This is a genomic window from Streptomyces chiangmaiensis (assembly GCF_036281785.1).
In the GTDB taxonomy this organism is placed as follows: Bacteria; Actinomycetota; Actinomycetes; order Streptomycetales; family Streptomycetaceae; genus Streptomyces; species Streptomyces chiangmaiensis.
The window spans coordinates 1-46,027 of record NZ_JAYWVC010000047.1; the positions used below are offsets into that span (position 1 = coordinate 1).

The following is a 46,027-nucleotide window of genomic DNA, read 5'->3' on the forward strand; positions in this document are numbered from 1 at the left end:
TCATCAGGACGACATACTCGGTGAGCGTCTGCCCTGAGGAGCGCAGCAGATCATCATCCGGAGAGCGACGAAGCGCCACGACGACCCGCATCACGGCGCGTCAGAATTGCCTTTCCCGAGATCTCGACGGCCTGCCGGTCGGCCGGAACAGTTCCGCAGGTCAGTGACATCCGTCACATTGAATCCGGGAACTAACCGCCCCGAATAGTAGACGCCACTTTGTCGACATACGCGATTTGTCCGGCTTGGCGTCGGCGCGTTGCATCCGGGACTCGAGAACCCTTCCCCTCTCGACGATGTCGCCCGTTCGCATACGCAGAAGGCTTCTGACTGGGCGACAGGAACGACGAAGGCCGTAGAAGCGGGACCAGCACGCCTCCACTCCCATTTCAAGGGCCCACCCATGTCTACGAAGCAAAGTAGTACGAAGGCTCTTTGCGCGCCCTGTGTGCCCGTCCTAAGAATGACGGCCGCAGGGCATCGCCGTGGTTCAGGGGTGGGGTCCGCAGACAGCCAGCCGCACAGGGAGCGCTCGGCGATCACCGAGTGAGGTCACACATGGGGAAGCACCGCAAGAAGAATCGCCGGCGCATAGTCATCGCTGCCGTCGCCATGGGCGCCGTGGGCGTGCCGTCCGTCGCCGTGGCCTACGCCAACTGGGGGGACGGCGGAGGACACCCGTCGTACACTGCCGCGAAGCTCGCGACCAAGAATCGTCAGCACGACGCCGACCGGTACTACGGCTGGAACGCCGACGGTCACGGCGAACCCACCTCTGTGGCATCGAGCACTCCGACCCCTTCCGCGAGCGCGCCAAAGACCACCCCGCCGCCGAAGATCGCACGAACCACAGCCCCCAGGCCCAGGACCATGGCGCCGCGCACCACCCCGAGCGCCACCGCTTCCGCTTCCACGCCCGCCACACCGCAGAGCACACCGGAGGGCACCGCTCCGGCGCCCGTGACCGGTGCCCCTGCGTCCGGGGCCGTCGCGCGCGTCGTGGAACTCGTCAACGCCGAGCGGGCCAAGGTCGGTTGCTCGCCGCTGACCGTCAACGCGAAGCTGACCAAGGCCGCACAGGACCACAGCGAGGACATGGCGGCCCACCAGAACATGTCGCACACCGGGTCCGACGGGTCCGCCGCGGGCGACCGGATCACCCGGGCCGGCTACGCCTGGAGCACCTACGGCGAGAACGTCGCCTACGGCTACGCCACCCCCGAGCAGGTCATGGCGGGCTGGATGTCCAGCCCCGGTCACAAGGCCAACATCCTCAACTGCGGGTTCAAGGAGATCGGCGTCGGTCTCGCACAGCCCAACGACTACTGGACCCAGGACTTCGGAGCCGCGCGGTAGCGCGTCCCATCGCGGCACCCTGACGTTCCTGCTCGACAAGGGCAGGAGCGGTGGTGGGGGCGTTAACCCACGCGCGGCGATGACAGTCGCCCAGGACTCCCCGCCACTGCTTCAGTCCCTGCTCTTCCCTGGTCGTCCGTGACGGACGGCACGGTGGATCAGGACGCGCGCGAAGATGCAGATGGTCCTCGTGGAGGCGTACCGCCCCCGATCGAGCCGCATGATCACGTCTCGTCGATCGGACATGGGGGCCGAGCGCATAGCCCGCTGCAGAACTATGTTGTCCCACCACATGTGCGTCTGACCTGCACGTTCCTACCGTGTGCCGACACGTACCTGTCCCCACCGCACACGAGGAAGTGGCGCACATGGCCTCAGCAGCATCCGCTCCCCCGACGCCCCCGGCACGGCCCCAGAACCTCCCCCGTATCGTCGCCGCCAGCCTCATCGGCACCACCATCGAGTGGTACGACTTCTTCCTCTACGGGTCCGCCGCCGCGCTCGTCTTCAACAAGCTGTTCTTCCCGGACTCCGACCCGCTGGTCGGCACCCTGCTGTCCTTCCTGACGTATGCGGTCGGTTTCGCCGCCCGTCCGCTCGGTGCCCTGGTCTTCGGACACTACGGCGACCGGCTGGGGCGCAAGAAACTGCTGGTGCTGAGCCTGCTGCTGATGGGCGGTGCGACCTTCGCCATCGGCCTGCTGCCCACGCACGCCACGGTCGGGACCGCAGCGCCCGTGCTGCTCACGACACTGCGTCTGGTGCAGGGCTTCGCGCTCGGCGGTGAGTGGGGCGGCGCCGTGCTGCTCGTGTCGGAGCACGGTGACGCGCGGCGGCGCGGCTTCTGGGCCTCCTGGCCGCAGACCGGCGCACCGGCCGGGCAGCTCCTTGCCACGGGCGTGCTGTCGCTGCTCACCGCCGTCCTCTCCGACAGCGCGTTCGAATCCTGGGGATGGCGCATTCCGTTCCTCCTGTCCGGCGTGCTGGTGATCGTCGGTTTGTGGATTCGTCTGTCTGTCGATGAATCGCCTGTGTTCCGGCGGGCGTTGGCACAGGCAGAGAAGCGGAGGACGGCGCCGGGAGCCGAAGCGGAGAAGCTGCCGCTGGTGTCCGTGCTGCGCCACCACTGGCGGGACGTGCTGATCGCCATGGGCGCGCGCATGGCGGAGAACATCAGCTACTACGTGATCACCGCCTTCATCCTCGTCTACGCCACCGAGTCGGCCGGCGTCTCCAAGCAGAGCGCCCTCAACGCCGTACTCATCGCTTCCGCCGTGCACTTCGCCGTCATCCCGGCCTGGGGCGCGCTCTCGGACCGGATCGGCCGGCGGCCGGTCTATCTGCTGGGCGCGGTCGGGGTAGGGCTGTGGATGTTCCCGTTCTTCGCGCTCACCGACACGGGCGGGTTCGGCAACCTCATCCTCGCCGTGACCGTCGGGCTGGTGCTGCACGGTGCGATGTACGCGCCTCAAGCTGCCTTCTTCTCCGAGATGTTCGCGACCCGCATGCGCTACTCGGGTGCGTCCATCGGGGCCCAGTTCGCCTCGGTGGCGGCAGGCGCCCCGGCTCCGCTCATCGCGACCGCGCTGCTGGCCGACTACGACAGCTCCACGCCGATCGCCCTGTATGTCATCGCGGCGTCCGTCCTGACCCTGATCGCGGTGGGCGTCGCCAAGGAGACGCGCAACCGCGACCTGACGCGGGTGGACACGCCCGTCGACGCGGAGCCCGCCGACGCACCCACGGCGGATGCGCGTACCGTCTGAAGCCCCAGGCACCGACCGGCCCCGTGCGCCCGTGCGTGCGGGGCCGGTTCGCGGTCTTTCCGAGGGCGCGCTTTCGGCCAGAACACGGAACGCGCCCTCGGGTCATCGGGAAACAGCTGACGAGGACAACCGGAGCAGTCGCAGTGCCAGTTGTATCTCCAGGGCGCGAGCGGGGCTCTGCCAGTCGTCTCCCAGGAGCCGCCCCACACGATCCAGACGCTGCGCCACCGTGTTCACGTGCACGTGCAGTTCGTCCTTGGTGCGCGCCGGGCTCATACCGCAGTCGAAGTACGCGTCGAGGGTGCGGACGAGGTCCGTGCCGCGCCGTTCGTCATAGGCGACGACCTCACCGATCGTGCGCTCGACGTAGCCGGCGATGTCCCGGTCCCCGGCGAGCAACAGTCCGAGGAACCCGAAGTCGTCGGCGGCGGCGCCGTCCCCGGCCCGGCCCAGCAGGCGCAGCGCGTCGAGGCAGCGCAGCCCCTCCGTGTAGGCCGCGGCCACCGCGTCGGGACGGGCGGCGAGATCCGAGACGGGTCCGGACGCCCCGACGGTGACCTTTTCATGGACGGCGGTGCCCAGCTGTCCGGCTGTACGGCGGGCGAGGTGGGTCCCCGTGTCGCCCGGTTCGAGGGGCAGCAGCAGAACCGTACCGCCGGCGCGGGTGGCGGCGAGCCCGTGGCGGGTGGCCGCGAGGTGGGACGCGGCGGACCACAGACGACGGCGAGCGGCGGCCTCCTGGTCTGCGTCGGCCGATGTGCCGTCGAGACGGGCGGCGAGCACCACATGGGTGGCGTCGAGGTCGGCGCGAAGCCGCGCGGCCCGCTCGCGCAGCACACGCGGGTCGCGGTCGCGGCCGTCGAGCAGGTCGTCCAGCAGTTCGCCCCGGACGCGCTGCTCTGCCTCGGCGGCGGAACGACGGGCCAGCAGAAGCAATGAGGTGACCATCGCGGCCCGCTCCAGGGTGCGCTGGTCGACGGGGTCGAGCCCCGGATGGCCGCGCAGCACCAGCGCACCGAGCAGCTCGCCGCCGGCCGACACCGCGGCGATCCAGTCCTCCCCGTGGCGCACGGCATGGCCCTCGACGCGGGACGCCTCCAGGGCCGCGGTGGGGGTGCCGGCCGCCTCGGCGAACTCGACCGTGCCGTCGAGGACCTGCGAGACCGTGGCCGCCACGTCGTGGACCCCGCCGCCGCGCAGAACGAGTTCGGCGAGCCGGTCGTGGACGTCGGAGGCCCGTTCGATGGCCCCGCTGCGGTCGCGGATGATCTCGTTGGCGCGTGCGAGCCGGGCCAGGGCCGAGCGCGTCTCGGTGAGCAGGTTCGCTGTGTCGATGGCGGCGGCGGCCAGCGCGGCGAACGAGCCCAGGAGCGCGATCTCCTCCCGCTCGAAGACCCGGGCCCGCCGGTCGGCGGCGAACAGCACTCCGATCACCTGGGGACCGATCATCAAGGGCACACCGAGGATCGCCACGAGTCCCTCGTCGCTCACGCCCGTGTCGATCGTGCGGGTGTGCTGGAAGCGGTCGTCGCTGAAATAGTCCGGCGTCACATAGGGCCGGGCGGTCTGGGCGACCAGTCCACCGAGCCCCTCCCCCATACCCAGCCGCAATTGCTGGAAGCGAGCGGCGACCGAACCCTCGGTGACCCTCATATAGGTGTCGCCGGCCGCCTCGTCGTGCAGGGTCAGATAGGCGACGCCCGTGCTCAGCAACGACCGGGCGCGCTGCACGATCGCCTGCAGGACGGCGTCGAGGTCACGCAGCGCGGCCAGGTCGTGGGCGGTCTCGAACAGCGCGGACAGCTCGGCCTCGCGCCGGCGCCGGCCCTCCATCTCCGCGCGCACGCGCAGGGCCAGCCGCTTGGCCCGCTCGAGTGCGTCGACGCGCTCCGCCGGCAGACCTTCGGCGCGGGCGAGCAGCACCGGCTGCTCGTACGCGTCGGCCGACGCGCCCCGGGCCAGGAGCTCCAGGAACGGCGCCTCGGCTCCGGTGCCGGGGCGCTCCGCGGACTGTACATGATCGCGAGCCATGCCCCCAGGATGGCCCACGGCAGGACCGGGCTCACCCGACCTGTGGACAACCTTTGACATGCGCGCGCTCAGTGCGCCGTCCAGCCGCCGTCGAGGACCAGCGACGTGCCGGTGATGAAGGACGCCTGTGGGCTGCACAGATAGGCCATCGCCTCGGCGACCTCCTCGGGTTCGATCAACCGCTTGACGGCGCTGTCCTGGAGAAGCACCTCCGACAGAACACGCTCCTCGGGGATCCCGTGCACCCGGGCCTGGTCCGCGAGCTGCTTCTCGACGAGGGGCGTGCGCACGTACGCGGGGTTCACACAGTTCGAAGTGACGCCGTGGGCGGCGCCTTCCAGGGCGGCGGCCTTCGAGAGCCCTTCGAGCCCGTGTTTGGCGGTGACGTACGCCGCCTTGAACGCCGAGGCGCGCAGCCCGTGCACCGACGAGATGTTGACGATGCGGCCCCAGCCCTGTCCGTACATATGGGGCAGCGCCCCCCGGATGAGCCGGAACGGTGCCTCGAGCATCACCGTCAGCACCGTGTGGAAGACATCGGGCGGGAACTCGTGCAGCGGGCGTACCAGCTGCAGCCCCGCGTTGTTGACGAGGACGTCGGTGCCCGCGGCCGCCTGTTCGGCGGCGTCCAGGTCGGTGAGGTCGAGGACGTGCGGCTCGACGGCGCCCGCGAGGCCGCGGGCCGCGGCGACGAGCTCGTCGAGCCCGGAGGCGTCCCGGTCGACCGCTCTCACCTTGGCCCCGGCGGTGGCCAGCCGCAGCGAGCAGGCGCGGCCGATGCCGCCGGCGGCACCGGTGACGAGGGCGATGCGTCCACCGAGGTCGAGCGAAGAGTGCGGGGCAGGCGTCATGGGTTGACTCTAGGCAGTGCCCCTGCCCCACCCCATATGTTCACCGCACATACTTCACAGCGGATTCGTGGGGTCGAACCATGTGGGTCCATCCGACAGGGCTTGCTTGATCCGGAGCAGGCCGAAGTCGTTCAGCTCGGGCAGCGCATCCACCGTGAACCAGCCGACCTCGAGCGACTCGTCGTCGTTGACGCGCGCCTCGCCGCCGACGGCCCGGCAACGGAACGTGATGTCCATGTACTGACAGATGTCGCCGTTCTCGTATGTCACCCGTTCCAGTGCCTGGACGAGGACGACCCGTTCGGCGACGCACCGCACCGCCGTCTCCTCGTACACCTCGCGCACCGCACAGGCCGCCGGCTGCTCCCCGGGGTCGGGGATGCCTCCGATCACCGACCATCTGCGGTTGTCGGCACGGCGCCCCAGCAGCACCCTGCCGTCGTCGTCGAAGACGATGGCCGTGACGCCGGGGAGCCACAGCAGCTGATGACCGGCAGAGGCGCGGATGGTCCGGATGAAATCGGGAGTGGCCATGGCCAGAGCCTAACGGGCCGACTCCGGCACTTCCGGCTCAGCCACACGCGCGTCTTCAGCGGCGCGCTTGCGGCGGCCGCGGGTCGTCGACACCACCGTCCAGCCGAGCCCGGCGGCCGCGACCAGCACCAGAAGCATCTCGGGCAGGGTGCCGAGCCGAGTGGCGGGCGTCTCGGACGAGCGCAGCGGCACCTTCTGGACGAGCGAGGCAGCGACGAACATCCCGGTCCGCTGGGTGATCTTCCCGTCCGGCATGATGACGGCGCTGACACCGCTCGTCACAGGCACGGTGACGGTGCGGCTGTGCTCCACCGCCCGCACCCGGGACATGGCGAGCTGCTGATAGGTCATCTCGCTGCGGTCGAAGGTCGCATTGTTGCTCGGCACCGAGATCAGCTGCGCTCCGTCCTGGACGGTGCTGCGCACGGTCCAGTCGAAGGCGGCTTCATAGCAGGTGACCAGGCCGACCTTGGCGTCCGCCATGGTGAACACGCCCGGCTTGTGCCCCCGGCTGAAGTCCTGGCTCACCATCGACGTCCAGTTCTTGTTGATGACGCCGAGCAGCGAGCGCAGCGGCAGATACTCGCCGAAGGGCTGCACCTGCCGCTTGTCGTACGTGTCCACCGGGCCCTTGTCGGGATCCCACAGAATCTGCTCGTTGTAGAGCTTGCCCCCGCGCTCGACCACACCGCCGACGGAGATGGGCACGCCGATCGCCGTCGCGGCACCTTCGATCACGGCGGCGGCGTCGGGATTGGCGAAGGGGTCGACGTCGGAGGAGTTCTCGGGCCACAGCACGAGGTCGGGCTTCGGGACCTCACCCGCCTTGACCCGCTCGGCCAGGCGCTCGGTCTCCCGCGCGTGGTAGTCGAGGACAGCGCGCCGCTGCGCGTTGAACTCGAGCCCGGAGCGCGGCACGTTGCCCTGGACGAGGGCGACGGTCGTGGTGCCGTTCTCGGCCTTGTCGCTGACCAGGGAACGCGCTGCGACGGCGCCGAGCACGGGAGCGGCGACACTGATCAGGGCGACGACGGCCGTCCCGCGCCGCAGCTCTCCCCCGCGCCGTCCCTCCACGACGACGCGGACGATCTCGTACAGCCCGAAGCCGCACAGCACCACCGCGAAGCCCAGCACCGGGGTGCCGCCGACCGCGGCGAGCGGCAGAAAGACACCGTCCGCCTGACCGAAGGCGATCTTCCCCCAGGGGAAGCCACCGAACGGCATGCGCGCCCGTGCCGCCTCTCCCGCGATCCACACCGCAGCGGCCCACACCGGCCAGGCGGGCAGCCGCGCGACCAGGGCGACGCCCGCGCCGACGAGCGCTATGAAAATCGCCTCCACCGCGACGAGCGCCAGCCATGGACCGGAGCCGACCTCGACGCCGGTCCAGACGAGCAGCGGGAGCAGGAAGCCCAGACCGAACAGATAGCCGAGACCGAGTCCCGCCTTCCAGGTGCGGCCGCGCAGGCTCCAGGCGAAGACGGCGAAGGCCGGAAGAGCCAGCCACCACAGCGTCCGGGGCGGAAAGCTGACGTACAGCAGCACTCCGGAGAGCGCCGCGGCTGCGGCCGGGACGAGCCGCCGCACCCGGCGTGCGGCACGGGGTGCCGGTGCGGCCTGGGGTTCGAGTCGCTCCGGCTCGCCCACGGAAGTTGCGGTGACGGTCACCCGGGGAGTGTACGGCGCGTGACCGAACCCCCGACAGCTCGGTCCGGCCGCGCCATAGGCGTCCCATCCGCTTTCGGACCGCATTGTTTCGCCCCGCTGCGGCATCGTTGCTGCGCAACTCATCCACAAACCGGCGCATCACCCGTTACCGTGTGCCGGAGCCTGTGAGGTCCGGCCGGACACGGCCGGACGGCCGGGCCCGGCACAGGGGGGTGGCGGGGTGGAATCCACGGGCACGGAGTCCGCGACCAGGGCCGCGGACGCGGAAGACGAGGGACGAAACGTATCTGATGCCACCGGCGTCCTGGCGCTCGGTGCCTGCGCGGCGTGGTCGCTGATCACGGCCACCGCACACGGTGGCCGGCCCGAGGGATTTCTGCTCGCGGTGCTCGCGGTCGCCGCCGGTTATGCGTCCGGGCGCATTTTCGGATCTCTCCTGCCGGTCGTCGCGCCCGCCGCGGGAGCCCTGGCCGGCCTCGGGCTGGCAGTCGCCGCACCGCATGCCACGGCGGGGCCGCCGGTCGTCACCCCGCACGGGGACACCGGTGAGATCGCCGCGCTGTTCGCCCTCTCCGCGGGGGCGGCCTGCTGCGCCGCGTGGGCGGCCCGCTTCCCGGCTCAGCGACTGGCCCTCCGGTTGTCGGCCGTGGGAATCGGGGTCGTCGCTGCCGCGCTCGGCTCGACGACGGGTCTCGTCGCCTCCGCCGGAATCCTCCTGTGCTCGCTCGCCGCCGACCGGATGCGGCATCGCGCCCTGGCACTGTCCGGCCTCGCGCTCGCGACGGTCCTGGTCACCGGAGTGACCTGGGCGGTGGCGGAGGGCGTACTGCCGGACGGCCTCGGCTCCTTCCTGGAGGACCAGCTCGGGCCGCACCGGGTGCTGCTCTGGCGGGACGCGCTCACACTCGCTCACCGCGACCCCACGCTCGGCGCGGGGCCGGGACGCTTCGGCGAGCTGAGTCCCACGGCCGCGCAGTCGCTCCTGCCCGACGGCAAGCCCCACTCCGCGCCGCTGCAACTGGCAGCGGAACAGGGGCTGACCGGCGTGGCACTGCTCGCGGCGGTCTTCTGCTGGGTGCTGTACGCGCTGTTGCGCACCGGGCGGCCCACTCCCGTCGCGCTCACGGCGGGCGCCACGCTGACGGCACTCGCGGTGATCGCATCGGTGGGCAACGCGCTGAGCTTCACCGCGGTGACCGCGGGGACGGGCCTGCTCGCCGGTATCGCCACGGCACGGCCGCTGGCGGACGAACGCAGCGAGCGGACGGAGCCCTGACGGCAGGCTCCCATCGCGTGCACACAATCGCGTGCACACATGGGACAAGGCACATGGAAAGGGACGGGCAGCAGCCAGAGGGAAGGACGACCGTCGGTCCGCGTGGGTCAGTGCGTGGCGCCGGGCAGGCTCGTGTGCAGCCGGGCGCGGATGACCCGTACCGCCGTCTCCGCGTTGTCGACGGTGATCGTGAAGGTGTGGCCGTCCCAAAAGCGCAGCACGACGCCCTCACCACGCCGTACGACGACCGCCGTGCCCTTCTCGGGACGCCAGCGGTAACCCCACCCGCCCCATTGCCGCGGGGTGACCCTGGGCACGAACTCGGCCCCGGCCACGAGCGAGAGGGGGATGCGGCGGCGCGGGACGCCGATGTGGCCGCAGCGCACCTCGAGGCATTCCCGGTCGACCTTCACCGCCACGTGCACGAACGCGAGCGTTCCGAACAGGACCAGCAGCCCGGCCGCGATACAGCCCACGACGGACATGACAAGGGGGACGATGCCGGACGTCCACGCCGACTCGACGGCCAGCGCGATGCCGAGCGCCATACACGCGGCACCGCCGAGCGCCAGCAGCCACTGCGCACGATTGGTCGCGCGCCCCGTCCAGATCTCGGGGTCGCCCTGGGGATGGTCCCTCATGCCTCGAGAGTACCCAGCTTCCGGAACGCGGGCACCAGGTTGCGCAGAGTCACTGCTCCCGGCGCCGGTTCAGGGGAAGGGGACACCGGGTCGGCCTCTCACCGTGCGGGGCTGACCGCCTGCAGGAGCCTGCCCTCGGGATACGTCAGCGCCTCGGCGGGCAGCACGCCCTCGCGACCGCTCAGCAGCACCGTGAGACCACCCACGGCGGGAGCGTCAGGCGCCGAGTTCTCCCCGAGGCGGCGCAGCGCCTGCGCGGCCACCGCTCCGGCGGTCCCGTGCAGGATCAGCGGGGCGCGGCCGGGCTTCCGCAGAGCCGCGCGGATCCGTTCGGCGACCAGTTCGTAGTTGGTGCAGCCGAGGACGGCGGTCGTGACGTCGTCGGGGGTGAGCGCGGCGGCCGCCGCGATGGCGGCGTCGACCGCCGAGTCGTCGGCGTGGTGCACGGCGTCGGCAAGCCCGGGGCACGGCACCTCGGCGACGGTCACCCCGTCGGCGAATTCCCGGATGAGTCCGCGCTGGTAGGCGCTCCCTGTGGTGGCGGGCGTGGCCCAGATCGCGACGGGTCCGCCGCCCGCGGCGGCCGGCTTGATCGCCGGCACCGTGCCGATGACGGGAAGATCAGGCTCGAAGCGGGCGCGCAGTGCGGGCAGGGAGTGCACGGACGCGGTGTTGCAGGCGACGATCAGGACGTCGGGACGGTGGGCGGCTGCCGCCTCGGCGACGGCGAGGGCGCGCGCGGTGATGTCCTGGGGAGTGCGCGGCCCCCAGGGCATCCCGTCGGGGTCCCAGGAGAGCACGAGATCTGCGTCCGGCCGCAACCGGCGTACGGCGGCGGCGGCGGGAAGGAGGCCGAGTCCGGAGTCCATGAGCGCGATCTTCACCCGGCCACGATAGACGACGTGTCCCGGCCGGCCCTCGGGGTGGGGCAGACTGCGCGCGTGAGCGCCATCGTGTGGATCGCCGCGGTATCACTCGCGGCCTGGTTGTGGTTGCTGCTGTGCCAGGGCTTCTTCTGGCGTACGGATGTGAGGCTGCCGTCCCGCCGGGGACCCGGCGACTGGCCGTCCGTGTGCGTCGTCGTGCCCGCGCGCGACGAGGCCTCGGTACTGCCGCAGAGCCTTCCGTCGTTGCTCGCGCAGGACTATCCCGGGCAAGCCGAGATCTTCCTGATCGACGACGGCAGTTCGGACGGCACCGGAGAGCTGGCCCGCGACCTCGCGAAGCGGCACGGCGGGCTGCCGCTGACCGTCGACTCACCGGGCGAGCCGCCGGCCGGGTGGACCGGCAAGCTGTGGGCCGTACGCCATGGGATCTCTCGCGCACGCGTGCGTGCACCCGAGTATCTGCTGCTGACGGACGCCGACATCGCCCACGCCCCCGACAGCCTGCGGGAACTGGTGGCGGCGGCGCGCACGGGTGGCTTCGACCTCGTCTCGCAGATGGCCCGGCTCCGGGTGGAGAGCGTGTGGGAACGGCTCGTCGTGCCCGCGTTCGTGTACTTCTTCGCCCAGCTGTACCCCTTCCGCCGGATCGCGGTGCCCGGGGGACGTACGGCGGCCGCGGCGGGCGGTTGCGTCCTGCTGCGCACCGACGCAGCCGAGCGTGCGCGGATTCCCGACGCCATCCGGCAGGCGGTCATCGACGACGTCGCGCTCGCGCGAGCGGTCAAGAACAGCGGCGGCCGCATCTGGCTGGGGCTGGCCGACCGGGTCGACAGCGTGCGGCCGTATCCACGGCTGCACGACCTGTGGCGGATGGTCTCTCGGAGCGCCTACGCCCAACTGCGGCACAATCCGCTGCTTCTGGTCGGTACGGTGCTCGGACTCGCCGTCGTCTACCTGGTGCCGTCCGTCGCGCTGATCGCGGGGCTCGTCACGGGGAACCTCGCCGCGGCGGTGATCGGCGGGCTGGCGAAGCTGGTGATGACCGCGACGTACGTCCCGATGCTGCGCTACTACCGTCAGCCGCCGTGGCTCGCGCTGTTGCTGCCGGTCACGGCGTTGCTCTACCTGCTCATGACCGTCGACTCGGCGGTGCAGCACTACCGGGGACATGGTGCGGCCTGGAAGGGCCGCACCTACGCACGCCCGGACGCGGCGCTCGAGGAGCAGTGAACGGGCCGGTCGCGCGGGCGACCGGCCCCGTCACTTCCTGCCGGGGGTCCAGTTCATGCCCCACCCGTAGGCGCGGTCGATCGTGCGCTGCGGGCTGACTCCGCGCTCCGTGACCAGATAGCGGGCCTCGCGCTGGACGATCAGGTCGCCACCGGAGTTGGTGATGAGGGCGAGCGCGCACACGGTCGAGGGCACCGTGCACTCGTCGAGGAAGAACTCGACGGGTGCGCCGTGCTGCGGCTGGAGCGTGACCGTGGCGTGCAGGTCCGCGAAGGAGCGGGCGCCTTCGTAGATGGTCACGAAGATGAGAATGCGCCTGAAGCTCTGCGTGCGGTCGAGGTTGATGGTGAGGTTCTCGCCGGATTCCACGGCCCCGGTGCGGTCGTCGCCGTCGAGGTGGATGAACGGCGGGTGGTGCAGCGACCCGAAGGCGTTGCCGAGCGCCTGGACCACTCCCTTGCTGCCGTCGGACAGTTCGAACAGGGCGCACAGGTCGAGGTCGAGGTCCGAGTGCCGGGCCACCGCCCGGCCGCGCTTGCTGCCCCATCCCGAAAATTGTTTACGTACCTGCCAGTTGAGGTTCACGCGCATGAAACCCGACGTTCCGCCCTGCTTGGTGAGCGAGACCGAGGGGGCCTGCTTGGTGAGCGTGACCTTGGTGAGACGGACCGGGGCCCCGGGTGCCGAGGGCGGGACGGCGGGCGCGGGCGGGCCGTACGGGGCGGTCGGGGACGGCGGCGGCGCACCGTACGGCGAGGTGGGCGGCAACGCGGTCACCGGGGGCGCAGGGACGGCCACGGACGGCGGGGTCACGGTGACCGGCGGGACCCCCGGCACGCTCGGCCGGTCGACGCGTGTGGCCGGAGCGGGGGGCACCGCATGCTGGGGCTCGTCCACCGTGATGCCGTAGTCCGTGGCCAGACCTTCGAGTCCGCTGCCGTAGCCCTGTCCGACCGCGCGGAACTTCCAGGCGCCCTGGCGACGGTAGAACTCCCCCAGCACGAACGCGGTCTCGACGCCGGCCGCGGGGTCGAAACGCGCGGCCTCGGTGCCCCGCCCCTCGTCGAGCACACGGACGGAGAGGCCGGGCACCTGTCCGAACGTTCCCCCGTCGACGGAGGCGGCGAGCACCACGGTCTCGATCGCGGGCTCCACGCGCGCGAGGTCGACGACGAGCGTCTCCGTCACCTGACCGCCCGCCTCCCGCTTGCCTTCATGGCGCACCGCGCCGGAGGAGTGCGTGGGCTGGTTGTAGAAGACGAAGTCGCCGTCGGTTCGGACCTTCCCGGAGACCAACAGCAGTGCCGAGGCGTCCACGTCGGGCACACCCGGTCCGGAGCGCCAGCCCAGTTCGACGCGCAACGCCGCCGTCGGCACCTGAAGATTGGATCCTTTCGGCATTGACATGTCCGCCCCCATCACGTGTCACCGCACCGGGACCGAGGCCCAGGGCAGTCCGCTGCATCCGTTCCGGTCAACCTATTCCCCCAGGGCCCGAACTCCCATGACCCGGACCGCAAGACCACTGGCCAACCACCGGTAACCCACCGGGAACTCGGCCTTTACACGATCTCAACCCCGCCCGATGCCCCTTTTTGGCAAGTTCATTCGCATTGGGGATCCCGCGTCACCCCGGACACGGAAAACAACCCTCTTATCGGTCTCCCCAACCAGCACATCGTGGGCTTAACTTATGTGCCATGACCTCCCCCCGCTCCACCTATGGCGGCGGCTACTACTCCGCGTCGCCCTTCCCGGACACTCCGATCTACGACAGGCTCGTCGCCGAGCGGGGCACCCCGCAGATCGCTCCGATCCGGGTCCCCTCCGCATACGACACGCCGGGCAGCAACCTGCCCGCGCTGCCGTCGGCGCTTCCCGCGCTGCCGGCCGCGCCCTCCCCCCAGGTTCCCTCCTACGGATACCCGCCTGCCCCGCACCCCGCGCCGCTGCAGCCGGCGCCCACCGCGTACATCCCGCAGCAGGCGGCCGGCCCCCGTGGCTACCCGGGCCCGCAGCAGATGCAGCCGCCTCGCCCGATGGGCACGGGCTACGAGGCGATGCGTCCCGCCGCGCCTCGCTCCGCCGCGCCCCGCCCTGCCCCGGCGCCGTACCAGGACCCGTACAACAACGGGCAGTACCGGGGATACTGATCCACCTCACAGGATGAGGCCATCGGCTCCCGATGGGACGATGGCCTCATGCCGAATCCAGCGCTGCACTCGATTCACATCCACCCGGTCAAGGCGCTAAGGGGCCAGGCGCCTCACGAGGCCGTGGTGGAGCCATGGGGGCTGGCCGGAGACCGACGCTGGGCACTGATCGACGACACCGGCCGGGTCGTCACACAACGCGAACACCCGCATCTGGCATTGGCCGCCGCCGAGCTGCTGCCCGGCGGTGGAATCCGTGTGTCCGCTCCCGGCCTGGACCCGCTGTCCGTGGCCGTGCCCGACCCGTTCGGCGGTACGACGACGGCGAAGTGGGCGGGAGACAAGATCGAGACCGTCCCCGCCGACCGCGAGGCGAGCGCCTGGTTCTGCACATACGTCGGCGAGGGCGTGACCCTCGTCCACCTGGACGACCCCGCCGTCCGCCGGCCCATCCACGACCCGCCGTTCGGGCGCCCGGGCGAGACCGTCAGTCTCGCCGACGGCTACCCGCTGCTGCTCACGACGGTCTCGTCCCTCGACGCCCTCAACTCCCTGATCGAGCAGGGCGACCGCCCCGAAGAGGGCCCCCTGCCCATGAACCGGTTCCGGCCCAATGTCGTCGTGGCCGGAACGGAACCCTGGGCCGAGGACGACTGGCAGCGGATCGCCATCGGCGAGGTCGTCTTCCGGGTCGCCAAGCTGTGCGGACGCTGCGTCGTGACGACCACGGACCAGGCCACCGCCGAGCGGGGCAAGGAGCCACTGCGCACCCTCGCCCGCCATCGCCGCGTCGGCGAAAGACTCGCTTTCGGACAGAACTTGGTACCGCAGTCGCACGGCACGGTGCGCGTCGGCGATCCCGTCACGATCCTCGGATGAGCCGGTCCCCCGGGCGGGTTCGGACCGTTGCCGCAGCCCGCAGCGTGCCGACTCCCTGACTCTCCCCGGTTTCCGCCTGCCGCCGCTCGGAGCGATGCCTCAGGGCTTCGGGACCAGTTACCGGAATTGAGTCCTCCGCATTTCTGCGGCAGCACACTTCGATCGGACGGCCAACGAGGGAACCGTGGCGCGGAGCACGGTCGTTGAGTCGATATGAGAAATTCATGAGAGGCGCGTCGGGCGGAGAGAGGTGATTTCGCTCTCTTCTCTCCGGCCTCGGCGGCCGACGTCCGGGTGCCGGGGTTATCACGGACGCGGAAGGGGGTGCGGGACGGTGCGAGCAATCAGCGGTCTGTGGCGCTGGCGGGGCAATCCACTGTGCCGTGCAACCGATCTGGCCGAAGCCTGGGCGGCGCTGCTCGCCCTTCTCCTGGTCCTCGTCGTCGCGCCCCTGGTCGGGGTCGTGATCGGTTCGGTCGCCGAGGACTCTCTGCAGAGGTCTGTGCGAGACCAGCAGCGCAGTCGCCACCAGGTCGTGGCGACCGTCGTCAAAAAGCTCAACCGCGTCGCGCTGGACCCGGATCCGGAGTCGTCGACGACGCGGGACGCGCACAGCCGCGTACTCGCCGACTGGACCGCACCAGACGGCACGGCACATCACGAGCCGGTCCTCGCCGGCCTCGAGTCCCCGCGCCGGGGCGACCACTTCACCGTCTGGACCGACGTCCACGGCGGCATAGTGACCCGCCCGCTGGACCGTGCCACCGCGACGACGCACGCCGTGCTGGCGGGTGCCGGCGCGGCCGGACTGGCCGGGGGGCTGATAGAGGGCGGCCGCCGGCTGATCGTCTGGCGCATGGTCCGCCGTCGATACGCACGATGGGACCAGGCATGGGACAAGGCGGGCCCGGACTGGGGCCGCACCGGAACGGGCAGTTGACCGCCTTCGGGCTCCGGTCAACCGCCCATCTCCGCGCACGCTACGGTGGACCGGCCGGCTGGTCGGCTGTCCGGTATCTTCGCGAGAACCCGCGTGAGTACGAGGTGGGGGCACAGCAGCGCCATGGCACAGGGCACGGTCCAGGTGACGCACACCGGCACATCGCGGTGGCGGCGCCGCACAGGTGAGTACGCGTCGCTCGCCGCCGCCCTGGAGGCCGCGGGGGACGGAGACGTGCTCACCGTCGCTCCCGGCACCTACCGGGAGAACCTCGTCGTCCAGCGGGCGGTGACACTGCGCGGGCCGGAGGGCTCCCCCGGTTCCGTGCGCATCGCCCCGGTGGACGGGGTGCCGCTGACCGTGCGGGCCTCCGCCGTGGTCCAGGACCTTCACGTCGAGGGCCAGGACGCTGCGGCGCCCGCGCTCCTCGTGGAGGAGGGTGCCCCGGAGCTGGTGGACGTACGGATCACGACACGGTCGGCGGCCGGCATCGAGGTCCGCGGCGACGCCCGCCCCACCGTACGGCGGTGCACCGTCGACAACCCGGCGGGCGTCGGCATCGCCGTCGTGGACGGCGGAGGCGGGGTCTTCGAGGAGTGCGAGGTCATGGCGGCGGCCCAGTCGGGTGTCGCGGCCCGCGGCGGCGCCCGCCCGCGCCTGGAGCGCTGCCGGGTGCACCACACCTCGGGCGCCGGCCTGTCGGCGACCGGTGAGAACTCCTCGCTGGAGGCGATCGGTTGCGAGGTGTACGAGATCCGCGGTTCCGGGGTGCAGGTGACCGCCCGTGCCACGGCACACCTGACGGACTGCGATGTGCACCGCACGACCGCTGACGGCGTCACGCTCGACACCGACGCGGTGCTCACCCTGGCCGACTGCCGCATCCACGACATCCCGGAGAACGCGGTCGACCTGCGCTCCCGTTCGGTGCTCACGCTGACCCGCACGACGGTGCGGCAGTTCGGCCGCAACGGCCTGTCGGTGTGGGATCCAGGCACCCGGGTGGACGCCGACCAGTGCGAGATCTTCGACAGCACCGGCGACTATCCGGCGGTCTGGGTCAGCGACGGCGCCACCGCGGTGCTCGACTCGTGCCGGGTGCACGATGTGCAGGACGCCCTGTTCGTCCTCGACCGCGGCTCGCGCGCGGACGTCGTGGACAGCGACCTCACACAGGTGCGCAACACTGCCGTCTCGGTGAGCGACGGTGCCACCACACAACTCGACGACTGCCGGATCCGGGACGCGGCGACGGGCGCCTGGTTCCGGGACCACGGCAGCGGTGGCACGCTGTCCGGCTGCACCATCGACGGCACCCAGACCGGCGTGATCGTCACCAAGGGCGCCGATCCCACCATCGAGCGGTGCACGGTGACCTCACCTGCGGAGGCGGGCTTCTACGTCTCGGCGGACGGCCGGGGCAGCTTTCTGAACTGCCGGGTCACGGGCAGCGGTGGCTACGGCTTCCATGTGATAGACGGCTGCCGCGCGACGTTGAGGAAGTGCCGGACCGAGCGGTGTGCGCGCGGGGGCTACGAGTTCGCGGACGGTGGCCCGGGCACCTCCGGTGACGGTCCGGTGGTCGAGGACTGCACCAGCGACGAGAGCGCCGGACTGCGGCTGCCCGAGCCGCCCCGGGAGACCGCCGTGCAGACGACGGGGCGGTCCTCCGGCCTGCTGGGCGCCATCCCCGGCCAGCGCAGCACCGAGCAGGACCATCTCGTCACGGCCGTCCCGGAGCCGGAGAAGCCCGCGCGCACCTCGTCGGCCGTGCTCGGGGAACTCGACGCGCTGGTCGGCCTCGAGAGCGTCAAGCGTGAGGTGCGTGCCCTGACCGACATGATCGAGGTGGGACGCCGTCGGCAGCAGGCCGGCCTCAAGGCGGCGTCCGTACGACGGCACTTGGTGTTCACGGGAGCCCCCGGCACCGGCAAGACGACGGTCGCCCGGCTGTACGGCGAGATCCTCGCCTCGCTCGGCGTCCTGGAAACGGGCCACCTCGTGGAGGTGTCGCGAGTCGACCTGGTCGGCGAGCACATCGGCTCCACCGCGATCCGTACCCAGGATGCCTTCGAACGGGCGCGCGGCGGGGTGCTGTTCATCGACGAGGCGTACGCGCTGTCCCCGGAGGACTCCGGGCGCGACTTCGGCCGTGAGGCGATCGACACCCTCGTGAAGCTCATGGAGGACCACCGTGATGCGGTCGTGGTGATCGTCGCGGGCTACACGGCCGAGATGGAGCGCTTCCTGTCGGTCAACCCGGGCGTTGCGTCCCGTTTCTCGCGGACCATCACCTTCGGCGACTACGGTCCCGACGAGCTGTTGCGGATCGTGGAGCAGCAGGCCGAGGAGCACGAGTACCGACTCGGCCATGGAACCACCGAAGCACTGTTGAAGTACTTCACGGCGATCCCGAAGGGACCGTCGTTCGGCAACGGGCGCACCGCGCGCCAGACGTTCGAGGCAATGGTGGAGCGGCACGCGGGACGGGTCGCCCAGTTGGCGGAACCGAGCACGGACCAACTGACCCTGCTCTATCCGGAGGATTTGCCGCAGCTGCCCTGACCGCCACTACCCGCCTCCGCGTCCGGCCCGGCGGGACGTGGTCCGGGCAGTCCCGGCCGCAGCCGGCTCAGCAGATGCTCGCGCTCCTCCGCGAACGCCGGGTCCGCCTGGTAGTCGCCATGCCCGAGGATCGGCGCGGGCAGCGGGTGCTCCGCGGTGCGGCCGTAGGCGAGCGGATCCCTGAGCGGCGCGCGGTCCACCTGGGGACCGCAGTCGCCGGGCAGCCGGATCGGACCGCCGATCGGGTCGGTGAGGCGGTAGAGGTTGCGCCAGCAGGCGACCTCGCGGTGCAGAGAGCTGAGCGCGGCGGGGCCGAAATAGGCCGGGAACCAGCGCCCGTACAGTCGCTCCAGGGGCGAGCCGTACGTCAGGAGGGCCACCCTTCTGCGCACGGAGGGCTCGAGCTGCCAGGCCGCCGCCGCCGCGAGCACGCTGCCCTGAGAATGGCCGGACAGCACGAGTCGTCCGCCGGTGGTCTCGGTCCAGGTGGCCATGCGCCAGGACAGGTCGGGCACGGCACGCTCGGCGTAGCAGGGTGGGGCGAAGGGGTGGGCGGCCCGCGGCCAGAAGGTGCCGACGTCCCACAGGATGCCGATGGTGCGCCGCGCCGAGGCGTCCTTGTAGGCGCGGCGTCCCCAGGTGACGAAGAGGAGGAAGCCGATACCGATCAGCCAGGAGCCGAGCGCCTGAGCGGTCTCGGCGCCTCCGCGTACTAAGGGCTGGGTGCCCAGGGTGGCCCCTTCCGGGGTGTCGTGGGTGGCGAAGGCTCCCGCCAGGGCAAGCGCCCCCAGGAGCAGGGTCGCGGCGGACATGACGGCGACGACGAGCGGGGTCCGGTCCGTGACGGCGGCCATGACGCGGGTGCCCGCGATGCGCCGGGTCCGCGCGCTGTCCCTGGGCTCGCCTTGGTAGTCGAGTTCCACCGCGGCGGTCTCGGCGCGTCGCAGTACCGCGGAGCGCCGGGCCAGCCGGCCCACGACGACGAGCAGAACGAGCAGCAGCGGCGGAATCGTTGACGCCTGCCAGGTGAGCAGGACGGGCGGACCGGCCATGATGTGCCGGGTGCCGTCCAGCCAGTCGGCGACCCGCTGGGCCACCCCGCCGGACATCACCCCGCCGAGCGCGCAGGCCAGCATCGCGACGGCGGGGCCGGCCAGTCCGCGCATCGCGGTGCGGGTGTCGGGGTGGGTGCGGTGAAGGACATGGGCGACGACGCCGAGCGCGATGACGAGGACTCCCTGCGCCAGGGCGAGCGCGCCGAACGTGGCGTCGCCGGGCAACCGGTCCGCGGACCGCCAGCCCGGGCGCGACCAGCCGGCGTACACCACGGTCGCGGCGAGCAGCACGAGCGCGCCCGCGGGCAGCCTGCGCACCAGGGCCTGGTCGAGAGTTCGATCCAGCCGGTTCTCGGTACGGCCCCGTCGGCACACCACCCCCACCACAACCACGCCCGCCGCGAGGAGAGCTGCGCACAGGAGCCAACCGACGGCCTCGAGTTCGACGGAGCCGTGCCGGCTGTCGTACCGGGCGGCGGCGGTGGCCAGCGCGGCGGCGACCGTCAGTAAGCCCGCTGCGGTGTGGGCGGCGCGCAGTCGGGCCACGAGGCGCCGCCCGTACCAGAACCCGGGGCGGCCGAGGGCGGTGCGGTGCGGCTCCTCGTCCGGCTCGGCCGGACGGGAGATCGGCTGCTGGGACTCGTACGCGCTCCAGGTGCGGTGCGACAGGTACCAGAGCAGGCCGGTCAGCGCCGTGGGCACCAGGGACGCCAGGGCCAGACGCCGCCCCGGCTGGCTCCACCAGCCGTGGTCGGAGGCGACGGGTGAGAGGAAGCCGAGCCAGGAGTGGCGCTGGGCGCACGCGCGGGTACCCGCGCACTGCCAGGCACCCAGGTCCAGGGCGACCTCGCAGGCGGCGGCGACCAGCAGGACCGTCAGAGTGAGCCCGATGAGACGGACGATCAGTCCGTACAGGCGGACGGTCCGCTGCCGACCGGTCGTCGAGGGGCGCATCCAGTGCGCGAGATTGACCACCATGAAGGGCAGCAGCAACAGCCACAGGGCGCGCGCGGCGTTCCCGGAGGTGAGATTGCACCAGACGTACGCCTCGGGCACCGGACCTCTCCTGCGGTCCTCCGGATGCCGCTCGGCGTCGATGTCGGCCTCGCGCCGGTGGACGGCGGCCGTCTCGTCACCGGAGACACGGACCGTGCGTGGATCGCCCAGCATCTCCTCGGGTGTGGTGCCTCCGACGCCGTGGACCAGGAGCTCCAGGGCCACCCCGCCTCCTGCCGGCCGCTGCCCGGCGTCGCCGTGCTCCCCGCCGTGTTCCCGTGCACGCTCCACTGTTCTGCACTTCCCCCGCGTTGCGTACCGTGTGTCATGTGCAGGCAGATGATCGCCGCTGTCCCGGGCGCGCACACCCGTTCTCACGGAATCTCCCCGATACGGGTGACGTGATGAAGTGCGGAAGGTGATTCCCGAGGTACGGGGGGTGGCCTCATCCATGGCAACCCGTGCGAGGATGGGGCGTCCTCGGCTTTGACGGCGGGAGAATGGCCTTGTCGGAGCCGGTATGGATGCCATGTCGGGATGGATCGGGCGAAAGGGAGCGAAGCGGACGTGAGCGAGAATCAGAACCTCCTCGCGGAGCAGCGCCGCGCCCTGATCCTCGACGAGGTGCGACGGCGCGGCGGCGTCCGGGTGAACGAGCTGACCCGGAAGCTGGGCGTCTCCGACATGACGGTCCGCCGCGACCTCGACGCGCTCGCCCGCCAGGGTGTGCTGGAGAAGGTCCACGGCGGTGCGGTCCCGCTGGTGGAGGCGAGCACGCACGAGCCGGGGTTCGAGGCCAAGTCGGGCCTGGAGCTGACGGCCAAGGAGGACATCGCCCGGACCGCCGCCGAACTGGTCGCGCCGGGCACGGCGATCGCACTGTCCGGCGGGACGACGACATACGCGCTGGCCCACCATCTCCTCGAAGTGCCGGAGTTGACCGTCGTCACCAACTCCGTGCGCGTGGCCGACGTCTTCCACTCGGCACAGCGCACCTCCGGCCAGCGCCAGGGGGGCGCCACGGTCGTGCTGACCGGTGGGGTGCGGACCCCGTCCGACTCACTGGTGGGCCCCGTAGCCGATCAGGCGATCGCGTCTCTCCACTTCGACGTGCTCTTCCTGGGTGTGCACGGGATATCGGTGGAGGCGGGCCTGTCGACGCCGAACCTGGCGGAGGCCGAGACCAACCGGCGGCTCGTACAGTCCGCGCGGCGTGTCGTGGTGGTCGCCGACCACACCAAGTGGGGCACGGTGGGCCTGAGTTCGTTCGCCGCGCTGGAGCAGGTCGACACGCTCGTGACCGACGCGGGGCTGCCCGCAGAGGCGCGGGAGGAGATCGCGGAGCACCTCAGACGGCTCGTGGTGGCCGGGGAGACCGAAGAGGACACAGACAACTGACGGACCGCCAGCTATGGTGACGCCGACCCGCACCACCGCTTGCGTTCGGGAACCCGGTGTTCCCGCGAGGAGGTTCCGTCCATGGCACGCCTGTTGCGCCCGGTGGGACTCGACTTCACGAAGACCGCTCCCGTGCGGCTGGTGTTCGCACGGGAGGTCACGGCACCGCCAAGGGCGGTCTTCGGCGCTCTCGCCCATGACGTCCACGGCTGGAGCGAGTGGTTCTCCGCCGTGACCCACGCCCGGCCCCTCGACGACGGCACCCGGCGCGAGGTGCGCCTGACGGGCGGCACCCGATTCCGGGAGACGGTCGTCGCGGCCAAGCCGAACGAGGTCTACGCGTACCGGGTCGACGAGACGGGCGTGCCCGGGATCCATGCGCTCCTGGAGGAGTGGCGGCTCACACCGGCCGGTACGGGCACACGGGTGCAGTGGACCTTCGCGGCCGACGGGTCGGCGGTCTTCCGGTTCGCGCTCAAGGGTGCGCGCGGGGGCCTGGGACGCGCGTTCCGCCGCGCGGTGACGGCACTGGACCGGAGGCTGGCGGCACAGGGCGCCGGACCGGAGTCAGTCCGGCCACACCCCGGTCTCCAGGAGTGACTCGATCGCCGCCGTGTACGGTGCGATGTCCAGCCCCTGCTCGGCGAGCCACGTGTCCGAGTAGTACTTGTCCAGATACCGGTCACCCGGGTCGCACAGCAAGGTCACCACGCTGCCTGTGCGCCCGTCGGCCACCATCTCCGCGACGATCTTCAGCGCGCTCCACAGACCCGTGCCCGTGGAGCCGCCCGCCTTGCGGCCGATGGCCGCTTCCAGGGCCCGTACGGCGGCGACGGTCGCCGCGTCCGGGACCTTCATCATCCGGTCGATGGCACCGGGTACGAAGCTGGGCTCCATCCGCGGCCGGCCGATGCCCTCGATGCGCGAGCCGCGGTCACAGGTGACGTCCGGGTCGCCCGTCGTCCATCCGTCGAAGAAGCAGGAGTTCTCAGGATCGGCGACGCAGACGCGGGTGTCGTACTGCATGTAGCGCACGTACCGCGCGACGGTCGCCGAGGTGCCTCCGGTACCGGCCGTGGCGACGATCCACTCGGGCTCCGGGAACCGCTCCAGCTCCAGCTGCCGGAAGATGGATTCGGCGATGTTGTTGTTGCCCCGCCAGTCCGTGGCCCGTTCCGCGTAGGTGAACTGGTCCATGTAGTGGCCGCCGGTCTCCGCCGCGAGGGCGGCCGAGGCCTCGTACATCTTCCGCGAGTCGTCCACGAAGTGGCACCGCCCGCCGTGGAATTCGATGAGTCGGCACTTCTCTGCGCTCGTCGTGCGCGGCATGACCGCGATGAAGGGCACCCCGATGAGCTTGGCGAAGTAGGCCTCGGAGACGGCCGTCGAACCGCTTGACGCCTCGATCACCGGGCGGCCGGGACGGATCCAGCCGTTGCACAGCGCGTACAGGAACAGTGATCGGGCGAGACGGTGCTTGAGACTGCCGGTGGGATGGGTCGACTCGTCCTTCAGATACAGATCGATCCCCCAGTGCTCCGGCAACGGGAAGCGCAGCAGATGCGTGTCGGCCGAGCGGTTGGCATCCGCCTGAACCCTGCGGACGGCCTCGTTGAGCCACGAGCGGTACTCGGCGTCGCTGCGGTCGACGTCGTACGTCCCGCCGGGGCGGGTGATCTGCGGAGTGCTCACCGCGGGACTCCTTACCGGGGTGTTCCGACACCGGGTTCACACGGCCGGACGCCTCGATCATAGACACCTTTCGCAGCGCTTCTCACCTGCATAAACAGGCCTTTGAGCAGCCCAAAGCCACCGCTGGGGTGGACGGCGGAAAACGGTGGGGGCGCATCTGCGCGCGTGCGCCGGACACCCCGCGCGACCTCGCCGTGCACACTGGTGAAAGACGCCGGGTGCGGGCAGACTGCACGGCGTGGGGCGCCGACCGGTGCGGCCGGACCGCGCACGCCGGACCGTACGGGAAGCGCACGGGATCACGAGCAGACTCGATGGGGCCACCCCGGACCGCGGCCCATGAGCGATCCGGACCGGACACAGCCGACGCACAAGGGGGCGGGACAGCATGGCGGAGCCGGATTTCACGGCCACGGGCGTGCGGATCGGAAAGCGGCTGCGGTCGCTCACCCGAGCCGGGGAAGTCCGGATCAGCGACGGCAGACTGCGGTTGCTCACCAGCTACGGCAGTGAGATCGACAGTGCGCCGGTGCAGGCGGTGCGCGCGTCGAAGCCCTGGTTCGCGCCGGTGGACCGGGCGTTGGCCGATGTCAACGGCACCCGCTACTCACTGACCCTCGGCGACCACGACCCCGCGCCGGGTCAGCCGGGGCCGCCGTCGGCGCGCCGATTCATCGAGGCGGTCCGCCGGGCAGCCGGGCGCGGCGGCTGAGCGCGGCGCGAGTTGCAGGACGTCACCCGTTGCGTCACGCTGGTTTCACCTCACTCTGGGTTTACCGGCGATAACGCTGAAGAACCAGCCGCCGGTCACGTCAGCGGGCGGCCCCCGTACGAAGCCGTTCCGCACCAAGCGGCCGGAGTACTCCGCCGCACAGCAGGCGGCGAGTACACCCAGCCCTCCTGCTGGATCCGATCTCCGTCTTCTTCCGGACCTCAATTCGGGGAGTCGCAGCCGTGATCAGCCAGCCTCGCAGGCACTGCACGGTGGAGCTCCAAGCCCTGCCGTCGCGGATCGGACAGGTCCGCAGAATCGTATCGGCGCAGTTGCGCTACTGGCACCTCGATCCCTTGATAGACCGGGCCGCGCTTGGTGTGACGGAGCTGTTGACCAATGTCCACCTGCATGCTCAGCCCGACAAGATCTGCACCGTGGAGATGGAACTACTGCTCGACCGGCTCACCGTCTCGGTGCACGACCACGATCCGCGGCTGCCGGTGTTGTGTATCGCGGACGTCTCCGCCACCAGCGGACGCGGTCTCGCGATGGTCGCCGCGGTCTCCGCCAGCTGGGGGGCGCGCCCGGACGGCGACTCGGGCAAGGTCGTCTGGTTCACGCTTCCCGCGCCGTCGTCGGCGCCGTACCGTCCGGTGCGCACCCTCACGCCCTACGAGGCCGCGCTCGAGACGTCGGCCCGCTCGCTCACGATCGACGAGCGCAGGACGGAACACGTTTCTCCCGCCCGGTCCGCCGTTGCCGGCTGACCGGGCGGTGAGCCCGCCTCCAGATGCGTCGCTGGCGCGGGCCTTGTGCGGATCACTCCGCGGCGATGGCACGCAGGACGTCCAGACGGGCAGCTCGCCGGGCCGGGCGCAGACCGGCGAGCGCACCGGCCGCGAGGCCCACCAGCACCACCACCGCGAGCCGCACGGGAGGCAGCGCGAAGGCGAACGCGGTGTCGGACGCACCGCCGGAGGCCTCCACCAGGACCCAGCCGAGGAAGGCACCCAGGACCAGCCCGCCGGCCGTGCCGAAGGCGGCCACGAGGACCGACTCCCAGCGGACCATGGCCCGCAGTTGGGACCGTGTCTGCCCCACGGCCCTGAGCAGACCCAGCTCGCGGGTGCGCTCATGGATCGCCAGCGTCAGGGTGTTGGCGATGCCGAGCAGGGCGATGAGCACCGCCAGGGCCAGGAGCGCGTAGACGAGGCTGAGCATCATGTCGATGCCTCCCGCCGACGACTGCGCGTACTCGTCCCGGGTCTGCACCGACGGATTGCCGTACTGCGCCACCACCTTCCGCACCGCCGCCTTCCCCTCGGCCAGGTCCACGCCGGGCCTGAAGGAGACGGCTACGAGAGAGTCGGCGTCCTGGGTGCGGTGCGGGGCCCAGGCGGCACGGGTGATGACGTAGTCGCCGGTGAGTTCCGACCGGCCGTAGACCGCTCGGACCGTGAACGGCCGCGTCGTGCCGTCGGTGAAGGTGAGACGAGTCGTGCCGCCGACCTTCAGATGCTGCCGGCCGGCCTCCTGCTCGGTGACCGCGATTCCGTCGGTGCCGAGGCGGTCCAGAGAGCCGCGCACGGTGCCGAGGTCGAAGACCCGCCCCAGGGCGACAGGGTCGGTCACGGTCAGAGCCCGTCCTTTGCCGTCGACCTTCGCCACTGCGCGGCCGAGACCCACGGCGTCCGCCACGACGGGCTGCCGCGCGATCGCGGGGGCCAGCTTCGGGCTGAGTCCGCTGCCGCCCGCCCCGAAGGACGGGGTGCTCACGACGACGTCGCCGGCGAACGAGCGCGACACGGTCTGGTCCATCGTGGCCTTGAGGGATGCGCCGAACACGGTGAACAGCGACACCACGGCGACACCGATCATCAGCGCGCTCGCGGTGGCCGCGGTCCGCTTGGGACTGCGCAGGGCGTTGCGGCGGGCGAGGCCGCCGGTGACGCCGCGCAGCCGGTCGACCGGGGCGCCGAGCACGCGGACCGCCACCCGGGACGCGGCCGGGCCGAGCACCACGAACGCGGCGAGGGCGAGCACGGCGCCCAGACCAGCGGACCAGAGGGAGGGGCTCAGCAGTACTCCGGTCAGGGTGCTCGCCAGGGCCGCCGCCGCACACAGGCCGCCCACGACCGTGCACGTGCGTGAACCGCCGGACTGGTCGACGGCGCTCTCCCGCAGCGCGGCCAGCGGTGCGGTGCGTCCGGCCCGTACGGCGGGCAGCAGGGCGGAGCCGAGGCAGACCAGGATGCCGACCACGAGCGGCAACGCCAGAGACAGGGCGCCGATCACCAGTCCGCCGTCGGGGAACGGGAATCCGATGGCGGGGAAGAGGGCCTGCAGCCCGGCCGCGATACCGAGGCCGCCCGCAAGCCCGACGGCCGAGGCCACGACGGCGACCGCACTCGCCTCGACGAGCGTGGCGACGGCGATCTGCCGGCGCGAGGCGCCGAGCGCGCGCAACAGGGCGTTGTCCCGGGTGCGTTGGGCGACGACGATCGCGAACGTGTTGTGGATGGAGAAGGTCGCCACGAGCAGCGCGACTCCGGAGAACACCAGGAGGAAGGTGGTGAACAGGGAGAGGAACTGGCTGGAGATCATGTCGGTGTTCTCCCGTGCCGACTCCTGGCCGGTGATGGCCTCGACTCCCTTGGGCAGTACGGGAGTCAGCTCGGAGACGAGCCGCGTCTGGCTCACCCCGGGCCCGGCCCGCACCTGGATGCTCGCGGCCTGACCGGGCCTGGCGGTGAGGTACTTCTCGGCGTCGGCCTGAATCATGCCGGTGAAGGTCACCTGCGCCATGCCGTCCTGGCCGCCGAAGGTGGCGAGCCCGACGATCGTGACCTTGACGGGGTCGGGCGTGCGCAGAGTGGTCGTGTCGCCGATCCTCAGACCGCCCTTATCGGCGGCGCCCCGGTTGACGACGACCTCCCCGCTCTTCGCCGGGGCCCTGCCCTCGGCGATCCGGTACGGGTTGAGCTGAGGGTCGTTGATCCAGTTTCCCGCGAGGGTGGGCGGGCCCTGGCCGCCGACGGGCGTGCCGTCGGCGCCCACGAGTTGGCCCCTGCCCTGGATCTGAGGTGCCGCAGCGGCGACGCCGGGGACCTTCTCGATGGTGGGGACCAGCGAGGTGTCGACGGGCTGCCGCACACCCTGGCTCTCGCCGGGCGTGGTGATGGTGTCGGCGCTGCGCACGACGGCGTCCGTGCCGGCCGTCGCGTCGCCGAACATACTGCTGAAGCTCGCGCGCAGCGTGTCACCCATGACGAGCGTGCCCGCCAGGAAGGCCACGCCGAGGAACACCGCGAGGAACGTACCGGCGAAGCGCCTCTTGTGAGCGCGCAGAGAGGACACGCTGAGGCGCAGGGAGGCGTTCATGACCTCACCTCGAAAGCCTTCATACGGTCGAGGACCTTGTCGGGCGTCGGCGCTTCCATACGGTCCACCAGGCGCCCGTCTGCGAGGAACACCACCTCGTCGGCGTGGGCGGCGGCGACCGGATCATGGGTGACCATGACGACGGTACGCTCCGTCTCCCGCACCGCGCGGCCGAGCAGGCCGAGCACCTCCTCGCCGGAGCGGGAGTCGAGGTTGCCGGTGGGTTCGTCGGCGAAGACGACGTCGGGCCGGCCTGCGAACGCCCGGGCCACGGCGACGCGTTGCTGCTGGCCGCCGGAGAGCTCGGCGGGCCGGTGGTGCAGCCGGTCGCGCAGTCCGACGACGTCGACGAGGGCATCGACCCACTCCGGATCGCCCCGGCCGCCGGCCAGGTCGATGGGGAGCGTGATGTTCTCGGCGACGGTGAGCGTCGGCACCAGGTTGAAGGCCTGGAAGACGAAGCCGATCCGGTCGCGGCGCAGAAGGGTCAGACGACGGTCGTCCAAGCTGCTCAGGTCGGTGTCGCCGATGAGGGCGGAACCGGAGGTGAGCGTGTCGAGTCCGGCCGCACAATGCATCAGCGTCGACTTGCCGGACCCCGAGGGCCCCATGATCGCGGTGAAGCGGCCGGCCGGAAAGGCGACGCTCACCCCGTCCAGGGCCCGGACCGCGGTGTCGCCGCTTCCGTACACCTTGACGGCGTCGACGACCTGCGCGGCCGGCCGTGAGGTGGTCGTCGCGGAGGCGGCCCGATGAGGTTCCCGCGAGGTGCTGTGCTCCGGGGGGACTTCGTTCGCGGTGGTGGTCGACCGGCTGGAGCTCATGCCGCACCGCCCTTACCGATGCGGCCGAACTGGTCGTCGAGAACGGAGAGACGACGCCAGTACTCGTCCTCGTCGATCTCTCCGGAGGCGAAGCGGCGGCCGAGCACGGCGATGGGCGAGTCGCCCACCGGACGGCCGTCCACACCGCGCCAGGGTGCGCCGCGGCCACGCCAGGCGGTACGGCGCAGGACGGTCACGACGCCGACCACGACGGCCGCCCAGATCAGCGGGAAGAACAGAATCCAGGGGCCAGGACCACCGTCCCAGTGAGCCAGGGTCTGCATCTCGGGTCATCTCCTCGGTGCGTTTCTGCGGGATGCCTCGAGACTGGCGCCGGGTGGGGGTCCGGGTCGTCGTACGGCCAGCGGCAGTGCGTGTACCCCCACAGGAGTACGCGGGCGGGCGGCCCGTGCTCCCTGGAGACCTCGACGTCACGCCACGGGCGCACCGTGGTGGTGCCTGCGGCTCAGGCGAGTGCCGCCAGCGGATCGTCGAGCACCGGTTGCCAGGCCAGTTCCGCGGCTCCCACCAGGCTGTTGTGGTCCAGCGTGCAGGGGAGGATGGGGACTCCTCCGCTGCGGCCCCACAGACTGCGGTCGGCGACCACGGCCCGCAGCCGCTCGGGGTCGGTGTCCAGCAGGGTGCGGTGCAGCCCGCCGAGGATGATGCGGTCCGGATTGAGGATGTTGACCAGCCCGGAAAGGCCGAGGCCCAGCCGGTCGATCAGCGCCTCCACGGCGCTGCGGACGGCCGGGTCGTCCGGGTACCGGGTGCGGATGAGGTCGTTGGCCTGTTCCAGCTGCGAGACCTCGGGACCGGCGTCGCGGCCGGCCTCTTCGAGGAAGGCCAGCGGGTCCGCCTCCACGTCGAGGCAGCCGCGGCTGCCGCAGTGGCACGGGCGGCCCTCGGGATTGACGGTGAGATGTCCCACCTCGAGCGCCAGCCCCGAACTGCCGGTGTGCAGCCGCCCGTCGAGCACCAGCGCACCGCCCACGCCCCGGTGTCCCGTGGCCACGCACAGCAGGTCGCGGGAGCCGCGACCCGCTCCGTGCCGGTGCTCGGCGAGCGCGGCGAGGTTCACGTCGTTGGCGGCGAAGGCCGGTCCGGCGATACCAGCCGCACGCACGCACTCGGCGAAGATCTCCCGCACCGGCGCGCCCGGAGGCCAGGCGAGGTGGAGCGGGTTGAGGGCGAGTCCCTCGGGCTCGGCGACCGCGGACGGCACCGCGAGTCCCGCGCCCACACAGCGCCGCCCGGTGTTGCGCAACAGCTCGGTACCCGCCTCGACCACCGAACGGAGCACCTTCGACGGGTCGGCGTCGACGGCCTCGCAGCCGGGCGCGGTCGCGACGATCCGGCCGCCGAGCCCGACGAGCGCGGCCCGGAAGCCGTCCGCGTGCACCTGGGCGGCGAGCGCCACGGGCCCGCCCTCGGCGACCTCCAGCCGGTGCGAAGGTCGGCCCTGCGCCCCGGCGGCGGCTCCCGGATGCGCGTCGACCCGGATCAGGCCAAGTGCCTCCAGCTCGGCGGCCACCGCACCGGCGGTCGCGCGGGTGACGCCCAGTTCGGCGGTGAGCACGGCACGGGTCGGCGCACGGCCCGTGTGCACCAGCTCCAGCGCGGGACCGAGCGCCCCGCGCCCCCGGTCGAGCCGCGTCCGTGTGTTCCCTTCCCCTGTCGTCCGGGGGGCCGCCTTGCCAGTCATGAGGGCGAGTCTCCCATGATCCGCTCCGGGTCTGTCCGGAGGCCGCTGACCCGCAGCATGACGTTGAACCGACCCCCTGCCTCATCGTCACACGCGATGCCGCGGTCGACGACCCTCACCGACCGATCCGCGTCGGAGGGCGGCAGAGGTCGGGGCGTCGGGGACAGATCGTGCAGACCGCGCTCGTCCATCGCGCGGCCGGCCGGACGACTGCGTCCGACCGGTCGCGGACGTGAAGGGAACCGCTCCGAGCGATACCCTGCCCGGGTATCGTCGAGCCGGCCGGTAGAGGCCGGAGCAGCAGGCAGGAAAGGGGACGGCTGTGGGCAGCGGACAGGCAGGCAGGCGGGTTGCGGCCCGGCTGCTCGCGGTGTGCGCGGTCCTGTTCGGCCTGTTCCTCATGCATGGTGCTCCCGCCACCGCCGCTACGGGCTGCCACGGCGTTATGCCGGCGATGTCCTCGCCGATGCCCGGCGGCCACGACGCCATGCCCGCGATGCCCTCGCCGATGCCCGGCGGCCACGAAGCCGCCGCGGCGGCCACGGCCCACGCGTCGGACTCCGGTCAAACGCGTGTGGCCGTACGCGCCCCGAATGCTTCGAGGATGCCCGGGGCGCTGTGCGTGTCCACGCCGGCGCACGAGCGGATCCCGCTGCCGGCGCCCGGTCTGTTCGCCGTGGCAGCCGTCACGGCGCCGGCCGTCTGGATGCCGGCCGGACTACGGGCCGCCGGTGGCGGGACGAGGCGGCGGGGGCCGCCGGCCGGCGGACGAGATCTCCTGCGCCAGGTGTGCATCGCGCGGACGTGACAGACACGACGCCGAACCCCGGCAACGGCCGGTTCGGTCCCGTGCCCTGTTCGTCTCCGCGCGCCACCGGTGTGGTGCGCCCACCCGGAAGGACCACCACTCGATGTTCGTCTCGTCCCGTTTCACCATGCGCCGCGCCGTCGCCACGGCCGGCACGACAGCCGCTCTCGCGCTGACCCTGGCCGCCTGCGGATCCGCCGGCGGCTCCGCGTCCATGCCGGGCATGGACCACGGCACCAAGCGCTCCGCGTCGTCCTCACCCAGTGCGTCGTCCTCGATGGGCGACATGCCGGGCATGGATCACATGGCCGACCGCAACGGCCTGTCCGACACCCAGGACGGCTACCGCCTCGTCCCGAAGAACGCGACCCTGCCGTCCGGCAAGCAGGCCGCGTTCCGGTTCTCGGTCACCGGCCCGGACGGCAAGCCGGTCACCGACTTCGCACTCGACCAGACCAAGCGGATGCACTTCTACGCCATTCGCTCCGACCTGACCGGCTTCCAGCACATCCACCCGGCGATGGCCCCCGACGGGACCTGGACGGCCGACCTCGCCCCCCTGACTCCCGGCTCCTGGCGCACCTTCGCCTCCTTCACCCCCGGTGCCGGGCCCGGGAAGGACAAGGACCTCGTCCTCAGCCGCACCGTCACCGTCCCCGGCAACGCCACGCAGACCCCGCTGCCCGCCCCGGCCACCACCGCCGAGGCAGACGGGTACATCGTCACCGTCAAGGGGGAGCCGATGGCCGGTATGGCGCACCCGCTTACCGTCCACGTGTCCAAGGACGGCAAGCCGGTCACCGACCTGCAGCCCTACCTGGGCACCTACGCCCACCTGACCGCCTTCCATCAGGGCGACCAGACGTTCGCCCACCTGCACCCGACCACCGAGGTCGACGGTGACAACGGAGGCCCGGACCTGTCCTTCCACGCCCAACTGCCCACCTCGGGCAGCTGGCGGCTGTTCCTGCAGTTCCGGACCGGCGGCACGCTCCACACCGCCGCCCTGACCCTGCACGTCGACTGACACCCGGCGGGGCGCCGTCCGGGCGGCGGCGCCCCGCTCCCGGCCTGTCCCCTCTCTTCCACGGTCCTCCGGGCTGTCCGAGGCGATCAAGGCGCGGGGCGCAACCCGGCCAGAGTGACGTCGACAAGACGGCCGACGGCGGACTCCGACGGCAGGCCGCCCGCCGCGCCGAGAGCGTGGAGACAGTAACCCGCCAGTTCGTCAGCCGCGATGTCGTCCCGGACCTCACCTGCCGTCGCCGCCTCGGCGATCACGTCACGGATCAGGCCGTGCAGATGCTGCTGCGCATGGGTGAGGTGCTCACCGCGGTGTACCAATGCAGCGAGTTCGGTGTGCTGACGCCGTCCGTGCATGATCCGCGCGTACGCGTACAGAACGGCTTCGAGCCCTTCGCCGGGAGTGCCTGCCTCGTCGCGGACGTGGGTGAGGTGTTCGAGGTGGGCCGCGACATGGCGTTCGTGCCAGGCGATGAGGATCGACTCGACGTCCGGGAAGTACTTGTAGAGCGTCGCGCGGCCGATGCCGGTCTCCTTGGCGATCTGCGACATCGTCACCGATGCCAGCCCGTGCTCGGCCACCAGCGCCACCGTCGTCTCCAAGGTCGCGTCCCGCACTGCGCGTCGGTGCGCCTCGATCGTCTCGTTCCACAGCTTCGGCACACCGCCAGGGTACGCGACGACCAGATTACGACACTTTGGCTTGTCATAGACACACTGTCTCGATAAATCTGTCGGGCACGCAGATCCGGACAGGGACCGAGGACACCCACGGCCGATGTGCCTGCCCACCGCCGGCCCCATGAGTTGCTGTCCCGTCCCCGGCCCACCGCTCTCGCCCGAACCTGAGCCGACCGATCACGAAAGGAATGCCATGCCCACCGCGGAAGCCCACGTACCGACCGACCGTGCGAGCCGGTACCTCGTCCAACTGTGCCGTCACACCGGCCAGATGAGCCGCCTACGGCACCGACCGCCGGCGCGACACGGCGGCGGTGCGATGCCTCCGCGGGTGCAGCACGTCGACTGGTCCGACACCGATGGGATCGTCCAGTTCGCCGAAGGCCGGTGGACGCTGCGCGCCGGCTCCGACACGCTGACGCTGCACGTCGAAGCCGATGACGAGGACGCCCTGCAGCGGCTCAAGGAAGGCATCGCCGCTCGCCTCGAGAAGATGGGCCGCCGCGACCGGCTGTCGGTGGCCTGGCAGCGGCCTCGGACGCCGGCATCCCCGCCCGGTGAAGTCACGGCCGTGGCCTCCTCGTCCGCACCGGGCGCCCGGGAACGCCGATGGCGTGGCACCACGATCGGCCTGGTGGCGGGTGGAGCACTGATCGTCGCCGTGCACCTGGGGCTGGGGGGAGCCGTTGTGGGAGCTTGGGCGTGGACGGGCTGGGCCGCCGACGCCGTCCTGGCGATCGTTCTTCTGAAGATCGTCTTCCTGGCCGGCCACGTCGTCCTGGGCCGCCTCGCCATCCGCCACCGAGTGGCGCTCAAGCCACACCGGCCGCTGCGGCACTCGCTGCGCCGGTCCACGCCCGCGACCCCACCGGCGGCCGAGATCACGGCCGACCAGGAGTTCTCATGAGTGTTCTCGACGTCCAGGGGGACACCCTGATTCGAGGCGTACGACAGCGCCGTGGTGACGCCTTCGCAGCCGCGGATCCGGCCGCCACCGCCGCGAAAAGGGGCCGACCTGCGGCTCGGCTAGCCTGGACGCACGATGAACGACCGCATGACCACGCCCTGGGGCTCGTACGCGCTGACCCGCTTCCCTGAGGATCCCCGCGACCGGCTGCGCGCCTGGGACGCGTCCGACACGTATCTGCTGCGCCACCTCTCGGCGAGCGGCACCCCGCTGGACGGCGCGGTCGTGGTCGTCGGCGACCGGTGGGGCGCGCTCACCACGGCGCTCGCGGGGCACCGCCCGACGCAGATCACCGACTCCTTCCTGGCCCGCGAGGCGACCCTCGGCAACCTCGCGCGCAACGATGTCGAGGCGGACGGCGTACGGCTCCTCACCACCCGGGACGCCCCGCCGGATCGCGTCGACGTGCTCGTCGTGCGGGTGCCGAAGAGCCTTGCGCTGCTGGAGGACCAACTGCACCGGCTGGCACCCGCCGTGCACGAGGGGACGGTCGTGGTCGGCACGGGAATGGTGAAGGAGATCCACACCTCGACGCTGAAGTTGTTCGAGCGCATTCTCGGCCCGACCCGCACCTCGCTCGCCGAGCAGAAGGCACGCCTCATCTTCTGCACCCCCGACCCGGCGCTCGGGCGAGGCGTCAACCCATGGCCGTACCGGTACGAACTCCCCGACGGGATCGGTCCGTTGTCCGGCCGGACCGTCACCAACCACGCCGGGGTCTTCTGCGCCGACCACCTCGACATCGGGACCCGGTTCTTCCTCGAACATCTGCCGCGCGGCCGGGGCGCCCAACGGGTCGTGGACCTGGGCTGCGGCAACGGGATCGTCGGTCTGGCCACCGCCCTGACCAACCCCGAGGCGGAGGTGGTCTTCGTCGACGAGTCGTACCAGGCGGTGGCCTCCGCGGAGGCGACCTACCGTGACAACACCGAGGGGTCGGCGGAGTTCCGGGTGGGCGACGGCATGTCCGGGGTACCGGCCGCAAGCGTCGACCTCGTGCTCAACAACCCGCCGTTCCACTCTCACCAGGCCACGACGGACGCCATCGCCTGGCGCATGTTCACCGGGGCACGGCGTGCCCTGCGGCCCGGCGGCGAGCTGTGGGTGATCGGCAACCGCCATCTGGGCTACCACGTGAAGCTGCGCCGCCTCTTCGGCAACAGCGAACTGATCGCAAGCGACGCGAAGTTCGTCGTCCTGAAAGCCGTCAGGAAATAGGGACCTGCATCATGTCCCCACCGGTGGGGCCCTACGGGGACGACCGTGCCGGTGCGTCGGCACCACCACCCATGAGGACGGTGACGAGGCGGGCCACGCTCTGGACCATGGCCTCCCGCCCTACAGCGAGATAGGCACGCGAGTCGACCGCTTCTGGGTGCGCCGCGAGGAACTCCCGGATCGCGCCCGTCATGGCGACGTTCAGGGCCGTGCCGATGTTGATCTTCGTGATGCCTCCGGCCACGGCCGCGATCAGTTCGCCGTCCGGCAGTCCTGAGGAGCCGTGCAGCACGAGCGGCACGCCGAGCGCGGCCCTCAGCCGCTCGAGCAGGGCGTGATCGAGCGCAGCGGTGCGCGTGGTCATCGCATGGCTGCTCCCCACGGCGACGGCCAGGGCGTCGATCCCGGCATCGGCCACGAAGGCCGCCGCCTGACCCGGGTCGGTCCGGGCCCCGGGCGCGTGCGGGTCGGGCGGCGGCTCGCCGTTCTTTCCTCCGACCTCCCCCAACTCCGCTTCGATCCACAGCCCTTGGTCGTGGGCCCAGTCGGCGGCGGCACGCGTGGCGGCGAGATTCTCCTCGTACGGCAGCCGGGCCGCGTCGTACATCACGGAGCTGAACCCGGCGCCAGGTGCCTGCCGCAGCAGGTCGTCGCTGTGGACGTGGTCGAGATGGAGGGCGACGGGCACGGCGGCACGGGCAGCGGCCGCGGCGGCTGCCCGGGCGAGTGGGAGCAGGCTTCCATGGCGGAACCTGACGGCGTTCTCACTGACCTGGAGCACGACCGGAGTTCCCACGGCCTCCGCTCCCGCGATCACGGCCTCGACGTGCTCCAGCGTGATCACGTTGAACGCGGCGACGGCACGGTGTGCCGCGGCGGCAGCGGTGATCAGCTCACCGGTGGTTGCGAGGGGCACGGTTCCTCCTTGCTTCCTCGGCCGGCGGCCGGATCGGCGGCCGGAGGGAGAATCACCGAGCGGGTCAGATGCCTCGGCCGGTCGGGGTCGAGCCCGCGGGCGGCGGCGACGGCGACGGCGAGCCGTTGGACACGGACGAGTTCGGCGAGCGGATCGAGATCGCCCGCCACCCACAACGCCCCCGTCTCCGCGACCTGGCCGGCGAGCCCCTCGGGCGGCTCGCCGAGCATCCAGGTGGCCGTGCCACGGGTGGTGACGCTGATGGGGCCGTGCCGGTACTCCATCGCCGGATAGGCCTCCGTCCAGGCCAGGGCGGCCTCGCGCATCTTCAGCCCGGCCTCGTTCGCGAGCCCGACCGTCCAGCCGCGGCCGAGGAAGGTGAACTGGGTGCAGTCGACGAGCCCTTCGGGCAGTGGTGTCTCGAGCGCCGTACGGGCGTCGGCGACCACGGCGTCCGTATGCCGGCCGAGGTGGGCACGGAGCAGGGTGAGCGCAGTGGTGGCGAACCGGGTCTGGACCACCGAGCGTTCGTCGGCGAAGTCGAGGGCGATCACGTCGTCGGCGGTTTCCGTCACGGGTGTGTGCGGGTCGCCGGTGATCGCGGTGGTCCGTGTCCGTCCCCGGAGCCGGCCGAGGAGGTCGAGGACCTCGGTGGTGGTGCCGGACCGGGTGAGGGCGACGACCCGGTCGTACGGGCGCCCGTAGGGGAACTCCGAGGCGGCGAAGGCGTCGGTCTCGCCCTGCCCCGACCACTCGCGCAGCGCGGCCGCGGACTGCGCCATGAAGAAGGAGGTCCCGCATCCCACGATCGCGACCCGCTCCCCCTCCGCGGGCAGCGTGTCCTTGTGCGCGTCCGCCTCGGCGGCGGCGCGGGCCCAGCACTCGGGCTGGCAGGCCAGTTCCTCTTCGACATGCGTCATGCCGTACCCCTCCCAAGTGCGTGTTCTTGCAAGATAGCGACTGGTTTCGAGCACAATCAAGCATGCTGCCCGAGATCGAGGTGAGCTAGGGTCGTCGGGACGTCAGGGAAACGGAGAGTGCGGATGTCGCGCGACGCCCGCTGGAAGGCACTGCTGGAGCTGCTCGTCGAGCGGGGCCGGGTGGATGTGGAGGAGGCGGCGGCCGAACTGGAGGTGTCGGCCGCGACCATCCGCCGGGACTTCGATCAGCTCGCGGAGCAGCAGATGCTGGTACGCACGCGGGGCGGGGCCCTGCGGCACGGTGTCTCGTACGAGTTGCCGCTGCGCTACAAGACGGCACGCCAGGCCTCGGAGAAGCAGCGCGTCGCCAAGGCCGTGGCCGAGCTGATCGCGCCCGGCGAGGCGGTGGGCCTGACCGGCGGTACGACCACGACGGAGGTGGCACGTGCCCTGGCCGTGCGAAAAGACCTCGCGTCGGGCTCGCCCGCGCTGACCGTCGTCACCAACGCGCTGAACATCGCCAACGAGCTGGCCGTACGCCCCCAGTTCAAGATCGTGGTGACGGGCGGTGTGGCGCGCGCACAGTCGTACGAACTCGTCGGTCCGCTCGCCGATGGCGTGCTGGGCCAGATCACCCTCGACGTGGCCGTGCTGGGCGTGGTGGCCTTCGACGTCACCCACGGCGCGGCGGCCCACGACGAGGCGGAGGCCGCGATCAACCGTCTGCTGTGCGAGCGCGCCGAGCGTGTCGTCGTGGCGGCGGACTCCAGCAAACTGAGGCAGCGCGCGTTCGCCCGGATCTGCGGCGTGGAGTCGGTGGACACGCTCGTCACGGACTCCGCGGCGGGGGCCGATGCGGTGCGGCCGTTCGAGGAGGCCGGCGTGCGGGTGATCGCGGTCTGAGATGCGGGCACCACCCGCTCGCGGACGGACCGCCCCGGGCGCCCGCTCCTCGTGCCCCAGCTGACCAGGGCGCCTATGCTGTTACCTGCGGTGGGGCGGTACCTGGTGCTCAGGGAGGCTGCGATGGCCGAGACGCCGTGCGACCGGTTCGCACCCGGAGAGTCGCGGTATCTGCCGATCGCCGACCACGGCCTCATCGGCGATCTGCGCACGGTTGCCCTGGTGGGGACCAACGGCACCATCGACTGGTACTGCTGCCCGGCCTTCGATCGCCCGAGCGTCTTCGCGGCGATCCTGGACGCGGACCGGGGCGGCTCCTTCGAACTGACGGCGACCGTGCCGGCCCGGACCAAGCAGTTCTACTTCCCCGACACCAACGTCCTGATCACGAGGTTCTTCACCGAGGACGGCGTCGGCGAGGTGCAGGACTTCATGCCCGTCGGCGCGGGCTGCGTCGAGGCCGATCGCCACCGGCTGATCCGGCGGGTGCTGTGCGTACGCGGTGCCCTCCCGTTCCGGGCGCGGATCGCCCCGCGGTTCGGCTACGGCGCCCAGCCGCACACCCTCAGTCTCCTCGGTGACGTGGCGGTCTTCGAGTCCGCCGACCTGTCGCTGGCCCTGACCGCCACCATGCCGCTGGAGGGGGACGAATCCGACGCCTGGGCCGAATTCAAACTCAGCGAGGGCGAGTCGGCGGTGTTCGCGCTGGACCAGGTCGATGATTCCCTCCCGCCCCGCATGTGCGCACGCGCCGAGGCGGAGAGGCAGTTCGCCACCACAGTGGCGTACTGGCGGCACTGGCTGGCCGCGTCACGCTACCGCGGCCGGTGGCGGGAGATGGTGCACCGCTCGGCCCTTACGCTCAAGCTGCTCACCTACGCCCCGACCGGCGCGATCGTGGCCGCGCCCACGACGAGCCTGCCCGAGCAGCTCGGCGGCGAGCGCAACTGGGACTACCGGTACGTCTGGGTGCGCGACGCCGCCTTCTGCGTCTACGCCCTGCTGCGCCTGGGCTTCACCGGCGAGGCCGCGGCGTTCATGCAGTTCCTGACCCGGCACATCACTCCGGGCGACGGCGGGCCCTCGGGCCCGTTGCAGATCATGTACGGCATCGACGGTCGGACCGATCTGCCCGAGCACGAACTCGACCATCTGGAGGGCCACCTGAGTTCCGCACCGGTGCGGATCGGCAACGCCGCCGCGGACCAGCTCCAGCTCGACATCTACGGCGCCCTCATCGACTCGGTCTATCTCTACGACAAGTGGGCACAGCCCATCTCCAGCGACCAGTGGGACGACGTCTGCGAGCTGGTGGCCTGGGTCTGCACGCACTGGGACCAGCCCGACGAGGGAGTCTGGGAGACTCGCGGCGGCCGCAAGAACTTCCTCTACTCCCGGCTGATGTGCTGGGTGGCGATCGAACGCGCCATTCGGCTCGCCAACCGCCGCGGACTGCCCGCCGACCTGCCACGCTGGCGCCAGGTGCGGGACACGATCTACCGGCGGATCATGCAACGGGGCTGGTCCGAGACGCGACAGGCCTTCGTCCAGCACGAGGACGGCGACGTGCTCGACGCCGCGGTGCTGATGATGCCGCTGGCCAAGTTCATCGCGCCCACCGACCCCAAGTGGCTGTCCACCCTCGACGCCCTCACCCAGGACCTGGTGTCCGACTCCCTGGTCTACCGCTACGACCCGCAGGCGAGCCCGGACGGGCTGCGGGGCGACGAGGGAACGTTCTCCATCTGCTCGTTCTGGTACGTGGAGGCGTTGGTCCGGGCCGGCCGCCTGGACGAGGCGCGGCTCGCCTTCGAGAAGATGCTCACCTACGCGAACCACCTCGGCCTGTACGCCGAGGAGATCAGTCACACCGGTGAGCAGGAGGGCAACTTCCCGCAGGCGTTCACGCACTTCGCGCTGATCAGCGCGGCGTTCAATCTGGACCGGGCGCTCGGCTGATCAGCCGCGTGGACCCGGCGGCTCCCTTGCCCCGCCCGGGCGGCCACCCTAGTCTGATTTTGTGCCGCTAATAAACAAAACCCGCTCGTCCAGCGTCGTGCCGGGCGGCGACCTCATCCGGCTCCGGATCGCCATCACCGTCTTCTTCGCCCTGGACGGCTTCATCTTCGCCGGCTGGGTGGTCCGCATCCCCGCCATCAAGGACCAGACGGGCGCCTCGGCCGGCACACTCGGTCTCGCCCTGCTCGGGGTCTCCGCCGGCGCGGTCGTGACGATGACCCTCATCGGGCGCCTCTGCCGGCGTTACGGCAGCCACCCGGTGACCGTGGTCTGCGCGGTCCTTCTGTCGCTGAGCGTGGCCCTTCCCCCGCTCACGCACTCGGCGCTCGCCCTGGGGCTCGTGCTGCTGGTCTTCGGGGCAGCGTACGGAGCCATCAACGTCGCGTTCAACAGCGCCGCCGTCGACCTGGTCGCCGCGCTGCGGCGGCCCATCATGCCGAGCTTCCACGCGGCGTTCAGTCTGGGCGGCATGGTGGGCGCCGGTCTCGGCGGACTGGTCGCGGGATCCCTGCCCCCCACCCGGCACCTCCTCGGGCTCACTGTGATCGGTCTGCTCGTGACCACGGCCGCCGGGCCCACGCTCCTGCGTCACGAGCCCTTGGTGCCGCCGGATCGCGTACGGCCGGCGGAACACCCCGCAGATCGTCTCGACGCCGGGACCCGGGGCCCGGTGACGGTCTTCGGCCTGATCGCCCTGTGCACCGCGTACGGCGAGGGCGCGCTTGCCGACTGGGGTGCGTTGCACCTGCAGCAGGACCTCCAAGCGCACCCGGGCGTCGCCGCCGCCGGCTACTCGTCCTTCGCCCTCGCCATGACCGTGGGCCGGCTGGGCGGCACGACACTCCTGGAACGGCTCGGGCCGGTCCGTACCGTGGTGGCCGGCGGCGCCACGGCCGCGGCGGGCATGCTGCTCGGCTCGCTCGCCCCTTCCGTGGGGGCGACGCTCGTCGGCTTCGCGGTGACGGGGCTCGGCCTCGCCAACCTCTTCCCGGTCGCGGTCGAGCGCGCCGGCAGGCTCGCGGGCCCGAGCGGTGTCGCGGTGGCCTCGACGCTCGGCTACGGCGGCATGCTCCTCGGCCCGCCCGCGATCGGGTTCATGGCGGACTGGTACTCGCTTCCCACAGCGCTCACCAGCGTCGCGGTGCTGGCCGCCGTCGCCTCGGCGATCGGGTACGGGACGCGCCGCGCGACCGCCGGTCGTGAAACCGCGGTGAAACCGCGCTGAAGCCGGGCCACCCGGCCCAGCCGGCCCGGCTCCGCTCCGAACCCGGTCCGCTGGAGCGCGCGGTGCCCGAACTCCTGTGCCATGTCAGCGCCTCGTACGCATCGGCGCGCCCCTGTACGCCATCGAGGACTTCGAGTTCGCCGTACCCCACTGAACATAGGGTCAGACGGTGCTCCGGAGTCCGGGCAGTGGCCGGGGGACGGCTTCCATCTGCTGCACCTTCCCGTCCGGCTCCGAGCGGACGCGCCCACGCGGTAGCGGAACTCGTGACCCGGCACCTCCTCGGTGCCCGTGCCGCTCTCCCGTCGGCGCACCGCGTCCGGCACACTCGCCTCATGGAGACTGCCGAGTTCGTACAGATCCTGAACCATGAAGGCGGGTTGCTGGCCGCCGCGGCCCAGGAGGCAGGCGTCGACGCGAAGGTGCCGACCTGTCCGGGCTGGCAGGTGCGGGATCTGCTGCAGCACACGGGTATGGTGCACCGCTGGGCGGCGGCCTTCGTCGCCCAGGGTTACACCTCACCCCGCCCCGACGGCGGGCTGCCGGACCTCGACGGCGCCGCACTGGCTGCCTGGTTCCGGGAGGGCCACCTCGATCTCGTGGACACTCTCTCCTCCGCCGCTCCCGACGTGCGGTGCTGGCATTTCCTGCCCGCGCCCTCGCCTCTGGCGTTCTGGGCCCGGCGGCAGACGCACGAGACGACGATGCACCGGTTCGACGCGGAGGCCGCACGCGGCGGCACGCCCACCGCCATCGGCCCCGCGCTCGCGCTCGACGGCATCGACGAGCTGCTGCTCGGCTTCCACGCCCGCCACCGGAGCAGGGTCCGCAGCGAGAAACCGCGCGTCCTGCGCGTGCGGGCGACGGATGCCGACGACGCCGTGTGGACCGTGCGGTTGTCGGCCGAGCCACCCGTGACCGAGCGGGACGATGCCGGCAGGGCGGACTGCGAAGTGGCCGGACCGGCGGAGCGGTTGTACCTGTCACTGTGGAACCGGCTGCCGTTCCCCGCCGTGACCGGTGACGCCTCGGTCGCGGCGCTGTGGCGCGAGAAGTCCGCCGTCACCTGGAGCTGAGCCGGATCACGGACGGGCCGACTCCGCAGCGCGTGGCCGTCAGTACATGAACATTCTCGTCGGCACCGCGCGCCGCACCGGGAGCACCTCGCCGTGCAGCGCGCCCCTTCGCCGTGAGCGCCACGCGCACTCCCCGCCGGTCCTCCGCACGCAGGGCTCGCTCGACCGGGCCTTCGTTCGTCCTCACGGGGCGACCGTGGTCTCACTGCTCCCCGTGGCACGCGTGGTCAGCGTGCTGGTCCGCTTCCGCCCCGGCACCACGGCTCAGCCCAGCCAACCCGGTCGAACCAGCCCCGACTCATAGGCGAGGACCACCAGCTGGGCCCGATCGCGGGCCCCCAGCTTGACCATGGTGCGACTGACGTGGGTCTTCGCCGTGAGCGGGCTGACGACCAGGCGGCGGGCGATCTCGTCGTTGGACAGGCCGATGCCGACCAGGGCCATCACCTCCCGTTCCCGCTCGGTGAGCCGGGCGAGCGAGGCAGCGGCCGCGGGTTCCTTGGAGCGGGCCGCGAACTCGGAGATGAGCCGCCGGGTCACACCCGGGGAGAGCAGGGCGTCGCCCTCGACCACCGCCCGTACGGCGCGCAGGAGTTCGTCCGGCTCGGTGTCCTTGACGAGGAAGCCGGAGGCACCGGAGCGAATCGCCTCGAAGACGTACTCGTCGAGCTCGAAGGTGGTGAGCATGACCACCTTCACGCCCCCCAGATCCGGATCCTCGGTGATGCGGCGGGTCGCGGCGAGCCCGTCGACCACGGGCATGCGGATGTCCATCAGCACGACGTCGGGGCGCAGTTCCCGCACCCCGCGCAGCGCCTCCTCGCCGTCGGCGGCCTCCCCGGCCACCTCGATGTCCGGCTGCGCGTCCAGCAGCGCCCTGAAACCGGCCCGGACGAGCGACTGGTCGTCGGCGAGCAGTACCCGGATCACACGTCCTCCTTGCGCTCGATGGACTCCTGGGCGGCCGCCTTCAGCGGCAGCAGGGCGAGGACCCGGAAGCCGCCGTCGTCGCGCGGACCGGCCTCGATCGTGCCGCCGAGGGCGGTGGCCCGCTCCCTCATCCCGGCAAGGCCGTTGCCGCTGCCGCCCGCGTCGGTACCGCTCGCCGGCCCGTCGTCGTCGACACGAAGGCGCAGTACGCCCTCCGCTGCTTCGACGTGCACACGCGCGCGCCGCGAGCCCGAGTGCCGGACGACATTGGTGAGGGCCTCCTGGACAATACGGAACGCGGCGAGATCGGTGCCCGGAGCCAGCCGCGGTGCCTCGCCCTCGACCGTGACCGTCAGACCGGCGCTCGCGGCCTGTTCGACGAGCTCCGGCAGCCGATCGAGGCCGGGCGCCGGCGCGCGCGGCGCGGCGTCGGGTGTGCGCAGGGTGTCGAGCACCTGGCGCACCTCCCCGAGCGCCTCCTTGCTGGCGGCCTTGATGGTGGTGAGCGCCGTGCGCGCCTGCTCGGGGTCGGAGTCGAGAAGCGCGAGGCCGACGCCCGCCTGAACATTGATCACGGAGATGCTGTGGGCCAGGACGTCGTGAAGCTCGCGGGCGATGCGCAACCGCTCCTCGTCGGCGCGCCGGCGGGCGGCCTGCGCGCGTTCGGCCCGCTCGCGCGCCCACTGCTCGCGCCGGACGCGCACCAGCTCCGCCATGGCCACGATCGCCACCACCCAGGTGGCGATGACCAGCTCCTGCCCCCAGGACGGAGGCGAGTCGCCCGGCGGCGGCAACCACCGGTACAGCCAGTGCGACACGAGCACATGCCCGGCCCAGAACACCCCGACGGCCGTCCACGCGGCCTTGCGGCGCCCGGCGACGAGGGCGCTGAAGCAGCCGACGGCGACGGTGAGAACGACGGGACCGTACGGATACCCGGCACCGAGGTAGACCATGGCGGCCACGGCCGTCGTGAACACGACGGGCACGGGATGGCGCTGCCGCCACAGCAGCACCCCACAGGCCACCAGCAGCAGCGCGTAGGCGAGGGGTCCGAGGTCGACTCGCTCGCCCTTCTGGTTCAGGGCCGAGAAGTGCGTACCGACGATCACGAACGCCGTGAACAGCAGGGTGGAGCGCCACGGAAGACGGGACCCTCGGGACTCCCGGTTCCACCACGGCGGCCCGGGCCACCGCCGCGGAACGTCTGCGCGCTGCTCCTGCATGAGGTTCACGCTAGACGCCCCCGGCCGGGTACGACGTCGGCCGGGCGAGGTGATCACGCGTACTCCCGGGGAAGTACGCCGGCCTCGTCCCCGCAGTCCACCCTGTCCTCAGCGCCCGGCCGCCAGCCCCTCGACCTCGGCGGCTGATCCTCAGGACTAGGGGAACACCAGGCCCACACCGTGGGCGAGTTGGGCCGCGGCATGACGGAAGAACGCCTCGCGCTCCTCCACCACATTGTTGAACTGCCCGAACAGCTCGAACCCGACCAGTCCGTACAGCTGCGCCCAGGCTGCCACCAGGGCCGTCACCGCCTCCGGCGGGAGGTCGGGCGCAAGCTCGGCGGCCATGCGCCGCGCCTCGGGCTCGAGTTCACCGGGCAGCCGGGTGCGGGCCACACCGTGCCGCCCGTACGCGTCGCGCACGATGCCGATCAGCAGGACCCCCACCCGGGCGGCGGGCGGGATGGTCGTCTCGGGCGCGGAGTAACCGGGCACCGGCGAGCCGTAGATCAGCGCGTACTCGTGAGGATGCGCGAGCGCCCAGCGGCGCACCTCTTCGCACACGGCGACCCACCGCCGCGCGGGGGCGATGTCGCCGGCCTTGGCGTCCGCGGCCTCCGCGGCCTCACCGAGGGAGTTGTAGGCGTCGATGATCAGCGCGGTGAGGAGGTCGTCGCGACTGGGGAAGTAGCGGTAGAGCGCGGAGGAGACCATGCCCAGTTCACGGGCCACGGCGCGGAGCGAGAGCCGGGCGGCGCCTTCCGCGGCGAGCTGCCTGCGGGCCTCGCCCTTGATGGCGGCGGTGACCTCGATCCGGGCGCGGGCCCGGGCTCCCTGTGGGGTGCTCATGCGGGGAGTGTGCCACGCTTGCAGAGCGGTGCACACATTACGGAGCGGCGCTCACTCTTCGGAGTGGCGCTCACCCTCGAGGCGCGGATCGGCGCTGTCCTGCTGGAGTGGCGCTCACTCTCGACTCCCATTCGAGAGCACCGCATCTAAACGAGAGCAGTGCTCTTGCATTGGACCGCCAATCTCCCCCACACTGTTCCTCGAGCGAGAGCACTGCTCTCGAAAACTGGGCGAGAGCGCCGCTCTCTCGGATTGGTGGGGGTCACCATGTCGTCTTCGTCATCGCCGTACTACCGCAAGGGCAGCCCGATGACCGTCCGCTTCAACAGCGTCGTCGGCTGGCTGGCCCGGCACGGGATCAGCCTCGCCGGCATGGCGGAGATGTCCGTACGCGGCCGCACGAGCGGCCAGATGCAGCGCATCCCGGTCAATCCCCATGTGTACGAGAGCGGCCAGTACCTCGTATCCGCCCGCGGGCACTCCCAGTGGGTGCGCAACATGCGTGTCGCCGGCGGTGGGGAGCTGCGCGTGGGGCGCACGGTCCGCGCGTTCACCGCGGTGGAGCTGCCGGACGACGAGAAGCTCCCGATCCTGCGTACCTACCTGGAGAAGTGGGGCTGGGAGGTCAATCAGTACTTCCAGGGAGTCACGGCCAAGTCCAGCGATGAGGAGATCATCGCGGCCGCCCCGGACCACCCGGTCTTCCGTATCACGGTCAAGAGT

40 protein-coding genes and 2 pseudogenes are annotated in these 46,027 nt (G+C 71.5%); 22 read left to right on the forward strand and 20 right to left on the reverse strand.

Annotated features, from left to right (window positions below; genetic code table 11):
* The first annotated feature begins 558 nt into the window (after positions 1-558).
* Both VXC91_RS16500 and VXC91_RS16505 read left to right on the forward strand, forming a co-directional pair.
* Entirely contained in the window at positions 559-1,356 is a 798-nt protein-coding gene (locus tag VXC91_RS16500) for a CAP domain-containing protein (RefSeq protein ID WP_329508008.1), read from the forward strand.
* A gap of 368 nt (positions 1,357-1,724) precedes the next feature.
* Positions 1,725-3,122: an MFS transporter gene (locus VXC91_RS16505; RefSeq protein WP_329508009.1), complete on the forward strand. Its 1,398-nt coding sequence runs from the start codon at positions 1,725-1,727 to the stop codon at positions 3,120-3,122.
* 102 nt (positions 3,123-3,224) lie between these two features.
* Here the strand turns inward: VXC91_RS16505 and VXC91_RS16510 are convergent, their stop codons facing one another.
* The 4 genes from VXC91_RS16510 to lnt all read right to left on the reverse strand — a co-directional run bounded on the left by VXC91_RS16510 (position 3,225) and on the right by lnt (position 8,206).
* The gene (locus VXC91_RS16510; protein ID WP_329508010.1) at positions 3,225-5,153 is read right to left on the reverse strand and encodes a helix-turn-helix domain-containing protein; all 1,929 of its coding nucleotides are present in this window, start codon (positions 5,151-5,153) and stop codon (positions 3,225-3,227) included.
* A 68-nt stretch (positions 5,154-5,221) separates the two neighbouring features.
* Positions 5,222-6,004: a 3-hydroxybutyrate dehydrogenase gene (locus VXC91_RS16515; protein WP_329508011.1), complete on the reverse strand. Its 783-nt coding sequence runs from the start codon at positions 6,002-6,004 to the stop codon at positions 5,222-5,224.
* A gap of 54 nt (positions 6,005-6,058) precedes the next feature.
* Positions 6,059-6,538, reverse strand: coding sequence for an NUDIX hydrolase (locus VXC91_RS16520; RefSeq protein ID WP_329508012.1), 480 nt, complete (start codon positions 6,536-6,538; stop codon positions 6,059-6,061).
* A 9-nt stretch (positions 6,539-6,547) separates the two neighbouring features.
* A complete protein-coding gene (lnt, locus tag VXC91_RS16525; RefSeq protein ID WP_329508013.1) occupies positions 6,548-8,206 on the reverse strand; it encodes an apolipoprotein N-acyltransferase in 1,659 nt (552 codons plus the stop codon).
* Between the two features lie 220 nt (positions 8,207-8,426).
* On the opposite strand from lnt, the gene VXC91_RS16530 reads away from it, so the two are divergent.
* Positions 8,427-9,482: an O-antigen ligase family protein gene (locus tag VXC91_RS16530; RefSeq protein WP_329508014.1), complete on the forward strand. Its 1,056-nt coding sequence runs from the start codon at positions 8,427-8,429 to the stop codon at positions 9,480-9,482.
* Between the two features lie 107 nt (positions 9,483-9,589).
* Here VXC91_RS16530 and VXC91_RS16535 read toward each other — a convergent pair whose 3' ends face one another.
* Together VXC91_RS16535 and VXC91_RS16540 are read right to left on the reverse strand one after the other, a co-directional pair.
* Entirely contained in the window at positions 9,590-10,123 is a 534-nt protein-coding gene (locus VXC91_RS16535) for a hypothetical protein (protein ID WP_329508015.1), read from the reverse strand.
* A gap of 98 nt (positions 10,124-10,221) precedes the next feature.
* Positions 10,222-11,007 (reverse strand): glutamate racemase, encoded by a 786-nt coding sequence (locus VXC91_RS16540; RefSeq protein WP_329508016.1) that lies wholly within the window; start codon positions 11,005-11,007, stop codon positions 10,222-10,224.
* A 57-nt stretch (positions 11,008-11,064) separates the two neighbouring features.
* On the opposite strand from VXC91_RS16540, the gene VXC91_RS16545 reads away from it, so the two are divergent.
* Positions 11,065-12,240, forward strand: a complete 1,176-nt coding sequence (locus tag VXC91_RS16545; protein WP_329508017.1) for a glycosyltransferase — start codon at positions 11,065-11,067, stop codon at positions 12,238-12,240.
* Positions 12,241-12,270: 30 nt separating this feature from the next.
* Here VXC91_RS16545 and VXC91_RS16550 read toward each other — a convergent pair whose 3' ends face one another.
* On the reverse strand, positions 12,271-13,647 hold the full coding sequence (locus tag VXC91_RS16550; protein WP_329508018.1) for a TerD family protein: 1,377 nt from the start codon (positions 13,645-13,647) through the stop codon (positions 12,271-12,273).
* Between the two features lie 293 nt (positions 13,648-13,940).
* Here VXC91_RS16550 and VXC91_RS16555 point away from each other — a divergent pair, with 293 nt between their 5' ends.
* The 4 genes from VXC91_RS16555 to VXC91_RS16570 all read left to right on the forward strand — a co-directional run bounded on the left by VXC91_RS16555 (position 13,941) and on the right by VXC91_RS16570 (position 18,777).
* Positions 13,941-14,393 carry a DUF6643 family protein gene (locus tag VXC91_RS16555; RefSeq protein ID WP_329508019.1) on the forward strand — a complete coding sequence of 151 codons (453 nt, stop codon included), beginning with the start codon at positions 13,941-13,943 and terminating at the stop codon, positions 14,391-14,393.
* Between the two features lie 48 nt (positions 14,394-14,441).
* A complete protein-coding gene (locus tag VXC91_RS16560; protein ID WP_329508020.1) occupies positions 14,442-15,272 on the forward strand; it encodes an MOSC domain-containing protein in 831 nt (276 codons plus the stop codon).
* Positions 15,273-15,606: 334 nt separating this feature from the next.
* Entirely contained in the window at positions 15,607-16,212 is a 606-nt protein-coding gene (locus VXC91_RS16565) for an Rv1733c family protein (RefSeq protein WP_329508021.1), read from the forward strand.
* Positions 16,213-16,335: 123 nt separating this feature from the next.
* A complete protein-coding gene (locus VXC91_RS16570; protein WP_329508022.1) occupies positions 16,336-18,777 on the forward strand; it encodes a right-handed parallel beta-helix repeat-containing protein in 2,442 nt (813 codons plus the stop codon).
* Here VXC91_RS16570 and VXC91_RS16575 read toward each other — a convergent pair.
* Positions 18,747-21,119 carry a hypothetical protein gene (locus VXC91_RS16575; RefSeq protein WP_408057394.1) on the reverse strand — a complete coding sequence of 791 codons (2,373 nt, stop codon included), beginning with the start codon at positions 21,117-21,119 and terminating at the stop codon, positions 18,747-18,749. The two genes, VXC91_RS16570 and VXC91_RS16575, sit on opposite strands and share 31 nt — an antisense overlap.
* Positions 21,120-21,395: 276 nt before the next feature.
* Here VXC91_RS16575 and VXC91_RS16580 point away from each other — a divergent pair, with 276 nt between their 5' ends.
* Together VXC91_RS16580 and VXC91_RS16585 are read left to right on the forward strand one after the other, a co-directional pair.
* On the forward strand, positions 21,396-22,226 hold the full coding sequence (locus tag VXC91_RS16580; protein ID WP_329508023.1) for a DeoR/GlpR family DNA-binding transcription regulator: 831 nt from the start codon (positions 21,396-21,398) through the stop codon (positions 22,224-22,226).
* A gap of 81 nt (positions 22,227-22,307) precedes the next feature.
* A complete protein-coding gene (locus tag VXC91_RS16585) occupies positions 22,308-22,826 on the forward strand; it encodes an SRPBCC family protein (RefSeq protein WP_329508024.1) in 519 nt (172 codons plus the stop codon).
* Here the strand turns inward: VXC91_RS16585 and cds1 are convergent.
* Positions 22,794-23,918 (reverse strand): L-cysteine desulfhydrase Cds1, encoded by a 1,125-nt coding sequence (gene cds1 / locus VXC91_RS16590; RefSeq protein ID WP_329508025.1) that lies wholly within the window; start codon positions 23,916-23,918, stop codon positions 22,794-22,796. The two genes, VXC91_RS16585 and cds1, sit on opposite strands and share 33 nt — an antisense overlap.
* A 388-nt stretch (positions 23,919-24,306) precedes the next feature.
* Here cds1 and VXC91_RS16595 point away from each other — a divergent pair, with 388 nt between their 5' ends.
* Together VXC91_RS16595 and VXC91_RS16600 are read left to right on the forward strand one after the other, a co-directional pair.
* The gene (locus VXC91_RS16595; RefSeq protein ID WP_329508026.1) at positions 24,307-24,630 is read left to right on the forward strand and encodes a hypothetical protein; all 324 of its coding nucleotides are present in this window, start codon (positions 24,307-24,309) and stop codon (positions 24,628-24,630) included.
* A 242-nt stretch (positions 24,631-24,872) separates the two neighbouring features.
* Complete coding sequence (locus VXC91_RS16600) at positions 24,873-25,400, forward strand: ATP-binding protein (protein WP_329508027.1); 528 nt, start codon at positions 24,873-24,875, stop codon at positions 25,398-25,400.
* Positions 25,401-25,452: 52 nt separating this feature from the next.
* Here the strand turns inward: VXC91_RS16600 and VXC91_RS16605 are convergent, their stop codons facing one another.
* The 4 genes from VXC91_RS16605 to VXC91_RS16620 all read right to left on the reverse strand — a co-directional run bounded on the left by VXC91_RS16605 (position 25,453) and on the right by VXC91_RS16620 (position 30,543).
* A complete protein-coding gene (locus tag VXC91_RS16605; RefSeq protein WP_329508028.1) occupies positions 25,453-28,014 on the reverse strand; it encodes an ABC transporter permease in 2,562 nt (853 codons plus the stop codon).
* The gene (locus VXC91_RS16610) at positions 28,011-28,838 is read right to left on the reverse strand and encodes an ABC transporter ATP-binding protein (protein WP_329508029.1); all 828 of its coding nucleotides are present in this window, start codon (positions 28,836-28,838) and stop codon (positions 28,011-28,013) included. Before VXC91_RS16610 ends, VXC91_RS16605 begins: the two co-directional genes overlap by 4 nt.
* Positions 28,835-29,122 (reverse strand): SHOCT domain-containing protein, encoded by a 288-nt coding sequence (locus tag VXC91_RS16615; RefSeq protein ID WP_329508030.1) that lies wholly within the window; start codon positions 29,120-29,122, stop codon positions 28,835-28,837. Before VXC91_RS16615 ends, VXC91_RS16610 begins: the two co-directional genes overlap by 4 nt.
* A 182-nt stretch (positions 29,123-29,304) precedes the next feature.
* Positions 29,305-30,543 carry an ROK family protein gene (locus VXC91_RS16620; protein WP_329508031.1) on the reverse strand — a complete coding sequence of 413 codons (1,239 nt, stop codon included), beginning with the start codon at positions 30,541-30,543 and terminating at the stop codon, positions 29,305-29,307.
* 322 nt (positions 30,544-30,865) lie between these two features.
* On the opposite strand from VXC91_RS16620, the gene VXC91_RS16625 reads away from it, so the two are divergent.
* Complete coding sequence (locus VXC91_RS16625; protein ID WP_329508032.1) at positions 30,866-31,351, forward strand: hypothetical protein; 486 nt, start codon at positions 30,866-30,868, stop codon at positions 31,349-31,351.
* Between the two features lie 103 nt (positions 31,352-31,454).
* A complete protein-coding gene (locus VXC91_RS16630; RefSeq protein ID WP_329508033.1) occupies positions 31,455-32,378 on the forward strand; it encodes a hypothetical protein in 924 nt (307 codons plus the stop codon).
* A gap of 86 nt (positions 32,379-32,464) precedes the next feature.
* On the opposite strand, the gene VXC91_RS16635 is transcribed toward VXC91_RS16630, so the two are convergent.
* On the reverse strand, positions 32,465-33,037 hold the full coding sequence (locus VXC91_RS16635; protein WP_329508034.1) for a TetR/AcrR family transcriptional regulator: 573 nt from the start codon (positions 33,035-33,037) through the stop codon (positions 32,465-32,467).
* A 211-nt stretch (positions 33,038-33,248) separates the two neighbouring features.
* Between VXC91_RS16635 and VXC91_RS16640 the strand changes: the two genes are divergently transcribed.
* Both VXC91_RS16640 and VXC91_RS16645 read left to right on the forward strand, forming a co-directional pair.
* Positions 33,249-33,962, forward strand: a complete 714-nt coding sequence (locus VXC91_RS16640; protein ID WP_329508035.1) for a DUF2218 domain-containing protein — start codon at positions 33,249-33,251, stop codon at positions 33,960-33,962.
* Positions 33,963-34,109: 147 nt separating this feature from the next.
* Positions 34,110-35,240, forward strand: a complete 1,131-nt coding sequence (locus tag VXC91_RS16645) for a methyltransferase (protein WP_408057395.1) — start codon at positions 34,110-34,112, stop codon at positions 35,238-35,240.
* Between the two features lie 31 nt (positions 35,241-35,271).
* Here the strand turns inward: VXC91_RS16645 and VXC91_RS16650 are convergent, their stop codons facing one another.
* Both VXC91_RS16650 and VXC91_RS16655 read right to left on the reverse strand, forming a co-directional pair.
* On the reverse strand, positions 35,272-36,156 hold the full coding sequence (locus VXC91_RS16650; protein WP_329508037.1) for a class II fructose-bisphosphate aldolase: 885 nt from the start codon (positions 36,154-36,156) through the stop codon (positions 35,272-35,274).
* Entirely contained in the window at positions 36,129-37,076 is a 948-nt protein-coding gene (locus tag VXC91_RS16655; RefSeq protein ID WP_329508038.1) for an SIS domain-containing protein, read from the reverse strand. The genes VXC91_RS16650 and VXC91_RS16655 overlap by 28 nt, the downstream gene beginning before the upstream one ends.
* A gap of 123 nt (positions 37,077-37,199) precedes the next feature.
* On the opposite strand from VXC91_RS16655, the gene VXC91_RS16660 reads away from it, so the two are divergent.
* From VXC91_RS16660 to VXC91_RS16675, 4 genes are all read left to right on the forward strand, one after another.
* A complete protein-coding gene (locus VXC91_RS16660) occupies positions 37,200-37,979 on the forward strand; it encodes a DeoR/GlpR family DNA-binding transcription regulator (protein ID WP_329508039.1) in 780 nt (259 codons plus the stop codon).
* A gap of 123 nt (positions 37,980-38,102) precedes the next feature.
* Entirely contained in the window at positions 38,103-39,938 is a 1,836-nt protein-coding gene (locus VXC91_RS16665) for a glycoside hydrolase family 15 protein (protein ID WP_329508040.1), read from the forward strand.
* A 97-nt stretch (positions 39,939-40,035) separates the two neighbouring features.
* Positions 40,036-41,223: an MFS transporter gene (locus VXC91_RS16670; RefSeq protein ID WP_329508047.1), complete on the forward strand. Its 1,188-nt coding sequence runs from the start codon at positions 40,036-40,038 to the stop codon at positions 41,221-41,223.
* 335 nt (positions 41,224-41,558) lie between these two features.
* On the forward strand, positions 41,559-42,299 hold the full coding sequence (locus VXC91_RS16675) for a maleylpyruvate isomerase family mycothiol-dependent enzyme (protein ID WP_329508041.1): 741 nt from the start codon (positions 41,559-41,561) through the stop codon (positions 42,297-42,299).
* A gap of 39 nt (positions 42,300-42,338) precedes the next feature.
* Here the strand turns inward: VXC91_RS16675 and VXC91_RS16680 are convergent.
* Positions 42,339-42,474, reverse strand: a pseudogene (locus VXC91_RS16680) (MarR family winged helix-turn-helix transcriptional regulator); the annotation flags it as partial.
* A gap of 36 nt (positions 42,475-42,510) precedes the next feature.
* Here VXC91_RS16680 and VXC91_RS16685 point away from each other — a divergent pair.
* Positions 42,511-42,603 (forward strand): annotated as a pseudogene (locus VXC91_RS16685) (DUF6332 family protein); the annotation flags it as partial.
* Here the strand turns inward: VXC91_RS16685 and VXC91_RS16690 are convergent.
* The 3 genes from VXC91_RS16690 to VXC91_RS16700 form a co-directional block, all read right to left on the reverse strand.
* Entirely contained in the window at positions 42,564-43,229 is a 666-nt protein-coding gene (locus tag VXC91_RS16690) for a response regulator transcription factor (protein WP_329508042.1), read from the reverse strand. The pseudogene VXC91_RS16685 and the gene VXC91_RS16690 sit on opposite strands and share 40 nt — an antisense overlap.
* On the reverse strand, positions 43,226-44,455 hold the full coding sequence (locus VXC91_RS16695; protein ID WP_329508043.1) for a sensor histidine kinase: 1,230 nt from the start codon (positions 44,453-44,455) through the stop codon (positions 43,226-43,228). Before VXC91_RS16695 ends, VXC91_RS16690 begins: the two co-directional genes overlap by 4 nt.
* Positions 44,456-44,611: 156 nt before the next feature.
* A complete protein-coding gene (locus VXC91_RS16700) occupies positions 44,612-45,304 on the reverse strand; it encodes a TetR/AcrR family transcriptional regulator (protein WP_329508044.1) in 693 nt (230 codons plus the stop codon).
* A 267-nt stretch (positions 45,305-45,571) separates the two neighbouring features.
* Here VXC91_RS16700 and VXC91_RS16705 point away from each other — a divergent pair.
* Positions 45,572-46,027 (forward strand): nitroreductase/quinone reductase family protein (locus tag VXC91_RS16705; RefSeq protein WP_329508045.1); only part of this gene is annotated, 456 nt, incomplete at its 3' end.

Bases quoted from the DNA above. Each gene is read 5' to 3' on its own strand.
- VXC91_RS16500 (WP_329508008.1), top strand. From the start codon at position 559: ATGGGGAAGCACCGCAAGAAGAATCGCCGGCGCATAGTCATCGCTGCC.
- VXC91_RS16505 (WP_329508009.1), top strand. From the start codon at position 1,725: ATGGCCTCAGCAGCATCCGCTCCCCCGACGCCCCCGGCACGGCCCCAG.
- VXC91_RS16510 (WP_329508010.1), bottom strand. From the start codon at position 5,153: ATGGCTCGCGATCATGTACAGTCCGCGGAGCGCCCCGGCACCGGAGCC.
- VXC91_RS16515 (WP_329508011.1), bottom strand. From the start codon at position 6,004: ATGACGCCTGCCCCGCACTCTTCGCTCGACCTCGGTGGACGCATCGCC.
- VXC91_RS16520 (WP_329508012.1), bottom strand. From the start codon at position 6,538: ATGGCCACTCCCGATTTCATCCGGACCATCCGCGCCTCTGCCGGTCAT.
- VXC91_RS16535 (WP_329508015.1), bottom strand. From the start codon at position 10,123: ATGAGGGACCATCCCCAGGGCGACCCCGAGATCTGGACGGGGCGCGCG.
- VXC91_RS16550 (WP_329508018.1), bottom strand. From the start codon at position 13,647: ATGTCAATGCCGAAAGGATCCAATCTTCAGGTGCCGACGGCGGCGTTG.
- VXC91_RS16555 (WP_329508019.1), top strand. From the start codon at position 13,941: ATGACCTCCCCCCGCTCCACCTATGGCGGCGGCTACTACTCCGCGTCG.
- VXC91_RS16560 (WP_329508020.1), top strand. From the start codon at position 14,442: ATGCCGAATCCAGCGCTGCACTCGATTCACATCCACCCGGTCAAGGCG.
- VXC91_RS16570 (WP_329508022.1), top strand. From the start codon at position 16,336: ATGGCACAGGGCACGGTCCAGGTGACGCACACCGGCACATCGCGGTGG.
- VXC91_RS16585 (WP_329508024.1), top strand. From the start codon at position 22,308: ATGGCACGCCTGTTGCGCCCGGTGGGACTCGACTTCACGAAGACCGCT.
- VXC91_RS16595 (WP_329508026.1), top strand. From the start codon at position 24,307: ATGGCGGAGCCGGATTTCACGGCCACGGGCGTGCGGATCGGAAAGCGG.
- VXC91_RS16605 (WP_329508028.1), bottom strand. From the start codon at position 28,014: ATGAACGCCTCCCTGCGCCTCAGCGTGTCCTCTCTGCGCGCTCACAAG.
- VXC91_RS16610 (WP_329508029.1), bottom strand. From the start codon at position 28,838: ATGAGCTCCAGCCGGTCGACCACCACCGCGAACGAAGTCCCCCCGGAG.
- VXC91_RS16615 (WP_329508030.1), bottom strand. From the start codon at position 29,122: ATGCAGACCCTGGCTCACTGGGACGGTGGTCCTGGCCCCTGGATTCTG.
- VXC91_RS16620 (WP_329508031.1), bottom strand. From the start codon at position 30,543: ATGACTGGCAAGGCGGCCCCCCGGACGACAGGGGAAGGGAACACACGG.
- VXC91_RS16630 (WP_329508033.1), top strand. From the start codon at position 31,455: ATGTTCGTCTCGTCCCGTTTCACCATGCGCCGCGCCGTCGCCACGGCC.
- VXC91_RS16640 (WP_329508035.1), top strand. From the start codon at position 33,249: ATGCCCACCGCGGAAGCCCACGTACCGACCGACCGTGCGAGCCGGTAC.
- VXC91_RS16645 (WP_408057395.1), top strand. From the start codon at position 34,110: ATGACCACGCCCTGGGGCTCGTACGCGCTGACCCGCTTCCCTGAGGAT.
- VXC91_RS16655 (WP_329508038.1), bottom strand. From the start codon at position 37,076: ATGACGCATGTCGAAGAGGAACTGGCCTGCCAGCCCGAGTGCTGGGCC.
- VXC91_RS16660 (WP_329508039.1), top strand. From the start codon at position 37,200: ATGTCGCGCGACGCCCGCTGGAAGGCACTGCTGGAGCTGCTCGTCGAG.
- VXC91_RS16665 (WP_329508040.1), top strand. From the start codon at position 38,103: ATGGCCGAGACGCCGTGCGACCGGTTCGCACCCGGAGAGTCGCGGTAT.
- VXC91_RS16675 (WP_329508041.1), top strand. From the start codon at position 41,559: ATGGAGACTGCCGAGTTCGTACAGATCCTGAACCATGAAGGCGGGTTG.
- VXC91_RS16695 (WP_329508043.1), bottom strand. From the start codon at position 44,455: ATGCAGGAGCAGCGCGCAGACGTTCCGCGGCGGTGGCCCGGGCCGCCG.
- VXC91_RS16700 (WP_329508044.1), bottom strand. From the start codon at position 45,304: ATGAGCACCCCACAGGGAGCCCGGGCCCGCGCCCGGATCGAGGTCACC.